Genomic DNA, 55,257 nt, shown 5'->3' on the forward strand with positions numbered 1-55,257 from the left:
ATGTCCGTATATTTTCTATTCTAACAAACCTCAAACTGTCAAGCCCGAGGAAGGCCGGATGCGCACCGTGTCACCGTGCACAAACACGGCGGGGCAAAAGCGCTATCGAAGTCGGTCAGCCTGGACGTGGGCAGGGCCACGACATCTTCGATACCGACACGGTCGATGTCGATTGCAGCCAATGCTACGGCGTGATCGTACAGTGCCGTCAAACCCTATTTTCGCCGGGTCAGCCCTGTCAGCGATCGTGCCAGGCTCAACAGCCGCCGAGACGCCGGATTGTCGTTTTGCGCGGACCAGACCATGCTGAACGGCAGCACCTCATCCGCAAGTTCCCGGTAGGTGATCCCTGGAAACTGGGCGACGGTCGTTGCTTCGCTCGTCAGAGTGAGGCCGCGACCGAGAGCGACCAGCGATAGGATATTGTCGCGGCCGACCTGCTGAGACTGAATATCGAGGTGGCGGCCGAGACCGGCAAGGTGAGCAACCAAATAGTCGTGGATCTCCTGACCCGGCGCAACGTCACTCACAATGAACCGTTCGGAGACCAAATCGCCCCATCCAAGTTCCGGCTTGCCCGTCAAAGGGTGGTTATCGGGCAGCACCACGAAAACCTTCTCGCACCATAAATGCTCCGCCTCACAGCCATCCCATGCCGCGGTTCCCGTGATGAATGCGACGTCCAGACAAAGTTTCCGGACAGCCGCGATGTGCTCGGGCGGATTGCCGTCAATAAGGTCGACCTGCACGTTCGGGTGGCGCGTGCCGAAGGCACGCAACAGATCGAACAGAAATCCTGACGCAAGGGACGAAAATATCCCGACCTTGATCAGCCCTTGCTCCGCCCGGCCAACCGCCGCCACCTTGGTCACCCCAATGTCGATCTGGCGAAGAGCATGGCGAGCGTTGCGCAGGAATTCCCGCCCGGCAAGGGTCAACCGCACCCCGCCAGCATGGCGCATGAAAAGCGACGCCCCGAGTTCATCTTCGAGATCACGGATTCGTCGGCTGATGGAGGATTCCTGCACAGAAAGCGCGGCAGCAGCCTTGCGAAAACTCCCATAATCGACGGCGGCCACAAAATATCGCAACTGGTTCAGCCGGACCGCAGATGTGCCGGGTCTCCCCTCAACGACTTTTGTGAGGCTATCATCAGGTGAGGTCTGATTGTTCCCGATCACAGCCATGGTGCATCATCCGAAACAGCGTTCGGTTTCTGACGGGCACCCCGCCATCATCAACGCGAAAATCGATCTGTGTGCGTTCATCGGCTCTCCGCACATCCTCAAACTAAACGACGTTCAGTTACCGAATGCTGCTTCTTGACTTCCGCTCCGTCAACGAAAAAAGTAAATGTCGTTTAGTTTTCACGACGAGTTGCAACAGGCATCCGCATGGCCCGTCCCCGGAAAGAGCAAGAACTTGATATTGCTCGTCGCGCGATCGACGAAACGATCCGGCTGCTGTCAGAACGTGGCGACCTCGACGTACCGCTGACTGCGGTCGCGCACGCCATCGGTTGCACAGCGCCAGCGCTTTACGGCCATTTCCGCAACAAAAGCGCCTTGTTGCGCGCCGTTCGGGACGAAGGGTTCAACCAGCTCTACAGAGAAAAGCTGGCCGTCTTCCAGCAGATGCGCGGCAATCCATTCGGCTATTTGCGTGATGGCAGCTATGCCTATGTCCGCTTTGCCCTCGAAAACCCCACGCTGTACCGACTGATGTTCACACCGCCGCCACGGCTCGGAGTCAGCGATGATCCATGGTCGGGCGAAGCTGGAAGACAGATACTAAATCTATTGCTGACGGGACTTCGCTGCTCTCAGGACCAAGGCTTTTTGCCCGGCATGGATCTGAGCCGTTACAGCTTCATGTTCTGGTCAACGGTACACGGCGCGGTGAGCCTCACCCTTCAGAACCGGGAAATGGATCAGACCGCCAAATGGGATGCGACACGAAAGGCCGTCGATACGTTGATGGAAATCATCGCCGCGACGCGCCATGACTCGCTCGGCACCTCATGAGCGAGACCTTCGGGCGCTGGCAAAGCCCCGATCTGTCGCAATGAACCGTTCCAGCATCGGCACAATCAGCCTGACAGGATCGGCAGCGGGCTGGCCGGTTTCGCGAGCCAGCACTTCTGCATAGGCGGCAAGATCGCGGTGCAGCGGCCCCGGCAGTTCCACCGTCACCTTCACGGGCTTGTCTTCGATGAGGGGGCCGAGTTTCAGCTTCGTCATGGTCAGTTCCTATAAGGTTCGAGTACGAGATCGCGGGTAACGATGACCCTGACCGGGTAGCCCGGCCGGATCGTCAGGGTCGGCGCGACCTGCAACTGGCGCTGGACGATCTGTTGCCCGGCCTGATTGATGGTATCCTGCGCTCCGTCGCGGATGGCGCGGATCAGACGATCCTCGTCGTCGGTCGCCAGTTCCGTGCCGATGCCGAGCAGCGTGGACAGCCCCGCCGCTTTCATCAGATCCCACCAGTGGTAATCAACGCCATCTTCCAGCCCGGCATAGCCGGAAGCGTCCGCACCGGGCTGGCGCTCCAGCACGATGGAGCGGCCGTTGGGCAGGATCAGGCGGTTCCAGACCAGCAGCACGCGGCGCTGACCGAATTGCACGCCCGCATCATACTGGCCGATGATGCGGGTTCCTTGCGGGATCAGCAGCAGACTGCCGGTCGGACTGTCATAGACATTCTCCGTCACCTGCGCGGTGATCTGCCCCGGCAGATCAGAGCGGATGCCGGTAATCATCGCCGCCGGAATCACTGCCCCGGCCTGCAGGATGTAGGGCGAGGCAGGCGCCATGATCCGATCCATGGCAACGGTCTGCCGATCCACAGGACCATTGAGGAAAGCTGTGTGCCGGTCCTGCGTTTCAGGTTGGGCACCAAGGTCCGGCCCCACAAGCCCCGGAATCGTTGAGCCAGCTGTCGTCGCCACTCTTGGCCCGGACTGGAAGAACACGGTGCTAAGACGTGCGGCTTCTTCCTCGGCAAGCCGGCGCTCTTGGGCAGGATCGCGGGCAGGCGTCGCCATGGCGGGCGGCGTGACGGGCTGACCCCAGTTCTGGGCATCCAGGATCGGGCCACCGAGATCGCCCGGCAATGCCGGCCCCAGGACCGGCCCGGTATAATCCTTCGGCAGACCCGCCAGTCCATCTGCCGTGGCGCGATTCTCGGTCGAATAGAGTTCTTCACCGTTTCCGCTCATGTCGCGCGTCTGGAGCGCATAGATAAGCGCCCCGCCGATGCCGAGGAGCGCAACAGCCCCGGCACCGGCCAGCATCTTGCGCGACAGGCGCGTGACGCGCGGCGGCTCGGCACGCAGACGCATCGGCGTTGGGCTGGTGGTAGCCTCTTCGCTCATGACGGTTGCTCCCCGGTTTTGGCGGGCTGGGCAGCTTGCCTTTGCTCGATGCGAACGATCCTGACCGTCTGCTGCTGCTTGCCGCTACCAAGACGCAGCTCAGCCGCTCCGAACAGCCGATCGACGATCAAGATGTTCTGGTGAACACGGGAATTGACGATCTGGGTCTCGCCCTCGGAACCGATGACGAAGATCGGCGGCATCTCACCCTGCACGATGCCGCGCGGGAAAACGACATAGACACGGCGGCCATCGTCGAAGACGGAAATCGGCCGCCATGGCGGCGTATCTCCGGTCAGGCGGAAACGATAGTTGCGTGCCGCCTCGACCGGGATGATGGGTGCTGCGGGAACGGTCTGGCGCTGACCGGCAGGCAGCGCCGGATAAGACCAGGATACGGACGGCATGTAGAGAGCCTCACGGGCGCGCAACTCGATCATGTAGGTGCGCCGATCGGTCGTCACTACGAGATTGGTTGAGATGTCGGATCGAGATGGTTTGACGAGAATATGGACCCGGCGCGACGTACCGCTCCCGCTCTCGGTATCGCCAATGATCCAGCGGGCCGTGTCTCCCGCAGCGATCGGTCCCGCGCCGGTCAGGCTTTCGCCCGGCTCCAGCGCAATGTTGGTGATCTGTCCAGGTGCTGCATAGACCTGATAGAGCGCGCCTTCCGACCAGGGATAGATCTGGATGGCGTTATAGTAACCCTCGCGGCGCGGCTCGACGCGGGCGGCGGCATTGGCGTTCTCGACGCGGCCTGCCGGTGTTCCGGCAGCAGTGCCGCCGCGTGCGACCGTCCAGGCCGGCGGCGTGTGAAGCGGCCGAGGCCGGTCATCGGTGACAGCGGCCGACACAACAGGCAACGCCGACACAACAGGCAACGCCGGCACATCGGCATCATAGCTGAACTGCGGCGCTTTGTTGGTGGCGCAGCCTGCCAGCATGGTGGCCGAAAGCAACAAGGCCGCGAAGGCGGGTTTACGGAAAACCGGCAAGGCGGAATTGCGGGAAAACGCGATGGTCATTGGCTCATCTCCCGCGACCATGAAATCGCATTGACGTAGATGCCGAGCGGATTGGCGCGCAGACGCTCGGCATCGCGCGGCGTCTGGATCACGATGGTCAGGATCGCGGTCCAGCGCTCGGTCGTGGAAAGCTGCCCGTTCTCATAGTGACGCTCGGTCCAGGCGACGCGGAAGCTGTCCTTCGAGGCGCGTATGACGCTGGAAACCTCGACTGCGATCTGCTGGCGGCCGACACGGGTGAACGGATCATTGGCGCGGGCATAGTCGTTGAGCGCGGCTGCTCCCCTATCCGTGGTGAACTCATAGGCGCGCAGCCAGTTCTGGCGCACGATGATGGCGTCCGCCGGGATCGAGCGCGTCTGCTCGATGAAGCGGCCAAGATGGAAGGCGATCTGCGGATCGGTCGGACGGTAATCGGCCGTGGCTGCGGCGACGGTCTGGGCCTGGCCGAGATCATCGACCTGCACCACCCAGGGCACGACGGTCCCTCGCGCCGATTGCAGAACGAGCGCGGCAGCGAAGCCCGCCGAGAGGATCAGTGAGCCGAAGGCCATATAGCGCCAGTTCTTGGCCTGCGCGCGAGCCGTGCCAATACGCTCGTCCCATACTTGCGCGGCTTTCTGGTAAGGCGTCTCGGGTTCGGGCGATTTGCCGTAATGGGTCGCTGGACGTCTGAAGATGTTCATGAGCGGTCACTTTCGGAAATGTTGACGGAAGAGCCGCCACCGTGGCTGTCACCGGAGCGGACGGCATGGGCGGCCATGGTCGTGCCGTGATTGAGCGCCTGGCGGCGGTGCATCTGCTGCGCCCATGCAGGCGGGCTGCCCGTCGGTGCGGAGGCGGGTGCGGCAGCGCCGGCCATGCTCGCACCGCCAATTGTTCCCTGCGAGGACGACCCACCAGTGACGCCGAGCCCGGCACGCGCGCCATCGGAGAAGCTGGATTTGACGCTTTCCGTGGCTTTCGAGGCCGCCCGTTTCAGGGGCGATGCGGCGGCGGAGCCTGCCGCGCGGGCAACACCGCCCAGCCCGGAGGCAACACCGGCAGCGCCTGACTGGCCGAGCGATCCGACACTATAGGCGGCGCTCGCCGCCCCTGCCGCAGCAGCACCGCCACGGACGGCAGCAGCTCCACCCGACAGCGCCGCTGCCCCTCCCTTCGCGGCCATGCCTGCGGCAGCGCCGCCGGCAAGCATCATGCCGCCAGCGGCAAGGCCGGTTCCAACTGCTGCACCTGCGCCAAGCTGCGGGCCGCCAGAAACCAGACCGGAAGCGATGCCGGGACCGAAGATGCCGAGGCCGAGAAGGGAAAGTGCGGCCAGCACGATCGCCATGGCGTCGTCGATGGTCGGCGTCACGCCGCCGAAACCGGCCGTAAACTGCGAGAACAATGTCGAGCCGATGCCGATGATGACGGCGAGCACCAGCACCTTGATGCCGGAAGAGACGACATTGCCGAGCACGCGCTCAGCCATGAAGGCGGTCTTGCCGAATAGGCCGAAGGGAATGAGGACGAAGCCCGCCAGCGTAGTCAGCTTGAACTCGATCAGCGTGACGAAGAGCTGCACGGCGAGAATGAAGAAGGCCAGCAGCACCAGCGCCCAGGCGAACATCAGACAGGCGATCTGGATGAAGTTCTCGAAGAACGACCAATAACCCATCATGTCCGAGATAGATTCGAGCAGCGGGCGACCGGCATCGAGGCCGGTCTGCGCCACCTTGCCGGGCCGCAGCAGATCGGCGGCGGAAAAGCTGGTGCCCGAACCTTTCAGGCCAAGACCGGCGAAGCTGTCGAAGATGATCTGGGCGAGATTGTTCCAGTTGCCGATCAGATAGGCGAAGACGCCAATGAACAGCGTTTTCTTGACCAGCCGGGCGATGATGTCGTCGTCGGCACCCCAGGACCAGAACAATGCCGCCAGCGTTACGTCGATGACGATCAGCGTGGTGGCAATGAAGGCGACCTCGCCACCGAGCAGGCCGAAGCCGCTGTCGATATAGCTGGTGAAAACACCCAGAAAGTTGTCGATGACGCCGGTGCCGCCCATGGTTCACTGTCCCCCGTTCTGATGCGGAGCGGCGGGCACCGGCGTCCGGCCGAGGAACCGGTCGCGGTTCTCGGCCCAGGTGGCGAGGCAGCCGGGATCGTTCACGGCGGCCTCGCCTAACTGCTGGCAGTGGCGCAGGCTCTGGCGCAGCGGATCGGCAGGCGCCTGAAGCGCCGGCGCCGCATGGGGCTGTGCTGGTTCGTCCTCGCGTGTCATTTCGATCACCGTCGCGGTGATGGCGATGGCCACGAATATGATCGCGCCCAGCCGGGCCAGCATCTTGCCGTCCATGTTGCGCCGCTCCTGTCCGGTCAGTTGTTGCCGTTGCCGAACATCCGGGCATTGCCGGGCTGATAGCCCGATCCCGGCGTCAGAAAGCGCTCGCGCTGGATGCGGCCCTGTTCGGCGGCGGTGGCGCGCTCGGCTTCGATCAGAGCTTCGGAGCGACCATTGGCGGACATCAGCGCGATCAGGTCGGAAAGCTGCTGCGACTGGAGCGCGAGAAGCTGATTGCCCGCTTGTGTCGCCTGCAACGCGCCGGTCGCGTTCTGGCTCTGCCCGACAAGGGCGGACATTTCAGCGCGATTGGTGTCGATATTGCCAACGACACCGGCCTGCACGCGCATGGCGTCCTGCAAGCCGCCGACCGTATTCTGCCAACGAGACCGTGCATCGGCGACGAGCTGCGCGTCGGTCGCGGACAGCGAAACCTTGCCGTATTTCTGTTGGAACATCTGATCGACGTTCTGCACGTCGAAGGCAATGTTCTGCGCCTGGGCCAGAAGCTGCTGCGTGCGCTGGACGTTCTGCTGCAAAGTCTGGAGCGAGGAATATGGCAGACTGGCGAGATTCTTCGCCTGATTGATGAGCATCTGCGCTTCATTCTGAAGCGAGGTGATCTGGTGGTTGATCTGCTCCAGCGTGCGTGCGGCGGTCAGAAGGTTCTGCGCATAGTTGGTCGGATCATAGACGATGCGGCCGAAGCCAAAAGCGTGAGCGGGGTTTGCCAGCATGGGCGACAGTGCAACAGGCATGGCGAGCGTCAGCGCCAGCACGGATGCACTGACATATCGGGAAACGGGGATACGGATCATGGCAGGGTCTCCTTTTCTTGGCTGTCATCTGGATGGATTTGATCTGGCGCGACCGACCGAGCGGGCTCTGTCCGTTCGACAAGATTGGTAAGGTTCGGGGTCAGATCGACGGCCCATTCGACGCCGCGATCGCGCAGCCAGGCCGCGAGAAAACCGTCCTGCCCATGCTCGGCAACGAGTTCGGCGATACGGGTCTGATCGGATTTGGATGATGCAGCGCAGAGCGCGAGGCCAACTTCGCTGAGGCCAAGCTCGAACAGGCGATTGCCGCGCCGCGATTGGCAGTAATAGTCCCGCTTGGGCGTGGCCCGCGCGAGGATCTCGATTTGCCGGTCATTGAGGCCGAAGCGGCGGTAGATTGCCGTGATCTGCGGCTCGATGGCGCGTTCGTTTGGCAGCAGCAGCCGCGTCGGGCAGCTTTCGATGATGGCGGGCGCGATATTGCTGCCGTCAATGTCCGAGAGCGACTGCGTGGCGAAGATGACGGAAGCGTTCTTCTTCCTGAGTGTCTTCAGCCATTCGCGGAGCTGGTTGGCGAACCCCTCATCATCGAGCGCCAGCCAGCCTTCGTCGATGATGAGCAGGGTTGGCCGACCGTCGAGCCGGTCGCCGATCCGATGAAACAGATAGGACAGGACGGCAGGCGCAGCCCCAGTGCCGACCAGCCCCTCGATCTCGAAGGCCTGTACATCGGCTGATCCGAGATGTTCGGCCTCGGCGTCGAGCAACCGGCCATAGGCGCCGCCAATGCAGTAAGGGCGCAACGCCTGTTTCAGATCGTTGGATTGCAGCAGCACGGCAAGGCCGGTGATGGTCCGTTCCTCCGCCGGGGCGGATGCCAGCGATGTCAGCGCCGTCCAGATGTGCTCCTTCATCTCCGGCGTGATGGTCATGCCTTCGCGCATCAGGATCGCGGCGATCCAGTCGGCGGCCCATGACCGTTCATAGGCATCATTGATCCGCGCCAGCGGTTGCAGGGAAACGGAAACCTCCGATCCCTCGGTCAATCCACCGCCGAGATCATGCCAGTCGCCGCCCATGGCGAGCGCGGATGCCCGGATCGACCCCCCGAAATCGAAAGCGAAAATCTGGCTGCGATCATAGCGGCGAAATTGCAACGCCATCAGCGCCAGCAGCACGGACTTGCCCGCGCCGGTCGGGCCGACGACGAGGGTATGGCCCACGTCGCCGACATGAAGGGAAAGCCGGAACGGCGTCGAACCCTCGGTCTTGCCATACAGCAAGGGGGGCGCTCCGAGGTGTTCGTTCCGTTCCGGCCCCGCCCACACGGCCGATAGCGGGATCATGTGGGCAAGGTTAAGCGTCGAGATCGGTGGCTGACGAACATTGGCGTAGGCATGTCCGGGGGTCGAGCCGAGCCAGGCATCGACGGCATTGACCGTTTCGGGCATGGCCGTGAAATCGCGGCCCTGAATGATCTTTTCGACCAGCCGCAGCTTCTCGTCGGCGATCCGCGGATCGGCATCCCAGACGGTGACGGTCGCCGTGACATAGGCCATGCCTGCCATGTCGGCCCCAAGTTCCTGCAAGGCCATGTCGGCATCGAGCGCCTTGTTCGACGCATCGGTGTCCACGAGCGCAGATTGCTCGTTGGTCATCACCTCTTTCAGGATCGCGGCGATGCTCTTGCGCTTGGCGAACCATTGCCGCCTGATCCTGGTCAGCAACTTCGTTGCGTCGGTCTTGTCCATCAGGATCGCGCGGGTAGACCAGCGATAGGGAAAAGCCAGCCGGTTCATCTCGTCGAGCAGACCGGGCGTCGTCGCAGTCGGAAAGCCTGTGATCGTCAGGATGCGCAGATGCGACAAGCCCAGGCGCGGCTCCAGCCCGCCGGTCAGCGGCTGATCGGCCAGCAGTGCGTCGAGGTGCATCGGCACCTCGGGCACGCGCACGCGATGGCGGTTCGTGGATATCGTGGAATGGAGATAGGTCAGCGTGCCGGCATCATCGATCCAGTGGCATTCGGGCATGAAGCCGTCGAGCAGCGCCAGCACGCGGTCGGTGCGGTCGATGAAGCCGCGCATCAGCTCCCATGGATTGACGCCGGATTGCTCACGGCCCTCGTAAAGCCATGTTTCTGCGCGGGAGGCATCTTCGGCAGGCGGCAGCCAGAGGAAAGTCAGGAAATAGCCCGACACGAAATGTGTGCCCGCTTCCTCGAACCCGGCTTTGCGCTCAGCATCGACCAGTGCGGAAGCCGCATCTGGAAACTTGCTATCGGGATAGGTCGCAGCCTCGGAGCGTTGTGCCTCGACGAAGATCGACCAGCCCGAACCCAGACGGCGGACGGCGTTGTTGATCCGACCGGCGACCGCGACAAGTTCGGCGGCGACAGCAGAATCCAGATCCGGCCCACGAAACTTTGCCGTCCTCTGGAAGCTGCCATCCTTGTTCAGAACAATGCCGGGGCCGACCAGGGCTGCCCATGGCAGATAGTCGGAAAGCCGAGCGGAGGTGCGGCGATATTCGGTGAGGTTCATCATGGCCGCGCCCTCACACTGACAGATGACCGGGTATGCGCAGGTGCCTGCGGCCCACCTCGACAAAAAGCGGATCGCGTTTGGCAGCCCATACCGCGAGGAAATGACCGACTGCCCAGATCGCAAGGCCAACCAGCCAGAGACGAAGGCCGAGGCCGACGGCGCCGGCCAGCGTGCCGTTGACAATGGCAGTCGAACGCGGTGCGCCGCCGAGCAGGATATGCTCGGTCAGCGCCCGGTGAACCGGGATGGAGAAGCCCGGCACCGCATCGAGCTGTTCAAACCCGCCCGCCATCAGATGAGCGCCCCGCCGCCGAACGAGAAGAACGACAGGAAGAAGCTCGACGCGGCGAAGGCGATGGACAGGCCGAAGACGATCTGAATCAGGCGGCGGAAGCCGCCGGAGGTATCGCCAAAGGCCAGCGCCAGGCCGGTGGCGATGATGACGATGACGGCGATGATCTTGGCGACAGGACCCTCGATCGACTGGAGGATCGACTGAAGCGGTGCCTCCCAGGGCATGGAGGAGCCGGAGGCGTGTGCGGCAGGCGCCAGCATCAGACTGATGGAAACAGTGACAGCGGCGGTTGCCATGATACGGCAGCCGCGTGAAATCGTGCGGATCATGAAGGGTTTCCTTTCGGGGTGGTTGCCAAAGTAATGGGATGCGTGATGGCGTAGTCGCCGTCCGGTCCCAGCCCATCGACGCGGGCGAGTTCGACCAGGCGGCGGGACGATCCACGTCCGGCAAGAACGGCGACAAGGTCGATGGTCTCGGCGATCAGGGCGCGCGGGACGGTGATGACGGCTTCCTGGATGAGCTGCTCGAGGCGTCGCAGCGCGCCAATGCCGGAACCGGCATGGATGGTGCCGATCCCGCCCGGATGGCCGGTGCCCCAGGCTTTAAGGAGGTCGAGAGCTTCGGACCCGCGCACCTCGCCGACCGGGATGCGATCCGGGCGCAGGCGTAGCGACGAACGCACCAGATCAGAGAGCGTCGCCACGCCATCCTTGGTGCGCATCGCGACCAGATTGGGCGCGGCGCATTGCAGTTCGCGCGTGTCTTCAATGATCACGACGCGATCCGAAGTCTTGGCGACTTCTGCCAGCAGCGCGTTGGTCAGCGTGGTTTTTCCGGTCGAGGTGCCGCCCGCGACAAGGATATTGGCGCGCGCGGCGACGTTCAGGCGCAGCACCTCGGCCTGAGCACTGGTCATGATCCCAGCGTTTACATAGTCGTCGAGCGTGAACACCGCGACGGCGGGCTTGCGGATGGCAAAGGTCGGCGCCGTGACGACAGGCGGCAGCAACCCTTCGAAGCGCTCTCCGGTCTCAGGCAGTTCGGCTGACACACGCGGACTTCGGGTGTGAACTTCGACGCCAACATGATGGGCGACCAACCGGACGATCCGCTCGCCATCGGCCGCCGACAGCCTCTCCCCCGTATCGGCCAGACCTTCGGAGAGCCGATCCACCCAGATGCGGCCATCGGGATTCAGCATCACCTCGACCACAGCTGGATCTTCCAGAAATCGGGCAATCGATGTCCCGAGTGCGGTGCGCAGCATCCGCGCACCACGCGCAATCGTCTCGGGTTTCTGATGTGATGCGGTCATGGCGGCCCCATTCATGGCGGGACGCGCAAAAGACGGACCCCGGATTGGGGTCGATTAAAAGAACCTGATTTTGGGCTGTTTCAACAGATGTTTACGCGCGTGCGGCCATCGGCGGAGCCTGGCGGTGAATAGGACGGGTTTCAATCCTAGATCCCATCGCCGTCACCTTCGGTTTTACCCCCCCGGCGGGGTGTCGTGTAGCGCAGCCATGTCGTGCGACATTTCTTTGAGGAACCTGTCACCGGTCGCGAGACGCTTACCAAGCGACTGCATGAAGCCCTCAAATCGCTCGTTTCCCTTGATGCGCGCAGATTGCTTCGCACTGTCGGGCAGCGGCGGCGTAAGGGTCAGCCAGAATTGTACGAATAGCGAAAGGGTTTCGCCCAGCACGGCGATGTCCTCGTCCAGTATGTCGAACTGACGGCCAAGCTTGTCCAGGCGGCGTGACATAGCGGCTTCCAGCCGCTCGGTCGTATCGCCTGAAATGAAGGATGCTACAGCGGCCTCGATCACTGCGGATTTCGAGACATTTCGGCGCAAGGCCAGCGCTTCCACCTGTTTCAGCAGAGCGGGATCGAAATAGACATTCATGCGGGTGCGCGTCGTCATGCCTGTCTCCGTTCTCAAAGCTCGATGCCGTCATTTGGGTCAAGCGACGCCTGCCGCGCGACCATGCGCATCCGTTGGCGCATGGCACGGGCCTTGGCGGCATCGACATCTGGCTCATCATCAAGAAAATCGAACTCCTGCGATGGTGGCGGAGGTGGCGGGATGATTTCCTCATGCTCCGGCAGTTCCGGTTCACGACGGATACCGGCATTGGCCGGATCGTCATCGGATGTATCTGAGGCGGGTCCATTGCCGCTCGCAGCCGCGACAATGCGGCTCGTCCAGTCATCTGGCGCCGATGTGGTGATTTTCACCGGCTGCTTGCGCAGATCGGGCGGTGACATCACCCTCTCCTGAAACCGCGCATCAGCATAGTAGCGTGCCTTGGCAGCACGGATCGGCGGCGTCCCCGCCACCATGACGATCTCGTCGGTGGGCGGAAGCTGCATGATTTCGCCGGGCGTCAGCAATGGCCGCGCAGTTTCCTGCCGCGACACCATGAGATGCCCCAGCCATGGCGCGAGGCGATGGCCGGCATAGTTGGTGGAATCGCGCATTTCCGTAGCCGTGCCGAGCGCATCACTGATCCGTTTGGCGGTGCGTTCATCGTTGGCCGCAAAGGCCACGCGCACATGGCAATTATCGAGAATGGCGTTGTTTTGCCCATAGGCGCGCTCGATCTGGTTGAGCGATTGGGCGATCAGGAACGCTTTCAGGCCGTAGCCGGCCATAAAGGCCAACGCCGATTCAAAGAAATCCAGCCGCCCCAGTGCCGGAAACTCATCGAGCATCAACAGGAGGCGATGCCGCTTGCCGGAAGTTTCCAGTTCCTCGGTAAGCCGCCGCCCGACCTGATTGAGGATGAGGCGGATCAGCGGCTTGGTGCGGTTGATGTCCGAGGGTGGCACGACGAGATAGAGGCTGACCGGTTCCTTCGCTCCGACCAGATCGGCGATGCGCCAGTCGCAGCGTTGAGTCACGCGGGCCACAACCGGGTCTCGATAAAGACCGAGAAACGACATAGCAGTGGACAGCACCCCAGACCGTTCGTTCTCTGATTTGTTCAAAAGCTCCCGCGCAGACGAGGCAATGACGGGATGCACACCGGCTTCGCCCAGATGCGGCGTGTCCATCATCGCGCGTAAGGTCGCCTCGACGGGACGGCGAGGATCGGACAGGAAATTGGCGACGCCTGCCAGTGTCTTTTCCTTCTCGGCATAGAGAACATGCAGGATCGCGCCGACGAGCAGGCTGTGGCTGGTCTTTTCCCAATGGTTGCGTTTGTCGAGGCTTCCCTCGGGATCAACGAGAATGTCCGCGATGTTCTGAACATCACGGATTTCCCATTCTCCCTGCCGCACTTCCAGAAGCGGATTGTAAGCTGCCGAATGCACATTGGTTGGATCGAACAGAAGGGCGCGGCCATGACGGGACCGGAAGCCTGCGGTCAGATTCCAGTTCTCGCCCTTGATGTCATGGACAATACAGCTTCCCGGCCAGGTCAACAGCGTCGGCACAACGAGGCCCACGCCTTTGCCGGATCGGGTTGGCGCAAAGCACAGCACATGCTCAGGGCCGTCATGACGAAGATAATCCTTGCTGTGCCGCCCCAAAACGACGCCATCGGGGCCCAGCAATCCGGCGGCATGGATTTCCTTATCCTCGGCCCATCGCGCCGAACCGTAGGTGGCGACATTGCGGGCTTCCCGTGCCCGGATGATCGACATGAGGAAGGCGGCGGCTATGGCAAGAACTGCCCCGGACGTGGCGATGAACGCGCCTTCGGTAAAGATGCCCGGCGCATAGGCGTCATAGGAAAACCACCACCAGAAGAAGGCCGGTGGATAATAGAACGGCCATCCGGCAACTTCGAACCAGGGGTTGCCGAGCTGGGGCTGGAAGCCGAGCCGGAAAGCCACCCATTGCGTTGCAGCCCAGACCATCACCACGACGATGGTGAACACGACAATGATCTGGCCCCAGAGTATTCGGCCTCCACGCATACAGGCTCCAATCGACAAGAGAGACGGAGCCGATCAGAGAATGGTCGTTTTCGCGTGGTGCAATAGCAAAGGTGTGGCCGTCGGCCTGCAGAATACAATCGGCGGCAAATCGGATGGGTGACGACGGCACTATTCCGGCACCGTTAACAGTGGGCTATCGCGAATCAGATTTCGGGCGTAAGCGGCCCATTTCCGTTGCTAGGGTGAGCAGGCTCAAAAGTGTAGGGTTTCGGTTTCGGGGCGACCAAACGGCCGAAAACGGGATAGTTTCGGGCTCATCGCGGATCGGCAGGAAAGCAACATTCGCCATGCTGGATGTCGCACCGTCCGCGACGAAGAGCGAAATACCGTGTCCGGCAGCGACCATGGAGAGCAGCGCGCTGCGACCGACATCGAAGCGGAGTATTGTCGGCACCGGCCACTTCCCGGCTGCGCGCGTCACGATCAGATCATGGACCTGCGGGCCGGTGCCACCATAACGGACAAGGAAGATTTCCGCCGAAAGCTGTCGCCATTCGACATCGGCTTGTGTCGCTAAGTGATGACCGACTGGCAGCGCCGCCATGAGGTAGTCTCGCCAGACTACACGGGAATGCAGGTCGGGGATTTCGTGTGTGCAGGCCATAAAGGCGGTATCGAGCCGGCCTTCGCGGATCATGAGTTGCGCGTCTCGCGCCGTTCCTTCGGTGATGCGCAGGCGGACGCACGGATGCTCGCTGCGGAACCGCCCTAGCAGCTGGTCTAGGAAACAGCCTTGCGTCAGGGCATGGAGTCCGATGTGAAGCTCGCCTTCCTCGCCACGTGCCGGCATCCCGGCGGTCTTGATTGCGCGGTCCAAGATGCCCATGGCGTCATCGACCTGATCGACGAAGCGGCGTCCGGCTTCGGTCAGGCGGACGCCGCGCGTGTTGCGGTCGAAGAGGATGACGCCGAGTTCAGCCTCCAGCGCCTTGATCCGCGCGCTCACACTCGATTGACTGGTCCCGAGCGCCTGCGCCGCACGATGGAAGCTGAGATATTCCGCGACAGCGAGGGCTTGGACGAGGGCTACCATCGGTATGCGTACGCTGGAAAGCGTCAGCGGGGCATCCGGTGGCCGATATCGTTGCTGACGCCTCCGCATTCCTACCTCTTTACTGTTTCAAACTGCCTCGCTGCGGGTGGCGCGAGACTGAGAATGCCCGCTATAGCCAGAACGAGACCGATCCAGAGAGGAGAGATAAGCCCATATCCGGCTTGAATCCCGAGACCTCCTGCCCAAGCGCCGAATGCGCGACCGATATTGATGACCGAGACATGGACGGCGTTGACCAGCGGTCCGGCTGGAACTGCTCGCATCACCCGCGCGACCAGCCCCGGACCGATGGCCGGCGCAGCGGCATCAGTGCCGGTAGTATGATGGGCGGGAAACCCCATCAGCGATCACGCATGTGCCGAGAGCGCTTTGCGCTTCAGCATGGGGTCATTGAGGAAGGTACCGAACGGGATCAGCGATGCGAGGAAAGTTCGCGTCCACTCCCACGCGGTGAAGCCCTTTCCCCACATGCCCGGCACGAGGAAGAGCATATAGGCAAGGAAAGCATGGCCATGACCCCAGCCGGCAAGCGGCATGATCGCTTCGTTCCCGGCGAGATATTTGAGCGGCATTGCGATTAGGAACAAGATGAGCGTGGTGATACCTTCGATGACGGCAATGCCGCGGAATAGTTGAAGTCGCATGTTTGTCTCGAAATCCTGTTCTTGAATTGGGTCGTTGGGGCCATTGCCGTCTCCCTCAGGTTAGCGGCTCTGTCGGCAGATAGGTGAAGATGAGAACCGCCCGGACCGCCTGCCGCTCACGCGCGAACTGCCCGGCCAGCTTTTCCCGGTAATCGTCAGCGGCGTGGGCATCCAGATCGACATCGGGTCGGAGTTGCGCCTGCGCCATGATCTCCCAGGTTCGGCCGATCCGAACCGTGCGGATGTCCAAGGCAGTTAGCGGCAGATCGGCAAGAACGGCGCGAACCTTGCCCTCCAGCGGCTCGACCTCGGCCGCCGGCGGCGAGACATAGATGAGCTCCGACAGAGCGCCTTTGCCGAGCGAATAAGGAATGCCGACCGTCAGAACGACCAGCGCCAGCGTCAGCACCGGGTCGACGTAGCGGGCCGCGGCCTGATAGCCATTCGCGTGAAGCCCATAGGCGACCAGAAACGCCAGCAACGCGCCGAGGGCAGTCAAGGCGTCGATCATGCGCGCGGCCAGGTCGCCCTGGACCAACGGGCTGTCGACGTGGCGATAACGGATCCAGACATAGGCCGCCATGCCCATGGTGATCGAAGCCGAGAGAAACGCGAACAGGACCGCGCCGCCGAACTCGATGTCCGTGCCGCCGGCAAAGAGGCTCGAGACCGCATACCAGACCGACAACATGGAGACGCCGGCAATCAGCAGGCTCTTGATCAGGTTGACCAGCGGTTCGAGCGGCGCATAGCCGAACGGGAACCGCCGGCTCGCGCCCTGATGCAGGAGCCGTCCCACTCTATAGGTAAAAGCCCCGGTGACGAGATAGACCAGCCCGAAAAACCCATCGAGCAGGATGGCCTGTGAGCCGGTCAGCGGCGCTGCGATCAACGCCAGCGCTGACACGATTACGCCTGTGATGATCGGGAGCCGAAGCACCTTCAGTTCAAGTTCACTATCCGTCATTCCCATCCCGATATTATTGGCATCCTCGTCCGTTGAGGGCTGTTCATCGTTTCCTGCTGCGCCACCAGATGACCGCGCCTATCGCAATCATCAGGCAGCCGAAGGCGACAAGGACCGGATAGAAGCCGTCGAGGCCGCTGGTTCGCCACTTGAGCAGTTGGGCGAAAGCCAGCAGAACCGAGCCACAGCCAGCCCAGTTCAAGGCCAGCGGTATGCCTTCCTGCCTGCGCTGCCTCTCGTCCGGTCGCTTGCTTCTTTCCATCTTCCTTGCCCTTAAGGCGTCGCCTCGTCCTATTCCGAGATTGCCGCATCTGACGGCACACCTTCGCGCGCATAGGCCCCGAGAGGCCGGAACCGGAACATCGGCGCGGGAAGCGCTGACACGGTGGTGAAGCCCGGGGCGGCGTTGATGACGTCAGGGATGCGGTTCACCACGGTCGCGCTGGTGGTGACAATGTCGTGCCGGTCCTGCATGAAGACGCTCACGCCCGAGCTCCCCTCGATGTCCCATGCCGCGTGATTTGAATCGCCTTCTTCGCGCAGCTTGCTGATGAAACGGGCCGAAAGCGTCACGCCTTCCACTGTGTTGAGGCGCAGGCAGGTATCGAGGCCCGAAAGATGCCCCGCCCTGACCTCGATCCCGGCTTCTTCCGACCGGAAGGCTTTGCGCGCGATGACAGGCTCCACAGTCGTGACGGCGTCGATGACGGTCAGACCGAATCTATGGGCCATGTCGTGGAGAGGCCCGATGAAGACCCCGGCGAAGGGCGATGCGAAGCCCGGATCGAATTCTTCCGGCGCCTTGCCGATGCACAGGCCTTCGGCGATCCAGTCGCCATAACTGTCCACGAGTGCAACGCTTCGGCCATGAATACCTGTGACGCTCTCGGCCGCACCGGACAGCAGCACCGGCATATTGTCCCAGAACACATCCTGGACGCCGGTCCCCAATATCGTTTTGCCCCGCGCCACGGCGAGCTCGTGCAAGGCGCGCGCCTCGCTCGACGCCTTGTCGACCCACGGGAAGTAGGCATCTCCGGCGATGGTGATGACGTCGGTATCGTTCTCAAGGCACAGCTTCACCGTCGGGTAGATGTCCCTGATGCCGTTCTGGGTGGAGACGATCGCGATATCCGCCGCCCCGCCAGCAAACGCCGCTTCAGCGTCGGGTATGACGCTCACACCGATATCGGGCCGGCCAAGCACGGCGCCGACGTCCAGACCGCGGAACTGGAAGGCATCGACCGCCGCGACGATCCGGACCTCCCGGTCCAGAAGGATTTCGACGATCTTGCGTCCGGTGACGCCCAGCCCAAAGACGACTGCCGTAAGCGGCTTGTGGGTGCGGTCAGTCATTGCGTCACTCTCCTTCGACGGGGTTCGACTCCTGCTCGGCCATCGCCACGAGGCGACGGCAGATGCGGTCCTTGAGCTTTCCGGGAAGCGGCCGCGATGACAGCGCCTCATGCGCCCATAGACCGTCGGCCGCCAGGCGCGCGATGAACCGCAACAGCGCAGCTTCGTCTTCGGTCTCGGGAACAGGCGGCGCCCAGCGGTCGATCACATCCTGCCAGAGCTCGCCGAGCCGGGCATCACCCGCGCTTTCCAGCATCATTATGAGCTCGGCCCGATCGGCGGCCTGCGCGCAGGTCTGCACATAGGCCGCGTATCGCTGCGCCGACGTTGCGGCGGCGGCTTTCTTTCCTGCCGCCTTCGCCATCGCCTTTTCCCAGCCTTCGGCCAGATGCTTGTGGGTCGAAAAGATCAGCTCTTCCCGCGATGGAAAGTGGTAGATCAGCCCGCCTCGCGTCAGCTTCGCCTCTTCCGCGACAGCATCGAAGGTGACAGCGGTGACCCCATCACGCTGAATGATGGCGACGACTGCATCGAGGATCTGCGTGCGCTTGCTCGTTCGCATCGGGTCATCCCTCTCAGTGCGAGGAATAGATTGAGGATTGCGACCCCGGCCCATAGTTGCGCAGCAGCACGGCAGTAACGAGAGCACCCACAGCCAGCACCACAGCGACCACATACATCACGGTCAGATAGCCGCGATCAAAAGCCTGACTCGCCGCATCGATGATCGCCTGGCCATCAGGCCCAGCTTCCGCCGCCAATGCGAGCGCACCGCCCATACTCTCGCGCACAGCCTCCGGCGCTCCTACCGGCATCACGATGCTGAAGGTGTAGATCGCAGAGAGAAGACTGCCGAGGAACGCGACGGCCAGCAGGCTGCCGAACTCGTAGGACAGCTCCTCGACCGACGAGGCCATGCCCGCCCGATGCACCGGCGCATTGCCGACGATCGCCGTCGAGGCCACCGACATGGCCGCGCCAACACCAGCGCCAGTGAGAACCATGCCGACGATCAGCCACCCAAGGCCATGGGTGACGCCCCAGGTCGCCAGCACGACAGCCAGCGATGCGGCTGCAAGACCACCCGCGATCAGAATGCGCAAGCCGATCTTGTGCAGGAACGCACCGCCAAGCATCGCTGTCGGCAGGGAGCCGAGCGCAGCCGCCGAATCCAGCAGCCCTGCCTCGAGCGGCGAAAAGCCGGCAACAAGCTGGAAGCGCTGCGTGGTAACAAGCTGAATGCCGCCGATCGCGAACATGGCGAAGGCCGCTGCCATCACGCCCGACGAGAAGGCGGCGTTACGGAAGATCGAGAAGTCGAGCAGCGGGAAGGTCAGGCGCGACTGGCGGCGCACGAAGAGGATGCTCGCCACCACCGCCACAACGAAAGCACCGGCCGGCACGAGCCACGATTGTCCGGCATGCGCCGATTCCTTGATCGCGATGACCAGAGCCAACAGCGCCACGAGCGCTTGCAGCGAGGAGATCAAATCCCATGGCTTGCTATGGTCGGTCTCACCCTTCGGCGCGACGATCAGAGTCGAGAGGAACGCAACAATGACCACCGGCACGTTGATCAGAAAAACCGATCCCCACCAGAAATGCTCCAGCAGGAAGCCGCCGACGATCGGGCCGAGCGCGCTGCCGACGACCGACAGCGATCCCCAGATCGCAATGGCGATGTTCCGCTCGCGCTCATCTATGAAGGTTACGCGGATCAAAGCCAACGTCGCCGGCATCATCGCCGCCGCGCCGACGGCAAGAAACGCCCGGGCCGCAATCAGGATGTTGGCCGACGGCGAGAAGGCCGCGACCAGCGAAGCGATGCCGAACAGCACCAGGCCAATCAGGAACATCTGCCGATGGCCGATGCGGTCGCCCAGTGTCCCTGTACCGAGCAGCAGGCCCGCCATCACCAGCGGATAGGCATTGATGATCCAGAGGCCCTGCGTCTGAGAGGCGTGAAGCTCCCGCGTTAGCGTCGGCAGCGCCGTATAGAGAACCGAGTTGTCGAGGGTGATTAGCAGCAGACCGGCGGCGACGGTCACAAGCAGCACCCACCTGTTGGAATGCGAGGTGGTCATGGGTTAGCCATCCTGTTTGAATAGCCATAACTATACAAACATGTTTGCAATGTTTCAAGCCCAATTTGTTTTGTGCGCTACCTCGCCCTGAATGATGCAAATGGCGCCTTTCGGACTGAGTGTTCCGCAGCAAAAGTAGCGAGAGGGGAGACGGGATTTTCGTGACGGGTTTGAAGTATAAGGGCTCTCCACGCCGTCGCGGAGAATACCCCAACGGCTACTCCTGCTCTGAAAATCACCTTATCTTCCTGCACGACATTCCCTTCAGCGAATGGCGTAGTTGAGCATGTTAAGATCGGGCCGGTTGCTGCTGGTCTTCGCGATGATGGCGCCCGGCTAGCAGTGACTACAATCCCAATGCCCGCTGCCTCCCAAGCTGCCACGACACCGATCCGCCCTGCACGATGCCCATCACCTCACGCCCGAGCTGGCGATCGATAACCGGCCGCCATGGGACAAGGGTGAACTCGTGGCTCTTTTCGACAATGGCAAACTTGCCGCTCGATAGCTGCGCGGTCCCGGTGAACTTTCCGCTGACATTCTCGCCATCGGTAGCCGCACGGAACGGCAATCCCTTGTTCCCTGCCATCTCCGCACCGACGCGGGCCACTTCCCGTTCGCGCAGATTGGCGAGCAGGTTTCGCCGATAGAGGATGCGTCCGTTCTGCTGACGCGTGGCATCGCCCTGTGCGATATGATGCTCACGCCGCTGGTCCATAGCCTCGCGCACCTGCTGACCGAACCCTGCGGGGGTAATGTCCGAAGCGTCCGGCGTCACCAGTCTCCGGTCCAGCCAGGTCGCACCATCGGCGCCGATCTGCTTTTCCAGATCGAAGGTCGAGACGACACGGATGCTGGCCTGCCGGTTGCGACCGGCATCATAGGCGGTGGCGCGGTTCTCGAAGTCATCGGGGATGCGCCACTGGTCAGCGTCAATCCGCTCGGCAATCCCGGCCCGGCGTAGCGACTCCAATCGCCGGACATGGGCATCGACATAGCCCTCATAATCGCCACCCGGCACACGTCCCTCGAACTTCGCCTGTTCGAGGTGGCGGCTCGGGCGATAAATACCATTTTCCGAGATCGCAGCGATGGTGCGATCAGAGGGACGTTGTGCTGTATCGGCGGGACCGACTTCCACGATGCTGCCGATCCGGGCATCTTCGACGCGGGCCGGATCAATGCCGGGAAGATGATGTGTTCGCCCGTCGATGCCGTCCACCACGAGCGTAAGGTTCTCACCCATCTCGTCGGTAAGATATTTGTCCACGACGCGGCCGGTGATGGGGGCCACGGGTGCTGCATCGTGAAGCTGGAAGGTCATCGGATCACGCTCCTGCCCATCGGCCTTCAGCGTCTTGTGCATGTTGCGGATGATGTCACCGCGCTCACCGAGCTCACGCAGCGCCGGTTCCATCTTCGCGCCAAGCTCCCAGACGCCGGGTGCATGTTCCGTAGCCAGCCCCATCTTTTCCAGCTTGGCGAGACGGCGCAGGCGAAGAGCGCGGTTGAACTGGCGGCGCGTGTCATCGGGTTCATGGCGCAGATCGAGGAACCGTTCATCGGCCTCCTCGGTCATTGCCCGGTCGATGCGCGTGAAGCGGTCCTGGTCGATTTCGGCAGACAGCTTGCGGCTCTGCTCGATCTCGGTCACGGGGCCGAGTTCCAGCGTGGTCAGTTCGCTCGCCCGCTCACGAATACCATTGGCGAGATAGTCGCCATTGATAACCAGGTTCTCGCCCAGATCGTCCTTACCCCGAACGATGACATGGACATGGGGATGGCCGGTATTGTGGTGATTGACCGCCACCCAATCGAGTTTCGTGCCAAGGTCAGCCTCGATGCGGCTCATCAGATCGCGGGTGTGTTCGGTGAGGTCGGAAAGATCGGCGGCATCTTCGGGCGAAACGATGAAGCGGAACTGGTGGCGATCATCCTTGCCGCGATCAAGGAACGCATCTCCATCGGCGCGGTCCACAGTGGCGGAATAAAGCTGGCCACGTTCACCATCGCGCGAGGTGCCGTCGCGCTGGATGTAGCGCAGATGGGCAGCACCTTTGCCATTCTTCCCCGCGCTCAGGACGTACCGGGTTTTGACGACGACGCGGCGCACTCCGGCCGCACTGTGACGCCAACCGCCCGACAGGGTTCGGGCGCGGACAAAGGCCGCGCCGCGGCCGCGCTTGACGCCCGGACCTTTGCCAGCCCGCGATGCCTTCCCGCTCTTTCCGGCCGAACCAGATGAAGGCGACGAGGACGTCCGTAATGCGAATGATGATGATCTGCCGGAGCTGTTGCTATGCTGACGCGCCAGCTTCTTCGCCTGCGTCAGAAAGCTCTTCGCCTTGCCCGCCTTCGGCACGTCGGATTTGATCCGACCTGGCTTGGGACGAAAGCGGTTCTCGTCGTCGGCGCTCATGGGCGCATCCCATGCCGTTTAGGCACACAAACGGCAGATATTCGGTTAGAGTGCCGGTCAAAAACCAGCAAAGCCAAGGCTTTGCGCCATATCGCAGCACGCGAGGCCCAAAAGCAGGGTGCCGTGCGCCGCGCCCCAAAACAGTGTGCAGACAAAGGCTTGCCGAGAAACAGGCCCGACAGGGTGCCGGTTTCCTTTATCTTGCCCTCCGCCTTTCCTTCCCTTTTTGCCTTTCCTGCCGGGAATACTGCCAGGCGCCCCCAAGCCTGACTGCACACCGGAAATGGACCGAACGAGCGCGAAAACGCCATGCTCATGGCTTGTCGCCATCGCCCGCAAGGGCCACGAATATGCCGCTGTCCTGCAGCTCCTGAACTGCGGGATCGCGCAGAGAAACGGTTGCGTGGATGTCGCCCGACGGCTGATTTGCCGCTGCTGAAATGCCGCCGGATTGCGCAACGAAGAGCGGGGCTTCGCGCCAATCCGGTGGTGGTGGCGGCACGATTGTCGGCACATCGGGCGCAGTCGCATGCCCAAGAAGCGGCGCGAGCGTGGCGACATAGGCGCGCGTTTCTGCGGGCAAAACGCGGCCCGTCGCCAGATGCTCGTCATAGCGACCGGGACCGGCATTGTAGGCGGCAAGCATGGCCGCAACATTGCCGTAGCGGTTCCACATCTCGCGCAGATACGCCGTGCCTGCGAGGATGTTATCGCGCGGATCGTAAGGGTCGCGCCCGAGACCATGGCGGCGGCGCAGGCCCGCCCAGGTATCGGGCATGACCTGCATCAGTCCCATCGCGCCCGCCGAGGAAATTGCGCGCACATCGCCCGCACTCTCCACGCGCAGCACGGCCCGAATCCAGTGCTCTGGAATGCCGAAGCGCTGTGACGCCTCGGCAATGAAAGCAGCATGGGGATGCGCGGTGACAGGCGCGGGTTGCGGCGTGATCTGCGCGATGGCCGGCATCGAGCCGCTGCCAGCCGTCAGCAGGGCCGTGAAGAGAAGGAGGGCGCAGGATCGCATGATCTCAGTCCCAATCTTCGCGGGGTTTTGGACGGCTCCAGTGTAGCGACCATGACGAGCCTGCATCGTCATCGCGGAACAGGTTGGCGCGGATCGGCTGCGGCAAGGCGGGATCGTCAAGCAGTACCGAGAGATATTCGCCAGCCTTTTCGCCGGTGCGTTTCCATGCAGCACCGACCTCCGGCCCGTCATGTTCAATGAAATGGACGCGATAGTCCGGCGCATTCTCCGCATCGGAATGTTCGGCGGGCACGATGACGAGATCGCGCTTCATGATGAGCGTGACGAGCTGACCGGCGAAGCCGGATGCGTCACGCGCGAATTGACCGATCTGTGGCATGGTATGTCTCCTGTGTTGGTGGATTTGGCGTGAGTTCAATGCGTGACCGCCCGCCATTCGTAGCGGCCATCGCCTTCCTCATCGGTCCAGAGCGGAAGCGCCCGGCCGATGACGGAACTGGCGGGAACAGGTCCGAAGTAACGGCCGTCGAGGCTGTCCCGGATGTCCCAATTCATGAGGAAGAGTTCACCGTCGCTGATGATGCGGCAGCCCTGCCAGACCGGCAGATCGCGGCCCATGCGGTCGCGCTCCAGCGCGTCCCCCATCTCGACACTATCGACGGTAATGGTCGCACCGCTGCGGCAGACGCGCTGCCCCGGCAGGCCGAGGACACGCTTCAGCAACGGTACGCCGTGTCCGATATAGCCACGCTCAACCATGAACCGCTCCAGCGGTTCGGACGGCATGATGGCGACCAGTTCGGGAACTTCGAGCGCATCGGCGGGAGCAACTGTGTAGAAGCCGATGGGCGCGCTGGCGGTTGCATTCCAGATCAGCCGGGTTGGAAGATCGGCAACAGCCGTGGCGACAAGCGTGCCGACCGCCAGCATAGACACAGCGAGGATATGACGGCGGCTCATGGTGCGATCCTCCGGCGGCTGATCCATGCGGCATGGCGCTCCGGGGTGTAGGGATTGGGTTCCTGGCCGGCGCTCAAACGGTTGTGGACGTGCCGCCAATGTTCCGGCGCAACATCCGCCGGATCGACGCCAAGCGCGTCCACGGCATCAATCAGGGCCAACACCCGCTGGACTGGTCGCCAGCCGTCGATACGCAGCAGGATTTCACCGCCAGGACGAACGAAGGGAACGGTCTGGTACGGTTCGCCACGCCCGACAGCGCGCAGGATGTCGAGCCGCGAAACGATGGTGCCGTAATCGTTGGAGGCCCAACGGACGAAGGCGAAGATGCTTTCGGGCGCAAAACCGATCAGACTGCGGCGGCGGTCGATGATCTGCTCGAACCTCTTCCGGCCGAAGCGTATCCAGCGCTCGACCTTCTTCTTCTGGAAGGTCAGTTCGACCATTGTGGTGAACGGTGCGGGCCCGTCCGGCCGCAGAGCTTCATGCGCAGCGCGCACGGTTTTGCCGGTCATGGCTGATCTCCTTCGGTGGGTGGAAACTCGCGGACCAGCAGCTCGCGCAGCATCACGGCGACGGTGACGCCGCGCCGGAAAGCGGCAACCTTGATGCGCCCCCGCAGTTCAGGCGTGATGTCGATGGTCAGGCGGGCGGTGAACGCCTCCGTCGCTGTATTGCCGATTGCCGGCACATCGGCGGCTCTGACCCAGCTATCGGGATTGCCCGGACGCGATGCGAAGCCGGATTTGACGGGCGGACGTGTCATGGTACGATTTTCCCGATACCGAGGCCGTCGATCTCGGCCGCCAGCGCTGTGACCTCTTGTGCGGCCCGTTCGCCGCCATCGGTCTCGGAGACCAGTCGCCCGGTCTGTGCGGCTTCTGCGAAGGCGACACGCTGGCCGATCGTCGTGGCCAGCAAGGGCGGATCATGGTCCGCCAGTGTCTCGGCCGTTTCGCGGGCGATGACGGTGCGCGCCCCGCATCGGTTCAGCAGAAAGCGGGCGGCAAGCTCGGGGCGATAGATGCGTGCTTCGTTCAGAAGCGCCAGCATCTCGGCCGAGGCCCAGCCGTCGAAGGGCGATGGCTGCACCGGGATCAGCACCAGATCGGCTGCAAGCAGCGCAGAGCGCATCAGACCGGCGACACGGGGCGGACCATCGATGACGACATGATCGGCGTCACGCGCCAGCTCCGGCGCTTCCCGGTGCAGCGTATCGCGGGCCAGGCCGATGACGCTGAACAGCCTTGGCAGCCCTTCATGGCCACGCCGCTGCGACCAGTCGAGTGCGGAGCCTTGCGGATCGGCATCGATCAGGATGACCCGCTTGCCTTGCGCAGCCCAGGCTCCGGCGAGATGCAGCGCCAGCGTGCTCTTGCCCACGCCGCCTTTCTGATTGAGGAGCGCGACGATCATCGCCGTCCCCCAGGCTTGCCACGAGGAAGTTCAGGCGTGTTCGCTGGCGCGATCGTTCCTGGGTTTGCGTGTGTCAGCTTGCCTTTGCGGACACCCGATTTCAGCGTCGCGCCAGCCTTCGCGATGAGCTTTTCCACATCGCGCCGCCGCTCTTCAAAGTTAGATTCTGTGTTAGACTCTAAGTTAAGGGCGCGATTTTCGCTTTCGTTACCGAAGGATAGGAGCGGTTTGGGTTCCCGATAGCACGAGCCGCCGGTTCCTGATGGCACGATAGTCCGGGTTCCCGATAGCACGAGGCTATCCACAGGTTTTCCACAGGCCGAAACAGGCTCGAAAGCGAGCAGCATCCGGCCGCCGGTTTCGACCTCGGCGAACAGGGTGTAGCCGGGCAGTGGCTGGCGGCGGATAATGTCGCGCAGCTCGAAGGCGAAGCGCTTGAACGGCGACAGACTTCCCGATTTCTGGTGCAGGTGACGGAAGTCGAACCGCCAACCGTTTTTCTGCCGCCCACCATGCTTGCGCACCAGGCGATAGAGCCAGCGATCCAGCCCGCCGGTCAGATTGAAATAGGCCCGGTCGATGGTGAGGATCAGGGCGTCATCCAGAACCGCACTGTAGAACCAGTCGGGCACGATCATCTCGATGCCGTCCAGGCGGCCATTCGCATCGGTCCGCTCATGCCATTCGTTGATCCACGAAAAGCGATGCCGCCGTCCGTTCGCGCGCTGGCGGATCGAGGTCGCAACCGTGGTCGATTGCAGGCGGTCCAGCGCCGCTTTCAGACGCTGATAGTCCCTCAGGGAGGTTCCCCGCCCGGTGAATGTAAGGATTTCATACGGCGTTGCCGCCATCAGGCGCGACGTGCGCAGACCGGCATCCCGCGCTTCAACAATCTGACTGGCCGCCCAGATCAGAATATCGGCGTCCCAGATCGTCGCCATGCCGTGATCGGGAACAGCTTCGACACGGATCGAAACACTGCCAAGCTCGAAATCAATCGGGCGTGTGCGGTGCGATTTGGAAAGGGAAAAGAAGGGATAGGCCATGAGATCCTGCGCGTCTCGTGGAGCGAATTCACCGGGAAGCGCTCGAAACAGATCGAGTTGTCCGCGTTCCGAGGCGGATGGATACGGGGGCGCCATCAGGGGCTGACAGCCACGTTCAGCGCGTGATGCGCTTGGGCGAGGTGAACGCGGTCGGCGGCAGAGGTTTCGCCGGGAGAACCTGTCCGCGTGGGTCCGACGTGGAGGTGACCGATCCGCGCGCAACCCAGGCTGCGAGATCCTCGACCGAATAGACAACGCGGCCGCCGAGCTTGTGATAGGCAGGTCCGGTTCCGTAGGTTCTGTGCTTTTCCAGCGTGCGCGCGGACAGGCTGAGGAAATCGGCGGCTTCCTTGGTGCGCAGGTAGCGTGGCGGCAAGGCGGCGAGATCAGGTCGCATGGGGTGGCCTCCGTGGTTGTGCAGGATGCCGCTGACGATCAACGGCATGACATGCGCACGGTGGCGAAGGCGCGGTGGCATGGGGGATGAGGAAGATCGAAGGGGTAAAATCCTCACCCTCGATCAGACGTCATCGTCAGGGTTTGCGACGATGGCGCAAAAGGTCCAGATAACCGCCGTCGATCAGCGCGGCGGCAGATCGGACAAGGGCGATGACAGAGGCGCGCAAAGCCGATGTCTTCCACGGTTCGGCCCGAACGCGCGCCTCTCCGTAGATGGCGATGGCAATCTCACGATAAGTCGCGTGGTTGGCGTTTCCGTCGGCGGCTTGCATCATCAGACGGAACCGCCGGCGCTGATACGGCGTCATCCTGGGGTCGCGGCGCGCGGGTTTCCCGGCCAGCATGTGCCAGAGCCTGAGAATGGCTTCGAGCCGATCCGGCAGATTTTGGTCAAGTGGCAGGATGATCGCCGGCTGCGAATTGGCGTCGGTGTCGGCGAGGATCAGGTATTGAACGCCGTCGCTGGCGTCACAGGCACCATATGTCCCCTCTGGTCCGCAGATGGCATCAGCAAGATCAACCGATAAGGCGGACGGAGAAGGCGGAAGAAAATCGGGCGCTGCCCCGAGCATCAGCATGTCCGGATTGGCAACAGGCGACCAGATGACCGGTTGGTCGAGCGCGGAAAAGCCGGGGTCTGCCGGGAAATCGCAACCCCCAGCGATGTTGGGCGTCATCCGCAAAGGGAAGATGCCCGGCGCCTTGCGCTACAAGATCATCGAAACTGGCCCGATAGGACGCGTTACGGCGCAGGCATTCCCAGGCGACGCCCTCAACGGGCAGCGCATCGTAGAATTCATACTGGTCCTGGTCTCGCCAGCGGGATGTATCCGGCTTCATTGCTCCGCTCCTGGTTGAAACTGCACAGGTGGAGCGTGAAAGAATTGCGGCGCCTCTACCGGGATGGAAGCCGGAACAAAGACAGGGGGTGATGCTCTCAGGGCATCACTGGTGCGACGGCGGCGAGGTCAGGTCCGATCTGTCGGATGACGCAGCAACTGGCGATAGCCGCTCTGTGTCATCCAGCGCGCCCGTGCCAGATGGCTGTCATGGACTTGTCTGGCGCGTTCGGGTTCCTGAACAGGGTCAATTCCGAACAGCACATTGACGACTTCGGTCCATTCGGCCCCATCATCGGTGGCATCGAGCAGCCGCATGTAGAGCTTGACATGCGCCCGATCATATTCGGTCAGTTCGTCGCTAACAGGCGCGATGTTGTCGAAGGGGGGAACCGGGGATATCATGTCGAAGGACACCACAGGACACAGGTCGCGATCGCAGATCGATGATGCCGCCCGCGTCGGTCAGGCGTCGTGGATCTGTCGGTGTCTCTTCTCGTCTTCCCCATGAACCAGCAATACTCCTTGCCCGCGATCCGTGGACAGGAGAACGATCCCTGCTGCTTCAAGCGCCCTACGCACCTGATCACGCGTTGTCTCATACACCTCGAGCCGGTTCTCGGACTCGAGGCGCTTCAGAGCAGTCAGCGATATTCGGGCCTTGTCAGCGAGCGTCTCCTGCGTCCAACCCAGCAACGCGCGTGCGGCCCGCGACTGTCGAGCGGTGATCATGCATGATCACCTCCCATCGCGACCGGCGCGCATTCCAGAACTACGGCTATTTTAGTCGCCTTCGCCCGATACGCCATACGAAATCGTCGAATCTGGCCAGGGCGTTATCTGCACGGCTGAGCAGGCAGCCCGACTGATTCGCCTGTACGCCGCAATTGCAGCAATTGTGCTGGCCGTAACGCCGACTAGCGCAAGATGATCCCCAAACGCTCCATGGGAAATGATTGTGATATGTTTGGGGATCATTTTCTTTGTGTTTTGCGCTGGATATGATACCCATCCAGATCAGTGCAGCAAAAATGATCCGTAAAGGCATCACATGAAGGCGGAAGAAGAAACACTGAGGCTGATCGGCGACCATTTTCGCCGCGCGCGTCTTACAGCGGGGTTGACCCAGGAGCAGGTGGCCGATCTTGCGGGCATTTCGCGCCCGCGCTACCGCGACATCGAGACGGGGGCGGCGGCTGCGCGCACCACGACATTGATCAACATTGCCAGGGCGCTTGGGCTGGAAATGATGCTGGTCCCGCAGGCAATGGTGCCCGCCATCGAGGCGCTTTTGCGCCCCGAGGCCGAGGATGATCATCCGGCCTTCAGCCCGCAACCGGAGAGCGACGATGACAGCCGTCCGTACCGCTGAGACCATCACCGCGCTGGACGTGTTCCTGAACAGTGCGAAGGTTGGCACGATCGTCAGGACGCCGGGTGATTTCAACGCCTTCAGCCTTGATCCGGCCTATCGCGCGACCGGCGGCATTCCGGTTCTGAGCCTGTCGCTGCGCGCGGCATCAGGGGGCTTGCGCAAGGATCCGCGACCCGTCGCAGGCAGCCTGCCGCCCTTCTTTGCCAACCTGCTGCCCGAAGACCGGCTGCGCGAGGCGATGGAAAAGCACCATGCGGGTAATGTCCGGCCGGGGAATGATTTCGATCTCCTGGCCACCCTTGGTGCGGATTTGCCGGGGGCCGTTCGGGTGCTGCCCAGTGACGGTCAACCCGGCATCGGGGCGGCGCCAACCCAAGGACGGCCCAAGGCCCGCTTCTCGCTGGCAGGCGTGCAAATGAAGCTCTCGGTGATGAAGAACACCGGCAAGGGCGGCGGGCTGACCTTGCCGCTCGGGGATGACGAGGGCCAATATATTGCGAAATTCCCCTCGACCGCCTTTCCGGGCGTGTCGGAGAACGAGTTCGTGAACCTCGCGCTTGCCGAAGCCATCGGCATGGATGTGCCCGAGCGGGAACTGGTCAGCCGAGACCAGTTCGAGGGCATTCCCGAAGAGTTTGAAACACTTGCCGAGGGGCTGGTCCTGCTCGTGCGACGTTTTGATCGCGGGGCAGACGGGCAGCGCATCCATATCGAGGATTTCGCGCAGGTTTTCGGCCTGTACCCGGCGCGCAAATATGATGGCGCCGCCTGCCACGACATCGCCTCTGTGCTGAATGTTGCGATCTCGCCGTTCGCGGCACTGGATTTTGTCCGGCGGCTGACCTTCTCGGTGGTCATGGGCAATGGCGACATGCATCTCAAGAACTGGTCGCTGATCTATCCGGGGGCTGGCGACACGCCCGCGCTTGCCCCGGTCTACGACATGCTTTCGACCGTTCCCTATATTCCGGCCGATGGGCTGGCACTGTCACTCGGCGGGGAGCGAGCCTTCAAGGGCCTGACCCCGGCCCGCTGGAAGGCCTTCGCCAACAGGGCACGGCTTCCTGAGCCCGCTGTCCTCAAGGCGGTTGTCGAAACGGTGCGGCGGATCGATGCAAAATGGTGGACGCTGCCGGAGCGCGAAGTGGTCCCGTCGTCCGTGCTGGAACGCATCGACGCCCACGTGAAAACCATGGTTCCGATCCTGAGCGAATGATCCGTGCCAGACACGGCAGGGCGCGGTGGCGTGACGAATTTCCCGCGGGCACGGGAAAAGCCCCGACCTTGCGGTCGGGGCCTTTGTGCCGCACCTTAGTCGCCGCGGCGACCGTTGGGGCGGGACCAGATGAGGGAGAAGGTTTCGCCGTCTTCTTCGTCGAAAAGGTTGGCGTAGATCGGAGCGTTGAAGCTCGGATCGTCCAGCTTGAGGCCCAGATAGTCGCGGCCCTCGTTGGAGCGCTTGGACCAGGCGGCGCCGATTTCAGCGCGGCCAACCAGAACCCGGTGGCTGGGAGCGTTTTCGCCGGTGGCGCGCAGGTCGGGGATGATGCGCACGCCCTTGGCCTGGACGCTGAGGGTGACGATTTCGCCGGTGAATTCGTTCGAGCCGGTCTTCTTGAAGGTGCCGATGGTCGCCATTGTAAGTCTCCGTTTTTTCGTTTCCGAGCCCGCACCATTGCGGCCTCGATGGCGATCGACAGGCCGGAGGCGAACGCTGGCGCACCCCAAAGGGGCTGGACAGCACAGGAGAAACTTTCTTGTTCCGCGCGGAATGGCGGCTTTGCCGGCAGGGGAAGAAAGTTGTGACGACGCTGTTGCGCTAAAGCGGTCGAAGCGCATCGCGCTGTTCTTCGGCCAGATCAGGCCATTGAAGAGGCCGTTTGGAGCGGTCGAGACACGGAGAGTGAACGGAGGCGTGGCGACCTTGAGGCATCCATCGGGATGACCAGACCGGCCACACCGGCATGTCTGTTACCTCGCGTGTCAGGCCGTGCGCATCCTTCTTTCCGGCCCCTCCCACCGGCCTTGCCCCAACCGGGTTCCAGTTCATCGCGCGAATGTCGGCGCGAACCGCCCAGCGCCCCAGTGGCGGGCCGCGCCTGTGCCTCATACGCCGATCCGGGACTACCCGCTATTTCCCGCCATCCTACTGACGAAATTGACAGGTGACCCGCACCCGCTTCCGGTCCTGCCTCCACGGATCATTGCGGTTCAGGTGCGCACAAGGTTTCCGGCCGCAGGGCCGGTCGCCGCCATGCCCGCGACGCGCAGGAAAGCCGTCACGCCCACCGCGACCGCACCGATGACCGAGAAGATGAGCTGCCAGGTCTCAGACGGCATCATGTGTTTGACGATCCCGAGTGTCGCGTAAAACCCGGCCATGCCTGCGGGTGCCACAAAGGCCAGTGCGATCAGCAGCCGCACCCAGATCGGGCGGACCAGCATGAACAGTCCTTGAGCGACTGCCAGTGTCAGGCCCGCGGCGATAAGACCGACGAGGAGGCTGCCGAGCCAGCCAGCGCCTGTGCCATAGGCCCAGATGCCAGTATTCAGGCCGATAAAAAATGGCAGGGCGAATACTGCGAGATTGAACAGCAGCCAGCACATGGTGCCGATGGCTGCAATGGACACAAGGATCCCGAGAATGATCATGGTGGTGTCTCCGTGCAAGGAATTGGACGGTCGCGCCTTCCACCACCACCATGGCGCAAGACGAAATATAGCATGAACATGCCCGCCTGCACGAGCCGGAATGATCGATGATTTAGATTCTCCGGCTCGTGACGATGGGAAAGGCAGCGCTCACGCGCTGCCGGTTCCGAAGCGATAGACCGGAATGCCCAGCTTGCGGGCCTTGTCGGCCAGGTTGTCCTGAATGCCGGTGCCGGGGAAGATGATGGCCCCGATCGGCATGGTGGAGAGCATCTGATCGTTGCGCTTGAACGGCGCCGCCTTGGCATGTTTCGCCCAGTCGGGCTTGAAGGCGACCTGTGCGACCTTGCGGTTATTGGCCCAGGTCGCCGCAATGCGTTCCGCGCCCTTGGGCGATCCGCCGTGCAGGAGCACCATGTCCGGGTGCTTGGCATGGACCTGATCGAGCTTGGCCCAGATCGTCCGGTGATCGGTGGTGTCACCGCCCGAGAAGGCGATCTTCGGTCCGGCGGGCAGCAATACCTCGTTGTCTGCCCGGCGTTTTGCGGCGATGAAGTCGCGGCTGTCGATCATGGCCGAGGTCATCTGGCGATGGTTGACCCGTGAGCCGGAGCGTTGCGACCAGGGCGTGCCGGTGGTGCGCAGATAGATGTCGGCGGCGGCATCGCGGAAGGTTTCCATGCTGTCGCGGCGCTCGATCAGGCTTTGGCCCGCGCCGATCAGGGTTTCGAGCTGGACGGATTTGACCTCGCTGCCGTCCTGTTCGCGCTGAAGGCGCTTCTGTGCCTGCTCGTTATCGTCGAGTTTGGTCTCGATCCGCTCGACAGCGCGGTGGAAGGTGTTGACGGTGGACCAGAGGATCTCGTCGAGGTCGAAATCGAGGCTGGTATCGGCCATGGTGGAAATCAGGGCGTCGAAGATGTCGGAGACTGCGCCCTGGATGACGTGATCTTCGGGTGTGATCCGGGGATCGGCCTCGTCTTCGGAAGGGCGGTAGCCGTAGAGTTCAAGTTCTTCGATGGCATGGCCGGTCGGGGACGTGCTGTGATCGGGTTCGAAATCGTCGTGCGCGTACATGGGATGCTTCCGTCAGTTGGACCGCGACCGTCGCGGCCTTCATGGCGACGAAAGCCCACGGGCGGTCCGGTCTGGCAGCGCGAGCCTCTGGCGAGGGCCTTGATGGCAAAGCCCGGCTGATTTGTTTCGCGCTGTAAAGGCGGCTCCGCCGCCGACGGAAATCAGTCGGGCGCCGCCATTGCTTGACCGGAGCGTTTGTGGGCCGATCGCCCTCTCAGAAGGCCAAGGCGCGGTCCTCTGCTGATGACAGGATGCGGCCTATGCGCATGACAGGGATTGGAACGGCCCGATCACGGACCCGTACCGGCTATTGCACTTGAAGCCATGAAGCGGCTGACGTCCTCGGGAGCGATTTGCACCCGGACCTCTGCCCGAACGGCATCCAGCCCGTAAGTTGCGAGATCTTCGTTGAAGTCCCCCATCATGGGCGAGAGCGTGATGGCGTCGATCCCGACCTCGTGCGCCCGGTCCACCAGGCTATCGCGTGCGCTGTCACCAGCCGGATCGTTGTCGCGGACGATATAGAGCCTGCGCAGTTGCGGCGGGAACAGGATGGCCGCGAGGTGTCCGGCCGAGAGCGCGGAAACCATCGGCATGGTGGGCAGAGCCTGACGCAGCGACAGGATGGTTTCGATACCTTCCCCTGCTGCCATGACATCCTGTGCATCACCGAAACGAACTGCATGTCCGAGCAGGTCGCCCATTGCCTTCCTCGGCGGATCGACGGGTGCTTTGCCGGAACCATCCGGGGCCAGCCATGTGCGGTGTGCGCCGGTAATCCTGCCATTGAGGTCGGTGACGGCGGCGATCATTGCGGGCCAGGCTTGCGTCGGGCCATCGTCCTCAGGCCGCCAGTAACAGTTGGGGTGGAAGCGCAGATTTGCGGTCTGGCGTAAATCCGTAGTGCCGCGTCCGCGTAAATACGCTTCTGCGGTACTGCCGATCAGCGGCTGCGTCATGCGCCAGAGGCGGCGTGCGGCCTCGGATGATCCCGATGGTGCTGGCGTTTGGGACTGACGGGATGGGGGCTGCGGTTCAGGATGCGGCAGGCTAAGGAAGCGCCGGGCTTCTTCGGCAACGTCTGCGAAGTCGATCAGACCGAGCGAGTCCCGGATCACGTCCAGCAGATCGCCATATTCCCCCGTGGCCGAGTCCTGCCATTTACCAGCAATGCCTTTTACGCTGTCATGCAGCCGGACGAACATGGACCGGCCAGCCGTGTTTCGGACATCGCCAACCTGCCAGTAATTGCCCTGTTTGCGCCCATTCGACAGATAGTGGCGGCACACCGCCTCGGCCTGTCGGCCGAGACGCTGCGCCAGTTCGGAAGCGTTGAGACGCGCCATTATGCGGCCTCCCGCTCACCGATGCGCAGGGCCGGGAAGCGGTCAAGCAGTTTGCCGATGATCGCCGGTCCTGTCGCATCGACAGGCACGAAGAAGCGCAGTTTCCACGAGATGATCTCGCTGAAGAGGCCATAGGCCCGCAGCCGGTCGCGCATCGCGTCAGTAAAGCCGGTCAGTTCGATCCGGTTGGCGCCCATGACCCGGACGCGGCGCAGTTGCAGACCTTCGGCCAGATCAAGGATCGTGCGACCTTCGATCAGCGCGGCATAGGCGGCATCCGGTGTCAGGCTGCTGGTGACGCCACTGGTCGAGGCATTGGCAGCCCAGGCCGGTGATACCCGGCGACCGATGATGCGTTCGCCCTCGTCGGTCTGGAGCCGATAGATGCGGGAGGAGTCCTGCGGCAGGCGCTTCCAGATTGGCAGAAGCAACCCTGTCACCATATGCAGGATGCTATCGGTGAACTCAGGCACCTCGGCCAATTCTGCCTTCCAGGCTGCGCTGAAGGCGGCACGGTCGGCCTCGATCCAGTGGGTTTCGCCCATCGCCCGCACCGGAATGTTCATCGCCTCCATCGGCCGGATCAGCCGGACGCGCCGTTCGATCTCGCCATCATCCAGCATGACGCTGGTAGTCGGGATCTGCACGGCGGCACGACCGGATCGCTCGTTGATGAGCAATCTTGCGCGGGGATCATCCAGTTCCGCCAGGGCTGCATCGAGCGTGACCGGCTGATTGCGCCTGCGCTCGGTGAGCGTCAGGAGCCGGGTTTCCGCCCCTGTGCCCGGATGGGTGTGGATCATCTGCCGGTCCGTGACGATGAAGCTTTCGGCCTTCAGCGTTTCCAGCCCCATATCATAGGTGCCGGATGCCATCGCCCCGTCGATCCGCGCCTGCAGAAGCTGCTCGAAGGCCGAGAACAGGATGCCCTGCAATTCGATGGTCAGCGCCAGCAGGCGGTTGAGGAAGGTGGTGATTGGCGGCAGTTCATCCTTGATGCCGGTCGAATCCATCAGCTTCAGGCCGGTGGCCGATTCAAACCGTTCGAGCGAGCAGCCCTCGACCTTGCCGCGCACGATCAGCAGATAGAGCTGACGCAAGGCATCGCGAGCATAGGCGGATTCCAGATTATCCTCGGGACGGAACAGCCCCTGGCCGCCGGTCTGGCGCTGGCCGCGGGTGATCGCGCCCAGCGTGTCGAGGCGGCGCGCGATGGTCGAAAGAAAGCGCTTCTCGGCCTTCACATCCGTAGCGATGGGGCGGAACAGCGGCGGCTGCGCCTGATTGGTCCGGTTGGTGCGGCCAAGTCCCTGAATGGCGGCATCGGCCTTCCAGCCCGGTTCCAGCAGGTAATGCACGCGCAGCCGCTGGTTTTTCGCCGAGAGTTCGGCGTGATAGCTGCGTCCCGTGCCACCGGCATCCGAGAAGACCAGAATGCGCTTCTGGTCATCCATGAAGGCCGACGTCTCGGCGAGGTTGGCAGAAGGCGCACGGTTCTCGACCGCAAGGCGTGCCGATGCACCTTCGCCCTTGCGCACGATCCGGCGCGAACGGCCTGTGACCTCCGCCACCATATCCGTGCCGAAACGCTGCACGATCTGGTCGAGCGCTCCGGGGACAGGCGGAAGCGATCCCAACTGCTCCAGCATCTCGTCACGCCGCGCCACGGCTTCGCGGCATTCCACCGGCTGACCATCGCGGAAGACGGGGCGTGACGACAGGTTGCCCTCGCTATCGCTGAACGGTTCATAGAGCTGCACCGGAAAGGAATGTTGCAAATAGGAGCCTACATACTCCCTCGGAGTGACATCGACGGAAATATCGTTCCATTCCTCGGTCGGGATTTCGGAAAGCCGCCGTTCCATCAGGGCTTCGCCGGTCGAGACGATCTGGATGACGGCGGCATGGCCCGCTTCAAGATCGGCCTCGATGGACCGGATCAGGGTCGGGGTTTTCATGGAAGTCAGCAGATGGCCGAAGAAGCGCTGCTTGGTGCTCTCGAACGCCGAGCGTGCGGCGGATTTGGCCTGCCGGTTCAGCGTTCCCTCGCTGCCGGTGATGTTGGCGGCTTCCATCGCCGCGTCCAGATTCCCATGAATGACCGCGAAGGCGGCAGCATATGAATCGTAGATGTGCCGCTGTTCGTCCGTGAGCTGATGCTCGATCAGTTCATATTCGACGCCATCATAGGAGAGTGAGCGCGCGGTATAGAGGCCGAGGGATCGCAGGTCGCGGGCCAGCACCTCCATGGCCGCAACGCCACCGGCTTCGATCGCCTCGACGAACTCGGCGCGGGTCTGGAACGGAAAATCCTCACCGCCCCAGAGGCCGAGGCGCTGCGCATAGGCAAGATTGTGAACTGTGGTGGCGCCGGTCGCCGAGACGTAAACCACGCGGGCATCGGGCAGCGCGTGCTGGAGCCGCAGGCCCGCACGTCCCTGCTGAGAAGCGGCGACATCGCCGCGTTCGCCTTTTCCGCCACCGGCATTCTGCATGGAATGGCTCTCGTCGAATATGATGGCTCCATCGAAATCGGACCCCAACCATTCGACGATCTGCTTGACGCGCGAAACCTTCTCGCCCCGGTCGTCGGAGCGTAGCGTGGCATAGGTGGTGAAAAGGATGCCTTCCGACAGCGTGATCTTTGCGCCTTGAGGGAAGCGCGACAGCGGTGTCACAAGCAGCCGTTCCATGCCGAGCGCCGACCAGTCGCGCTGCGCATCCTCGATCAGTTTGTCGGATTTGGAGATCCAGATCGCCTTGCGCCGACCGCGCAGCCAGTTGTCGAGAATGATGGCGGCGGACTGGCGGCCCTTGCCAGCGCCGGTTCCGTCACCGAGCATGAAGCCCCGCCGAAAGCGGATCGATCCCGCAGCATCTTCGGGCGCGGCGCTCACATTGTCGAAATGCTCGTCCACGGTCCATGCGCCGGCGAGATGATCGGCATGGGCTTCACCGGCATAGATCACCGTTTCAAGCTGGGCGTCCGACAGACACGCGCAGATGTCTGCGGGCAGCATGGGCCGGTAGGAGGGCTTCGGCGGTGCGACCGAAGCCATGGCGGCAGATTGCACCAGCTTGGTCGGATGCGGCTGCGCGCCAGCAATGCGCAGCGATTGCAGCGCATATTCCTCATAAATGGCGTCGGACAGGCGAGCGCCGTCCGGTGGCGTCCAGTCCACGGTCTCATAGGCAAGTTCGACGCCCTCGGGATCTTTGGCGGGAGCAGCGGCAGGCCGCGCAGTTATCGCCCGGGCCAGATAGCCCCGCACGGTTTTCGGCGCGGTGGTCGAAGCGGACACCACGATCTTCGGCAATGAGACTGGCGAACGCTGCGGGGCATGTGCCTCGATCCATCCGATCAGCGTGGCAACATCAGGCGCGATCCCTGGTGAGGCCGGGAAACTGGCCGGTTCGTCGGCGGGCAGCTTGTCGATCACGGTCAACCGCGTGTCGATTGTGGTGCCGTGCTTTGCATAGACCGCGCCATCGACGGCGGCGGTGAACACCACGCGGCCACGGGCCTGCAAGCGGATGAAAGCGTCCCGCCAAGCCGGAGCTTCGGGGCCAAAGCCAGCGCCGGTGATCGTCACAAGGCGGCCGCCCGGAGCAAGACGGGCCAGTGCCGAAGCAACATGGCGGTAGGCCGCATCAGCGACGCGCCCGCTGACATTGGCCATGACCGAAAATGGCGGATTCATCAGCACAACGGACGGGACGGCATCCGGACCCAGATGATCGTCGATCTGGGCGGCGTCGAAACGGGTGACGGCAAAGGCCGGAAAGAGCGAGGCGAGACAGTCGGCGCGGGTCTCGGCGAGTTCGTTGAGGATCAGCGAACCGCCGATAGTCTGCGCCAGGATCGCCAGAAGCCCGGTCCCCGCCGATGGCTCCAGCACGCGGTCATGGGGCGTGATCGCGGCAGCCGTCAGAGCGGCAAGGCCGAGCGGGATCGGCGTCGAAAACTGCTGGAAGTTCTGGCTTTCTTCGGAACGCCGGGTCTGCGTCGGCAACAGCGCCGTGATCTTTGCCAGCACGGAAATCCGTGCAGCCGGAGACGCGGCTTTACGGAAAAGCGCCTTTCCGTATTTGCGTAAGAAAAGAACGGTAGCGACCTCGCACGCCTCATAGGCCAGCTTCCAGTCCCACGCGCCACTGGCATCGGATGCGTCAAAGGCCGTTTCCATCGCACCGCGCAATGTGACGGCATCGACGCGCTGGCCGCGTTCGAGATGGGGGAGCAAAAGATTGGCCGCAGCCAGGATCGCAGGCGCAGCCGCCAGCGGCGTGACCGGATCGGCCACGGGGAAAACCATGTTCATGTCGGGAACCTCAGAAGAGCGGGAAGGACAAGCCCGGACAGCGCTCTCTCTCGACCACCCGGACCTGACCCTTTTCGGCCCACCTCTCACTCTCAGAGCGCAGCATAAAAAAAGCGCCCCGACCGGACGGCGGGGCGCTTGGCAGTGTCATCCCGGGATTATCCGAAGCGGCGACCGGCTTCGGTAAAGGTGTATTCATTAGCGGCGATGGTTTCATCGACCATTTCGTCCGAGGACAGATAATCATATTCGCGTTCAAGCTGGCGGTAGAGCCATCGAGCCAGATCGCGCAGCGCCTCGATGATCGTCTCCTCGGCATCGGCGGTCATGTCCCGCCAGGTCGGGCTGTCGCGCTCTACTGAGATCGCCATGCTATATTCGTGATAATAATGGCCGCGATGGCTGGCATCGGCGCGAAGCTGATAGAAGTTTCGGCGCTGGATTGCCTGAAGGGCGTCGGCGATGCGGTGCAGTTCGGTGTCCTGCGGGGCGTATTCCCGGATCAGGCGCGGCGCATGCTTCCGGTAGGAATAGAAGGTCTCGAAGCACGCACCGTCGCCCTGCGAGCAGAAGCCCCGGAACCAGATGCAGGGGTCTTGCCGTGTGCCGCCGCCCATTAAACGGACGGTGCGGGTCTTGAGGCTCAGCCCGAGGATTTCCGCGATGCGCTGGAAATCCTCATAGACGGCATCGTACCAGTCATAGTCGAAGCCGCCCTCACGATACCAGGCGCGAGCCTTGTCCTTCGCCGCGTCGGACAGTTCGTTGAGGCGATAGACGATGGTTTCGATGATCTCACTCATAGGGATCTCTCCCTTCGAGCACCGAGGAAAGCCAGCCATCGGTATAGATCCAGTCCACCGTTTCGCCGGTGGCAAGATCAAGGACATGCGCGCCACCCCCGAAGCCGTCTATGCGCGGCTTCGAGCAGCTGTTTGCGTATTGGAAACCCCATAATCCGCTCAGGCCAAACTCGGCAGCGCAGCGTTTGACGAATTGGACGACATGCTCGGGATCGCCGGTGATGTCATCGCGAATCCAGAGCTGTGTGCCACCATGTTCTGGCTGGATGGAGAGCAGGAAGCCATCCGATGGTGGATCTTCGGCGGCATTGTCATCCGCCAGAGCGTTGTAGAGCTCAAGCGCGCGGGCGGCGTTTTCGGGGGTGCCTACGTCGAGGAGGCAGGAAAAGTGCGTGTAATAGTCGGCCATGACGGTCTCCGGACATGACAGGGCCCGGCGTATGGCCGAGCCGAATGGGATGGAATGGGTGAAGTTCAGGCGGCCTGCGGCACGCGGAGCAGATCGACCGAGGTTTCGCGCCAGAAGGGATCGACCAGCCGGGCTTCCAGTGCAGCGGCGCGGTAACGCAGCCGTCTCGCATCACCAGCGTCCAAGGCTCGGAATGCCATACCGCGCAGGCGGCTGGCCTCGGTCACGATCCTGCGTGCTTCGGCATCGGATGCGACGGGCTGTTGCCAGAGGATAATGTCGGCGCGGATTTCACCGGCGAGGACCAGGCGCTGATCTCGGTCCTGAATGAGCATGATGCGCAGCTGAAAATACGGAAGCTGTCCGGCCCTGTGCAAATATCGCCGCGCGACAGGCGCAAGGCCGCGGCCTGGATGGCCTCTTCCGGTGACGGGCATTCCCCAAGCGGGATCACGCGGTCAAAGCTATTCGCCGCGTCACTGGCGTCATAGCTGGCCACGCCGAGGCACGAGATGCGCAGCGGCAGCTTTTGCGCCCGATAAAGCGCGGGCAGAACATCGACAGCCAGAATCTGACCGATTGAGCGGAAGGTTTCGGAACGGGCAAAGGTCATCGGGATCACTCCATGACGGGCGCCGGTGAGCCTCTCTCTCCAGCCCTCAACCCGTCACGGCCGAAAGGCCCGCACTCTTCCTCTCTGACCGGGGTTTCGTCCCCGGTTCCGCAACCGGCGATGGGCGACCATCGCAAGGCCGAAGGCCCGAAGCGCGGGCTGCCGCGCTCGGGCCGTCGGGGATGAGGCGCTTTCGCGCCTTATTCCCACGGGTCCAACTCCAGCTTCACCATGTCGTCATCGCCGTCGAACTCGGCGGCGGGGCAAGCGGCGTGGGTGCCGTCTCCGGCCTGGAACACGACGATCGAAACCATCAGCGTGGCGGCAAGGCTGGCGGCGAAGGCAGTGGCATCTGCATAGGACATGGGTTCCGGCTCCTGTGTTTGGAGGCGGGGGACCATCCCCCGCGCGACAGGCGCCCGAAGTGTCTGACCGGATCTGCAATCACCCGAGGGCGTTCGGACTTTTTCCGAATCCCCGAGGGCGGCACGCGCGCGTAAGCCGACCCCTTTGGGGTTGAATGTCAAAGAGACGGATCGGACCAAGGTTTGCGAATGGAAGCGGGGGTGGTTTTTCGCATCTGACAGGATGCCGGGTACCCGTCGCAGATGCTCTGCCGCGCCAGCCTTGCCATCATGCTGGCATCAGGATCGTGTTCCCTTCAGGCCAGAGATGGCTGCCGCTTGTCCTGATGGGAATGGCGGATTGCATGGTGAAGCCGGATTGGACCCGTCCGGTGCAGTCCTCCCATCCTCACGGCCCGACACACTGCGATTGGGTCTTCAGCTCCAAAGCCCATCGGCAATTTCGCGGGCTATCATCGCGCGCGCCTTCATTATCAGATCATCGTCCGAGGTATCGATATGACTGAAGAAACGGGCACGAGCACCATGAGCGGTCCACTCGGCGTAGCGGCAATACTCACGGGCATCGAGCCGGAACACCCGCATGTCTTCGGCCCAATGGGGTTTGGGTTCCACGACGACGGTAATGCCGTCGCGGGTTTCTTCCCAGGGCAGTGTACGCTCCATCGGACGGTTTTCCCGATCCTGGGCAAAGATTTCATCGATGTCGATACTGATCGGCATGGCGGCTCTCCAAAGAAAAAGCCCGATCACGAGGACCAGGCGAGTTACGGAAACGGAGCGGTTGGAACGAGGCGACCGAAGCCGCCCCGCATGAGTGCTATTCAGCAGCGACCATATGCTGTTCTTCCTCGTCGTCAGCCGGGTCGTCCTCGCCATCGCCGGAAAGGAAATCGGGCAAATCGTCGGCTTCCGCCGCAGCGCCCGATGCCGGATCGACTTCGATACCGTCATCCACCATGCGCAGCGGCTCGGGCAGCCAGCCGGTTTCGGCCAGCAGGCGTTCGGCCTCCTTCGCCATGTCGCCCTTCTTCAGGTGCCCGATCAGATCGGCGGCCCGGTCTCCGGCCCCTTCGCGCACGGCTTCAAGGATACGCGGCTTGGTCACGCGGCCAAGATAATTGCCAACCGTCGGCCGCCAGCCCACGGCCACCATATCGAGGCCGGTCGAACGGGCCAGCCGGTCAGCCTGCGACAGGCGGATGTCCAGTCCGTGCTGGCTGACGCCCATGCCGCTGTAGGGGTTAGGCTTTTCATAGAGCGCGTTGACACCGAAACTGACGCAATGGGCGAGCAGGTCCATGCGCGAACCATCATCCAGATCAGTCAGCCAATCCCAGAGGGCGGCATCGTCTGCTGGGACATGATCGCCCCAGCGTTCGTGCCGGTCTGCGATCGACTTGGCGGAGGCGCTATCGCGCAGATCCTCGGCCTGAGCGGGCAGATGAACCTCCCGGACCTGGGCTTCGAGGCATCCCTTGCTGGAATGCGGCATGAAGCAATCCATGACCAGCCTGTGCAGCAGTGCCGTCATAGCGACATGCGGGTTTACTGCCACCGCATCCCGCAGCGCCAGCGTCCGATGCGCGGTCAGCTCGCTGACCAGGCGATCGGGCAGCGGCTTGATGGTGTCGGCCTCGTCTTCCTCCTCAGTTTCGACCGTCTGGCCGCCCAGCGTGATAACTGCACCCATGCGGCTTACCTCCGGTTCTGCCCGCTGGATCACCTCGCCGGTTTCCGGGTCAACGATTTCAGCTTCCGGTTCCGCAGGCGTTTCATCCTCGGCGCGAACATAGCCGCGCTCGATCAGCAATGCGCCATCGGCGTCGATGCTGATGAAGACACCCGCCATGCTGATCTGGTCCGGCTCGAAGGTCATCGGACGGCGCTCGAAGGTTTCCAGCGCCTGTTCGATCTCACCGAGGCGGGCGTCGATCTCGTCCGGCAGTTCGTCGGCCTCGCCATATTCCGCTTCAAGCCGCTCATATTCGTCGCGCAATGCCTCGCGGGTGGCGCGTTCATCTTCGGTCAGATCGACCGTCGTGCCGACAATCTGGCGCAGGCCATGGTCGTGACCATAGGGAAAGGTGATGGCGACCTCGATCCATTTCCAGCCCTCGGCGGCGATGGCTTCGGCCTCGGCCTTGAGTTTTTCGCCCACCAACCGGTCGAGCAGCACCGGATCTTGCAGCCAGCCACCATCGTCCTGCTGAAAGAGATCACGCAGCACGCAGCCTCCAGCCTCTTCATAGGCATCGATACCAACGAACACCGCTCGTTTGTCGGCGGCGCGGACCGTGGTTTCGGTCAGCAGGCGGCGGATGTGGTAGGGTTCTTTCTGCCAGCCATCCTTGATCGCTTCCCAGACCTGCTCCTGACGGGCATGGTCAGAACTGACGCTGAAGGCCATGAGCTGTTCCAGCGTCATGCCGTCCTCAGCATAGACGTCGAGCAAGGCCGGTGAGACGGAAACCAGACGCAGGCGCTGTTTCACCACCTTGGCATCCACGAAGAAGGCGGCGGCGATGGCTTCCTCGGTCATGCCCTTTTCGCGCATGGCCTGGAAGGCGCGGAACTGGTCGAGCGGATGCAGCGGTGCGCGCTCGATATTCTCGGCGAGCGAAACCTCATCGATCAGCACATCGGCGCTGGCCTCCGACACGACGCAGGGGACCGGCGCGATTTTGGCGAGGCGCTTTTGCTTGACCAGCAGCTCCAGCGCCCGGAAACGGCGACCGCCGGCGGGCACCTCGAACATGCCGGTTTCCTTGCCCTCAGCATCCACGACCGGGCGGACATGCAGGGACTGGATCAGGCCGCGACGGGCGATGGACTCGGCCAGTTCCTCGACCGAGATCCCGGCCTTGACGCGCCGGACGTTGGACTGGCTCAGCACCAGCTTGTTGAAGGGAATGTCGCGCGAGGACGACAGGGTGATCTTCTGAACGGCAGTGGCCATGTCAGTGACTCCATGACGGACGCCGGTGAGCCTCTCTCTCCGGCTATCAGCCCGTCACGAAGCGAAGCGCCGCCCTCTTCCTCTGAAGAGAGCGACGCCAGCCGCAGAACCTGAAACCCGGAAATCAGGCACTTTGGTTTTCCGTATCGGCGGATGTAGGGGAAAGGCCCGCGCCGACGCGGTAGAGCAGACGCTCGGCGGCGCGGATGCTGCCGGTCTGATGGGCGGCCTCGGCCCAGACCGAGATCGGGAAATCGCCGGTGAACAGCAGATCGCGCTCGATGCCCATGCCGAAGGGCAGCCGGACTGACTGCATCTCGCCAAGGCTCCACGAACCCAGTTCGGGATGGCCGAGATCCGCCAGGCCGAACATGATGTCGCCATCCTCATCCAGCTCGGTAGCAAGCCAGACGCCTTCACCGAGGGGATTGAAGAACTTAACGACCGGGATGTGATCTTGATCGCGCTGGCGACCATTGGCCAGCAGGCGGTCGTGCTGTGCGCCTGTCAGGAGGATCATGCCGCAGCCCTCCGGTCGGTTACGCTGGCATCCGGCTCCACGGTGTCTTCGGCAAGCAGATGCGACAGCAGCCAGTCCGCCGCCTTGCTGGCCTGCGAGGCCGCGCGGACAATCGCGCGGGAATCCTCGCGCATGACCTCCAGCCACGACCCGATGTAATCGGCATGGCGGACGGTCGGCATGATCCCGAGCGCGGCGCAACTGAAGGCCGCGGTCTGTTCGGCAATCATTTCCTCGAAGGCGTATTTCTTCGAACCGAACGAGCCGGTCAGATCGCGGTTGAGGCGGCTGTGATGGCCGCTGGCGTGACCCAGCTCGTGCAGGGCTGTGCGGTGCCAGTTGATAGGCTCGAAATAGGCTTGCGGAGGCGGCACCTGCACATAGTCGAGCGACGGCATGTAGAAGGCGCGATTGCCGCCAATGCGGAAGTCGATGCCGGTGGCCCGGATCAGCGCCTCGACCCGAGGTTCGATAAGGCCCGGCGGCGGTGGCGGCGCGACTGCCGTGATCTCATCGGGTAGGCCATCGCATTGCGCGGCGTTAAAGACCGTGAACCGCTTCAGGAACGGAATGGCATGCGCATCCTCACCCGTCTCGCGGGCACGGCGCTTCTCGTCCTCGGGGGTGAAACGGTCGGCATAAACGACAGTCGTGCCACGCTCGCCCTTCCTGACATTGCCGCCAAGCGAAAGCGCCTGGCGGAACGTCAGCCACGCCTGAGCGGGGAAACCATGCTGGATGACAGCGCCCCAGAGGATGAGAATATTGATGCCGGAATAGGACCGGCCGGTTGAAGCATTTCTCGGCAGGCCCAGCGGGGCGGTATCAGGCGACGCACCCCAAGGCTGGACCCATGGCAACCGCCCTTGCTCCAGCTCGGCGATGATCTTGTTGGTGATGTCGTCGTAAAGGTTGCTGCGCGCGCCACCTTCCGCGAGGTTACGACCCTGTCTGGCCATCGGGATGATCTCCGCGACGGGCGCCGGAAGCCTCTCCTCCAGCCCTTAACCCGTCACGGAAAATCCGTCCGTACTCTCACTCTGAAGGGGGCGTTGCGGGGATCTCCCCGCAGAAGGGGTAGGCAGAGACCAAGGCTCGGCCGCAGGGGAAGGCGTTCCCCTATCCGGACTTCCTTGAAAACTGTCAGAAACTCGCGTATGTTTCCAACAGGAGAACGGCGATGACACGGCTGACCGAACAGATTCTGGCCCATGCGACGGGACTGCCCGAAGGCGTCCCTGTGTCCGCCAAGGGCCTGCTCCACCTCGGAAACCGTGCGGCCGTGGATCAGGCATTGTCGCGCCTGTCGGAGCGGGGGCAGCTCATCCGCGCCGGTCGTGGCGTCTATCTGCGTCCCATCGCCAGCCGGTTCGGCACGCGCGCACCGTCGGTCGAGCAGGCTGTCGAGGCTCTTGCGACCCAAAAGGGGGAGATCATCGTCTCGAACGGCGCCGCAGCAGCGAACGCGCTTGGCTTGACGACGCAGGTGCCCGTCCGCTCGGTCTATCTGACCTCCGGGCGCAGCCGAAAGATGCACCTCGGCAAGCAGGTCGTCGAATTGCGGCACGCGCCGCGCTGGCAACTGGCCCTGGCCAACCGCCCCGCAGGGGAGGCCGTGCGGGCGCTGGCTTGGCTCGGCCCCGAAAGGGCGGAGGCCGCGCTCACGACATTGAAACGGAAGATGCCGCCCGGCGTGTTCGGCGAACTGGTCGCCGCCGCGCCGCAGTTTCCGACATGGCTCGCACAGAGCGTCGGAAAGGCGGCCTATGGCTGACGTCTTTCTTCAGCTTTCGGCCGGGGATCGGCGTGATGCACTGGGCGTCGCTGCCGACCGTTCGGGTCGCCCCACCCATCTTCTCGAAAAGGATGTGTGGGTGGTGTGGGCGCTGGCGACCCTCTACGCGGCACCGCTCGGCGAGCATCTGGTGTTCAAGGGCGGCACGTCGCTGTCGAAAGCCTATCACGTCATTCGCCGGTTTTCGGAGGACGTGGATCTGACCTACGACATTCGGGCGATTGCGCCCGATCTGGTTGGGGACAATGGCGAGGGTCTGCCGAAGACACGAAGCGAGGAAAAGCGCTGGTCCAGCGAGGTCCGTCGGCGGTTACCGGCATGGGTCGCGGAAACCGTGCAGCCTGTGATCGAGACCGCACTGGCCGTCGAAGGTCTGGCGGCGGCCGTCCGCGTCGAGGATGAGAAGCTCTTCATCGACTATGAGGCGACCGCAGCCGGGTCCGGCTATGTGGCTCCAAGCGTCATGCTGGAGTTCGGCGCGCGCTCGACGGGCGAACCCGCGAGCTTGCGCGACGTCGTCTGCGACGCGGCCGGCCTGATCGAGGGGCTGCTCTTCCCGACGGCGCGGCCGCGCGTCATGCACGCGGAGCGGACGTTCTGGGAGAAGGCGACCGCCATCCACGTCTTCTGCCTCCAGGAGCGGCTGCGCGGCGACCGCTTCGCGCGACATTGGCACGATGTTGTCCGACTGGACGAAGCCGGCTTCGCGGAAGCCGCTTTTGCCGATCGCGACCTGGCCAACGCTGTCGCTCGGCACAAGTCGATGTTCTTCGCAGAGAAGGCCGCCGACCGCACGCCGATCGACTATGCAGCGGCTGTCAGCGGCGGCTTGCAACTCGTGCCGGTCGGCGATGGCGCGAAGGCGTTGGAGGATGACTATGCCCGCATGGTTGAGGATGGACTGCTCTTCGACGACGAGGAGCCGTTCGAAGCGCTCATGGCGCAGTGCGCTGATATAGCCGCGCGCGCGAACAGAGCAGCCAAGTAAGAAACTGGGAGGACCGGGGGTATATGAGCGAAGTCGAAGAAGAGCGAAAATTCCAGTTTCTGCGGGACGGCGATGCCGAGCCATCTGAACTGGACTGGAACAAGGGGATCGAGAGCGCCCGCAAGGCGATTTCCGAGGCCATGAACGCCAAGAATATCGCGTTTTTGCTCGGCGCTGGCTGTTCCTCCCTGATGAAAGACAAGAAGGAACTTGGCATTGCGACCATGGCGCCCCTGGCCAAGGAGTTTTGCGGGGAAACCCTTGAGGCGCGCGCGGCGGGATTCTACGCCGATCCGCCGGTAGCCGGCGCTGCCCCAGCGCCATGGCGGCTGACCAAGCGCGAACTCGACTATCTCGATACGCTCGGGATCGATCTGGCGAAGGATTACAACCGTAACCTGGAACGCTTGATGGAGGTGCTGTTCGCGCAGCGGTTCGTGCTGCGCCAAAGCGAAAATCCCGATCTTCGCCCCTATCGCGCTGTTCTCGACGGCATCATCAAGAAGGTTCAGGATTTCCTGTGGACTCGTGTTACCCAAGGGGCCTTCGCCACGGAGAGCGACACCACCGTGCGCGACCTCTACGAGCGGTTTTACAAGAAACTGGTCTTGCGAGATCGGTCCTTGCCCCGGCCGTGGGTGTTCACGACCAACTACGATCATTTCAGCGAATTGGCGATGGATCGCCTGGGCATTCCCTATGCCAACGGCTTTTCCGGTGTAGTTGAACGTCGCTTCAACCCGGCGACCTTCCGCTATGCCTTGGCCGAGCAGCTCGACGTCGCCAGCCGCAAGTGGACCGCTGTCGACGCCTTCGTCTATCTCTGCAAATTGCATGGTTCAGTGACTTGGACCGAGGACGATCATGGCCTGTTCCCGATCAAGGAGGTCTGGCCGCCGCAGTCCACGAACCAGATGCTGATCTATCCGACGCCGGCGAAGCAGAACTCTTCGCTCGGCTCGCCTTACGCGGACCTGTTCCGGGAATTTCAGTCCCGGATCGTGCGCGAGCAGAGCGTTCTTATCACGGCGGGCTACGCCTTCGGCGACGAGCACCTGAACAACATCATCTATCAGGCTCTGACGATCCCGACCTTCCGCTTGGTGATCTTTGCGGCGCCCGACACGGAGGGAGAGATCGCCAAGCTGCGGGCGCTGCGCGATCCGCGCATTTGGATCATTGGAGGCAATGGCCCTGCCGAGGGGACGAGGGCGCACTACTTCGACATGATCGTCGAGCATTTCATGCCCCAGCGCCCCAGCGACAGGATTGATGATGCCGTCCGCAAGGTGTTGTCGGAGCTGGCGCCGAAAAGGGACGACGAGACGAAGGATGGCGAGGCATGAGCCACGACGATCGCAAGCGGGCGATCGGCAAGGTGGTCTCGGTCGCTGCCGACCGCTTTGTCGTCGAGATGCACGTCGGCACCGACAACTTCACGGTCGTCGGCTTCGACGACGTGCATTATGTGGCGCGACTGGGATCATTCCTGATGATTCCGTCGCAGTCGGAATATGTCGTGGTCGAGGTTGTCGGCCTGCGTGAGCGCGACGCGAGCACGCCTTCCGAGCGGGGCGATTTCGACCGGGCCGGCTCCTCGAAGTATCTGGACGTGGTGCCCGTCGGCATGTTGCCGATGCGCGGCGGCGCGTTTCGCTTCGGTGTGTCGGTTTTCCCGTCTCTGTATGCGGACGCACTCTATGCGCTGGATGGCGAGCTCGATCGCATCTTTGAGACCGAGGCCACCGTCGAGCCGTCAGTCGGCCCGGATGGCGGCGCCTGCCAACCCGAAGGGGCCACGCGCTATCGGGTTCTGCCGATCGGCAAGTCGGTGGTGTTCGAGGACTACGACGTCAAAGTTCGTCTGAACGAGTTCTTCGGCGGTCATGTCGCCGTCCTAGGCAATACCGGCAGCGGTAAATCCTGCACGGTCGCCTCGGTCTTGCAGTCCCTTTTCAGCAAGCCGGACGAACATCACGCTCGCGGAGCGACGTTTATCGTCTTCGACGTGAATGGCGAGTATCACGAGGCGCTTTCTCCTTTGGCAAAAGACGGCGGCATCGGCGTCCATCGCGTAATCCTTGATGGGACGACTGCTGGCTTTCGGATGCCGCATTGGTTCCTGGAAATGGCAGAGTGGGAACTGCTTTTGCAGGCGAGCGAGCGAACGCAACTGCCGGTCCTTCGGACGGCGTTAGGTCTGACAAGTCTCTTTCATGCCAACACGCCAGACGCTCTGGCTCTGCGCGAGCACTTTGTCGCCACTTGCATCATCGAGTGCTTTCGAGGTGCGGATGGCGACTCCCCAGTGTCGAAGTTTCAGCGCGTCGTCTCCCTTCTTCAGAAATATCCGACGAACGACCTGAATATGGCGTTGTTGAACCGCTTCAGTCCGAATTTTCAGTACGGAAATTTTTCTGGGAACAATCAATCGGCGTTTCTGAACGAAGTAAGGAAAAAGCTCAGGGAGGATGCGCCCTTACCAGCCTACAATCGGACCCCATTTTCTTTTGATGAGCTGCACGAGTGTCTCGACTTCGCGATCCTCTATGAGGAGGCCCACGGCAACCGCCAAATCCGAGATTACTGCTCGTCCATGGTTACGCGGCTCAGATCTCTCCAGGAGAGGACCGAATATGCCTTTCTACGTCACGAAGGAACTGACGTTGGCGCCGCTGTAAGCGATCTGGAATTCTTGACCAACATCGTCGGTCTGGAAAGGGCTGCTGGCGAAGCGTTCACCAAACGCAATCAGGTCATCATTATCGACCTGAATTCCGTCGAAGATGAGATCGTTGAGTTGGTCAGTGCGGTCGTCGCGCGCATGCTTTTTCGGTTCCTTCGCCGTGCGGAACCAAGAAACCGCTTCCCGATACACCTGCTCCTCGAAGAGGCTCACAGGTATGTCGCCTCTACGCCCTCCCGGTTTTCCATCGACGCAACCAAGATATTCGAGCGCATCGCCAAGGAAGGGCGCAAGTACGGCATGTTCGTGCTCTTGGCATCGCAACGCCCGAGTGAACTGTCCAAGACGGTTCTCAGCCAGTGCTCCAATTTTCTGGTTCACCGCATCCAGAACCCCGACGATCTTTCTCAGATTCGGCAGATGACGCCGTTCATCTCGGATTCGGTCTTGAAGCGGTTGCCGTCATTGCCTCGGCAGCACGCGCTGGTGTTCGGAACATCGGTCAATCTCCCGACGACATTCAAGGTGCGGGAGGCATCACCGCGGCCGCGCAGCGACGATACCGCCGTGGTCGATTTGTGGTTCCACGAAGAAGGTCGAGCCGCCGACATTCGACTCGCTCCGGCCGATACCGCTGGAGGGGAGCCGATGGCAGTAAACGAAGCGTCAGACGATGACATCTTCTGACCATCTGGAGGCCCTGGCGCAGACGCTGGAGGCCACGGGAGACTACCGGGTCGTCCGGCGTCTCAAACCGCGCCCTCGCATCGTTCCTCCGCCAGGCACGCCGCTGCGCCTTGGCCTGGTGGTCGATGTGGAGACCACGGGGCTCGACTATCAGCGCGACGAGATCATCGAACTCGCCATGACACCATTCAACTACGGCTTGGATGGCACCATTTTCAGCGCGGGTGACAGCTTCCAAGGGCTGCGTCAGCCGAGCAAGCCTATCGCCCCGGAAATCACCGCGATCACCGGCATCACCAACGAGATGGTGGCCGGCCAGATTATTGATCCCGCAGCGGTAGCCACATTCGCAGCGCCGGCTTCGCTCGTCATCGCGCACAACGCGGCGTTCGACCGCCGCTTCCTCGAACGATTCAGCGACGTGTTCTTGACGAAGCCGTGGGCATGCTCGCTCAGCCAGATCGATTGGGCAGCAGAGGGGTTCGAGGGCACGAAACTCGCCTATCTCGCTCAGGCCGCCGGCTTCTTCTACGACCGCCACCGCGCGATGCACGACTGTCTTGCTACGGTCGAGTTGCTGGCGATGTGGCTGCCCCGATCTGGCGCTACAGGTCTCAGCCGTCTCCTGGACGGCGCTCGTGCCGTTTCTTGGCGAATCTGGGCGGAGAACGCGCCCTTTGACCTCAAGGATGTCCTTAAAGCGCGGGGGTACCGCTGGAACGGCGATCCCGGCCCGCAGCCGCGCGCCTGGTATATTGACGTTCCCGAGGCTCAGTGCGAGGCCGAACTACGGTTCTTGAGAACGGAGATCTATCGGTATGAGGTCGATCCCCCGGTTCGGCGGATCGATGCTTATGATCGGTTTTCAGATCGCATCTGAGCGTCACAAAAGGCCGAGACTTTTGCAGATTATGATCAGCTGACCACTCTTTTGGTCACAGCTTTGCGGTCGACGAAAATCACGCCGCGAAGAATCCTCTTTTCCAGTCCTCAGCCGGCCGCCTTTAACCCTCAAGAGCGGATACGGTCTTACCTCAGATCGCAGCAACGCAGAATCAGAGTCAAGATATTGTTATAGAAAGAAAAATCAGCGCCGCCGCTTACGTGAATGCGCCGCGTAAGCAACATCTCTTAAAAGAGGGAACTGATAATACTTTGATTTTTATGGGGAAAATGGCGCACCCGAGAGGATTCGAACCTCTGGCCTCCGCCTTCGGAGGGCGGCGCTCTATCCAGCTGAGCTACGGGTGCATACCGTTCGCGAGATGCTTACGTCATGCTTACGCGAGTTTTTTGGCTTCTTGAAGAGCAAACCCGATATTCGCTCAAGCCATTGTTAAATCAGTACCTTTTCCCAACACCTTCAGCCTTCTCTGGACTTGACTACCGCCTTCGGAGGGCAGCGCTCTATCCAGCTGAGCTACGGGTGCTTCCCGGTGACCGGAAAACCGACCGGCCGGCGAACCGGCAGGTCACGGCTTCTTAGCGGAAGCAGGCGCGGGCTTCAACGGGCAATTGGCGATTGGCTGCGCGAGGGTCATTCCCCCGTTTCGCTCTTCACCGCCCGCCTGCGTCTCGGCGCGCGCTTCGGTTTACGGGCGTCGGTCAGTTCGTGCATGGCGTCGAGCTGCATCTGCTGCATTTCGGCCAGGCGCGTCCATTGGCGCGAGATGAGGTAGTCGAGCTTTTCGTGCAGATGGCGCACTTCGAGTTCGGCCTTGAGGTTGACGCGGTAGTCGTTGAAGGAGCGCAGGCGGTCTTTCGATTCCTGCCGCCTCTGGCTCATCATGATGATCGGCGCCTGCACGGCGGCGATGCAGGAGAGCAGCAGATTGAGCAGGATGAAAGGATAGGGATCGAAGGCAGCGCCCATGCCGGCGATCAAATTGATGCCGATCCACACCAGCAACACGCTGGCGAAGGAGATCAGGAACCACCAGCTGCCGCCGAAGGCCGCCATGTTGTCGGAGACGCGATCGGCGAAGGTGCGGTGCTCCTCGAACTCTTCCTCCGAGTTTTCGGAAATCGTGTCCTGCCTGGCGATTGATTCCACCACTTGGCGGTCGAGCTCGGAGAATTCGCCGTGCTCCTGCTGCAGCAGTTCCTCCATGTAGCGCATGCGGTAGCGGCCGAGCTCTGCTCGGGTGATGCGGGCGCCAGGCGGCAGGTCCGGATGGTCGGCGCGGATGCGGTCGGCGAGGCTCGGACGCAGCGTGTCGATGCGCACGAGATCGCGCTTGCGGTATTTGCGGCCTGAGATCGCCGACGGCTTCTTCTTCGGCTTGCCGCGTGAGGCGCCCGGGGCCGATGGCTCCGAATCCGGCACGTCGGGGGTTTCGAGATGCTCGTCCGACGCAGGGTCGGGCTCGGCCTCGCCCGTGGTCGGCGCCTCGAAATATTCGCCGCCGCTGTCGTTCTGGTGGTCCTCGGCCTGCTCGGGCGCCTTGGGGATGGTGCTCATTGTGGTGGCTCCTTCTGTCGGGGCTTCCGGTTCGAGAATACGCCGCGGAGGCGAGGCCTAGCCACTGCCGGATTTCGCAGCCTATGCCATGTCTTCCGCACGATTGCGTGACAATGGCAAGACAATAGCCGGCTGCTAGTCTTTCGCGGATGTAGGACTTTGATTGAGAGGCGTCCCGAGATCGTCATCCACGGGCGCGGCAGTAGCGCAGCTCCGTCGCGGCGAGCCTGGATGACGAAGTGAGGGAGACCCGCCTATTGCTGATCGGCGTACATCAGCCTTGTCTTGCTGTCGGCCATTTGAGGCGACAGGCTGCGCTGGATCAGCGCCTCGACATGGTCGTTGCGCTGGCGGGCGCTGTCGGCGCCCATCACAACCACGACGAGCTGGCGGCCGTCGGCATTGTAGGAGGTGACGATGTTGAAGCCGGAGGCCCTGATATAGCCGGTCTTGATACCGTCGACGCCGCGCACGCGGCCCAGCATGTCGTTGTGGCCGCGCACCAGCCTGCCGCGGAACATGAAGTCGCTTTCGGAGAAATAATGGAAGTGCTGCGGGAAGCGCTGGCGCAGCGCCATGCCGAGCACCGCCATGTCGCGCGCGGTCGTGTGCTGGTCGTCGTCGGGCAGGCCCGAGGCGTTGCGAAACACGGTCCCGGTCATGCCGAGCTGGCGCGCCTTGGCGGTCATCTGCGCGGCGAACTGCTCCTCCGAGCCGCCGAGATACTCGCCCACCGCCACCGCGACGTCATTGGCCGATTTGACGACGATGGCGCGGATAGCCGAATCGACATCAATGGTCTCGCCGCGCCGGAAGCGCATCTTGGTGGGCGGCTGCGAGGCGGCATGGTCCGAAACCGGTATCTGCGTTTCCTTGCTGATGCGGCCGGATTCCAGGGCCTCGAACAGGAGATAAAGCGTCATCATTTTGGTCAGCGACGCGGGATAGCGCTGCGCGGTGGAGTTGACCTCGAAGAGCTGCTTGCCGGTCCTGGCGTCGATGACGAGGGCAGCGTATTTCTGCTGCGGCGCCGGCACCGCCAGCACGGTTTCGGGCGGCGGCATGGCTGTCGTGCAGCCGGCGACCAGCAGCAACAGGCCAAGGGCTGCGAGAACTCTCTGGATGAGCGGCAAAGAACGCGAATTGGGCAAGGGCAAGTCTGTCAGGTCAAGCTGTTGCTGAGATGAGGCGAAGCTAACGTAACCCGATTGCCGCGTCCATTTGGTTAATGGCGCCCATACAAAGGGATTGTGGGGGATTGTCCAGCCCCTTGTTGGGGCCTGGCAAATCGCAGCTTGCAAAGAGCTGATGCGAAATGCTGGTCGCGGCGCTTGCACAAGCGGCGCCGACAGGGTTCTGCTTGCGTCTCCACAAACAGTGAGAGCGCCATGACCATCAGCACCATCAAAGCCAAGGGCATTTCGGTTTCGCTCGACCTCACGGTCGGCCATCTCGCCGACATGGTCGTCGACAGCGGCGGACGCCAGCTGCGGCCGCTGCATCGCGCGCCCTGGATCGACGAGCCGCGCGACACGCTGCCGAAGGATCTGCCCGAGGGCACGGTGCGGCTGTCGGGCGACTTCCTCTGCGCGCCGTTCTCGCGCAGCGATGTCGAGGAGGCGCCGCTGCATGGCTGGCCGGCCAACAGTGCGTGGGATATCGTCGAGAGCGGCGC

At 62.7% G+C, this 55,257-nt stretch carries 57 protein-coding genes, 1 tRNA gene and 1 pseudogene (1 of these 59 cut by a window edge); 9 read left to right on the plus strand and 50 right to left on the minus strand.

All coding sequences use genetic code 11. The annotated features are described in order from the left end of the window. Positions 1-215: 215 nt before the first annotated feature. On the minus strand, positions 216-1,187 hold the full coding sequence (locus LB513_RS22715; protein ID WP_092958033.1) for a LysR family transcriptional regulator: 972 nt from the start codon (positions 1,185-1,187) through the stop codon (positions 216-218). Between the two features lie 207 nt (positions 1,188-1,394). Between LB513_RS22715 and LB513_RS22720 the strand changes: the two genes are divergently transcribed. Beyond that, a complete protein-coding gene (locus LB513_RS22720) occupies positions 1,395-2,024 on the plus strand; it encodes a TetR/AcrR family transcriptional regulator (protein WP_092958031.1) in 630 nt (209 codons plus the stop codon). On the opposite strand, the gene LB513_RS22725 is transcribed toward LB513_RS22720, so the two are convergent. From LB513_RS22725 to LB513_RS22885, 33 genes are all read right to left on the minus strand, one after another. Continuing rightward, positions 2,019-2,240, minus strand: coding sequence for a DUF2274 domain-containing protein (locus LB513_RS22725; protein WP_038148826.1), 222 nt, complete (start codon positions 2,238-2,240; stop codon positions 2,019-2,021). The genes LB513_RS22720 and LB513_RS22725 overlap by 6 nt on opposite strands. A 2-nt stretch (positions 2,241-2,242) precedes the next feature. Continuing rightward, positions 2,243-3,376, minus strand: coding sequence for a TrbI/VirB10 family protein (locus tag LB513_RS22730; RefSeq protein WP_092958029.1), 1,134 nt, complete (start codon positions 3,374-3,376; stop codon positions 2,243-2,245). Next, positions 3,373-4,404 (minus strand): P-type conjugative transfer protein TrbG, encoded by a 1,032-nt coding sequence (trbG, locus tag LB513_RS22735; protein ID WP_092958027.1) that lies wholly within the window; start codon positions 4,402-4,404, stop codon positions 3,373-3,375. The genes LB513_RS22730 and trbG overlap by 4 nt, the downstream gene beginning before the upstream one ends. After that, positions 4,401-5,090 carry a conjugal transfer protein TrbF gene (gene trbF, locus LB513_RS22740; protein ID WP_092958025.1) on the minus strand — a complete coding sequence of 230 codons (690 nt, stop codon included), beginning with the start codon at positions 5,088-5,090 and terminating at the stop codon, positions 4,401-4,403. Before trbF ends, trbG begins: the two co-directional genes overlap by 4 nt. Beyond that, the gene (gene trbL, locus LB513_RS22745) at positions 5,087-6,451 is read right to left on the minus strand and encodes a P-type conjugative transfer protein TrbL (RefSeq protein WP_092958023.1); all 1,365 of its coding nucleotides are present in this window, start codon (positions 6,449-6,451) and stop codon (positions 5,087-5,089) included. The genes trbF and trbL overlap by 4 nt, the downstream gene beginning before the upstream one ends. Positions 6,452-6,454: 3 nt before the next feature. Continuing rightward, complete coding sequence (gene trbK-alt, locus LB513_RS22750) at positions 6,455-6,742, minus strand: putative entry exclusion protein TrbK-alt (RefSeq protein WP_092958021.1); 288 nt, start codon at positions 6,740-6,742, stop codon at positions 6,455-6,457. Between the two features lie 20 nt (positions 6,743-6,762). Further along, complete coding sequence (gene trbJ / locus LB513_RS22755; RefSeq protein ID WP_092958019.1) at positions 6,763-7,545, minus strand: P-type conjugative transfer protein TrbJ; 783 nt, start codon at positions 7,543-7,545, stop codon at positions 6,763-6,765. After that, complete coding sequence (gene trbE, locus LB513_RS22760) at positions 7,542-10,049, minus strand: conjugal transfer protein TrbE (protein ID WP_224665766.1); 2,508 nt, start codon at positions 10,047-10,049, stop codon at positions 7,542-7,544. Before trbE ends, trbJ begins: the two co-directional genes overlap by 4 nt. 10 nt (positions 10,050-10,059) lie before the next feature. Then, complete coding sequence (locus LB513_RS22765) at positions 10,060-10,341, minus strand: VirB3 family type IV secretion system protein (RefSeq protein WP_224665767.1); 282 nt, start codon at positions 10,339-10,341, stop codon at positions 10,060-10,062. Beyond that, positions 10,341-10,673 (minus strand): TrbC/VirB2 family protein, encoded by a 333-nt coding sequence (locus LB513_RS22770; RefSeq protein WP_092958013.1) that lies wholly within the window; start codon positions 10,671-10,673, stop codon positions 10,341-10,343. Before LB513_RS22770 ends, LB513_RS22765 begins: the two co-directional genes overlap by 1 nt. After that, the gene (gene trbB / locus LB513_RS22775) at positions 10,670-11,662 is read right to left on the minus strand and encodes a P-type conjugative transfer ATPase TrbB (RefSeq protein WP_092958011.1); all 993 of its coding nucleotides are present in this window, start codon (positions 11,660-11,662) and stop codon (positions 10,670-10,672) included. The genes LB513_RS22770 and trbB overlap by 4 nt, the downstream gene beginning before the upstream one ends. A gap of 174 nt (positions 11,663-11,836) precedes the next feature. Then, entirely contained in the window at positions 11,837-12,271 is a 435-nt protein-coding gene (locus LB513_RS22780; protein ID WP_092958009.1) for a CopG family transcriptional regulator, read from the minus strand. Positions 12,272-12,285: 14 nt separating this feature from the next. Then, complete coding sequence (locus LB513_RS22785) at positions 12,286-14,274, minus strand: conjugal transfer protein TraG (protein WP_092958007.1); 1,989 nt, start codon at positions 14,272-14,274, stop codon at positions 12,286-12,288. A gap of 154 nt (positions 14,275-14,428) precedes the next feature. After that, positions 14,429-15,328 (minus strand): LysR family transcriptional regulator, encoded by a 900-nt coding sequence (locus LB513_RS22790; RefSeq protein WP_166016017.1) that lies wholly within the window; start codon positions 15,326-15,328, stop codon positions 14,429-14,431. A 368-nt stretch (positions 15,329-15,696) separates the two neighbouring features. Next, positions 15,697-15,993, minus strand: coding sequence for a DUF3817 domain-containing protein (locus LB513_RS22795; protein ID WP_092958003.1), 297 nt, complete (start codon positions 15,991-15,993; stop codon positions 15,697-15,699). A gap of 55 nt (positions 15,994-16,048) precedes the next feature. Further along, positions 16,049-16,960, minus strand: a complete 912-nt coding sequence (locus LB513_RS22800; RefSeq protein WP_175485315.1) for a cation transporter — start codon at positions 16,958-16,960, stop codon at positions 16,049-16,051. A 43-nt stretch (positions 16,961-17,003) separates the two neighbouring features. Further along, positions 17,004-17,222, minus strand: a complete 219-nt coding sequence (locus tag LB513_RS22805; RefSeq protein ID WP_092957999.1) for a hypothetical protein — start codon at positions 17,220-17,222, stop codon at positions 17,004-17,006. Between the two features lie 29 nt (positions 17,223-17,251). Further along, entirely contained in the window at positions 17,252-18,316 is a 1,065-nt protein-coding gene (locus LB513_RS22810; protein ID WP_092957997.1) for a hypothetical protein, read from the minus strand. Positions 18,317-18,320: 4 nt separating this feature from the next. Further along, positions 18,321-18,878: a TetR/AcrR family transcriptional regulator gene (locus LB513_RS22815; protein ID WP_092957995.1), complete on the minus strand. Its 558-nt coding sequence runs from the start codon at positions 18,876-18,878 to the stop codon at positions 18,321-18,323. A 13-nt stretch (positions 18,879-18,891) separates the two neighbouring features. After that, on the minus strand, positions 18,892-20,400 hold the full coding sequence (locus tag LB513_RS22820; RefSeq protein WP_224665768.1) for an MFS transporter: 1,509 nt from the start codon (positions 20,398-20,400) through the stop codon (positions 18,892-18,894). A 346-nt stretch (positions 20,401-20,746) separates the two neighbouring features. Further along, positions 20,747-22,819 (minus strand): relaxase/mobilization nuclease domain-containing protein, encoded by a 2,073-nt coding sequence (locus tag LB513_RS25270; RefSeq protein ID WP_092957991.1) that lies wholly within the window; start codon positions 22,817-22,819, stop codon positions 20,747-20,749. Positions 22,820-23,132: 313 nt separating this feature from the next. After that, positions 23,133-23,843: a lytic transglycosylase domain-containing protein gene (locus LB513_RS22830; RefSeq protein ID WP_092957989.1), complete on the minus strand. Its 711-nt coding sequence runs from the start codon at positions 23,841-23,843 to the stop codon at positions 23,133-23,135. A gap of 4 nt (positions 23,844-23,847) precedes the next feature. Continuing rightward, positions 23,848-24,183 carry a DUF736 domain-containing protein gene (locus LB513_RS22835; RefSeq protein ID WP_092957987.1) on the minus strand — a complete coding sequence of 112 codons (336 nt, stop codon included), beginning with the start codon at positions 24,181-24,183 and terminating at the stop codon, positions 23,848-23,850. Positions 24,184-24,218: 35 nt separating this feature from the next. After that, a complete protein-coding gene (locus LB513_RS22840) occupies positions 24,219-24,764 on the minus strand; it encodes a S26 family signal peptidase (RefSeq protein ID WP_175485314.1) in 546 nt (181 codons plus the stop codon). After that, the gene (locus tag LB513_RS22845; protein ID WP_092957983.1) at positions 24,761-25,279 is read right to left on the minus strand and encodes a DUF2840 domain-containing protein; all 519 of its coding nucleotides are present in this window, start codon (positions 25,277-25,279) and stop codon (positions 24,761-24,763) included. The genes LB513_RS22840 and LB513_RS22845 overlap by 4 nt, the downstream gene beginning before the upstream one ends. After that, complete coding sequence (locus LB513_RS22850) at positions 25,276-25,530, minus strand: hypothetical protein (RefSeq protein WP_092957981.1); 255 nt, start codon at positions 25,528-25,530, stop codon at positions 25,276-25,278. The genes LB513_RS22845 and LB513_RS22850 overlap by 4 nt, the downstream gene beginning before the upstream one ends. Next, complete coding sequence (parA, locus tag LB513_RS22855; protein ID WP_092957979.1) at positions 25,527-26,180, minus strand: ParA family partition ATPase; 654 nt, start codon at positions 26,178-26,180, stop codon at positions 25,527-25,529. The genes LB513_RS22850 and parA overlap by 4 nt, the downstream gene beginning before the upstream one ends. Continuing rightward, a complete protein-coding gene (locus LB513_RS22860; protein ID WP_092957977.1) occupies positions 26,177-27,322 on the minus strand; it encodes a replication initiator protein A in 1,146 nt (381 codons plus the stop codon). The genes parA and LB513_RS22860 overlap by 4 nt, the downstream gene beginning before the upstream one ends. Positions 27,323-27,341: 19 nt before the next feature. Beyond that, positions 27,342-27,623: a helix-turn-helix transcriptional regulator gene (locus LB513_RS22865; RefSeq protein WP_010336149.1), complete on the minus strand. Its 282-nt coding sequence runs from the start codon at positions 27,621-27,623 to the stop codon at positions 27,342-27,344. Between the two features lie 136 nt (positions 27,624-27,759). Next, positions 27,760-28,263, minus strand: a complete 504-nt coding sequence (locus LB513_RS22870; RefSeq protein WP_224665769.1) for a DUF2285 domain-containing protein — start codon at positions 28,261-28,263, stop codon at positions 27,760-27,762. Next, the gene (locus LB513_RS22875; protein ID WP_224665770.1) at positions 28,202-28,525 is read right to left on the minus strand and encodes a transcriptional regulator domain-containing protein; all 324 of its coding nucleotides are present in this window, start codon (positions 28,523-28,525) and stop codon (positions 28,202-28,204) included. The genes LB513_RS22870 and LB513_RS22875 overlap by 62 nt, the downstream gene beginning before the upstream one ends. 128 nt (positions 28,526-28,653) lie before the next feature. After that, entirely contained in the window at positions 28,654-28,929 is a 276-nt protein-coding gene (locus LB513_RS22880; RefSeq protein WP_092958128.1) for a DNA -binding domain-containing protein, read from the minus strand. Between the two features lie 60 nt (positions 28,930-28,989). Next, positions 28,990-29,256, minus strand: a complete 267-nt coding sequence (locus tag LB513_RS22885; protein WP_092957970.1) for a helix-turn-helix domain-containing protein — start codon at positions 29,254-29,256, stop codon at positions 28,990-28,992. Between the two features lie 319 nt (positions 29,257-29,575). Between LB513_RS22885 and LB513_RS22890 the strand changes: the two genes are divergently transcribed. Both LB513_RS22890 and LB513_RS22895 read left to right on the plus strand, forming a co-directional pair. After that, entirely contained in the window at positions 29,576-29,896 is a 321-nt protein-coding gene (locus LB513_RS22890) for a helix-turn-helix domain-containing protein (protein ID WP_092957968.1), read from the plus strand. After that, the gene (locus LB513_RS22895) at positions 29,874-31,115 is read left to right on the plus strand and encodes a type II toxin-antitoxin system HipA family toxin (protein ID WP_092957965.1); all 1,242 of its coding nucleotides are present in this window, start codon (positions 29,874-29,876) and stop codon (positions 31,113-31,115) included. Before LB513_RS22890 ends, LB513_RS22895 begins: the two co-directional genes overlap by 23 nt. 95 nt (positions 31,116-31,210) lie before the next feature. Here LB513_RS22895 and LB513_RS22900 read toward each other — a convergent pair whose 3' ends face one another. The 13 genes and pseudogenes from LB513_RS22900 to LB513_RS22960 all read right to left on the minus strand — a co-directional run bounded on the left by LB513_RS22900 (position 31,211) and on the right by LB513_RS22960 (position 45,924). Beyond that, entirely contained in the window at positions 31,211-31,537 is a 327-nt protein-coding gene (locus LB513_RS22900; protein WP_009450558.1) for a DUF736 domain-containing protein, read from the minus strand. Between the two features lie 573 nt (positions 31,538-32,110). Beyond that, complete coding sequence (locus LB513_RS22905; RefSeq protein ID WP_092957962.1) at positions 32,111-32,551, minus strand: hypothetical protein; 441 nt, start codon at positions 32,549-32,551, stop codon at positions 32,111-32,113. 150 nt (positions 32,552-32,701) lie between these two features. Next, positions 32,702-33,628: a DUF2493 domain-containing protein gene (locus LB513_RS22910; protein ID WP_092957959.1), complete on the minus strand. Its 927-nt coding sequence runs from the start codon at positions 33,626-33,628 to the stop codon at positions 32,702-32,704. Between the two features lie 290 nt (positions 33,629-33,918). Then, on the minus strand, positions 33,919-34,974 hold the full coding sequence (locus LB513_RS22915) for a toprim domain-containing protein (protein ID WP_092957956.1): 1,056 nt from the start codon (positions 34,972-34,974) through the stop codon (positions 33,919-33,921). Further along, complete coding sequence (locus tag LB513_RS22920) at positions 34,974-39,296, minus strand: strawberry notch family protein (protein ID WP_092957953.1); 4,323 nt, start codon at positions 39,294-39,296, stop codon at positions 34,974-34,976. Before LB513_RS22920 ends, LB513_RS22915 begins: the two co-directional genes overlap by 1 nt. A gap of 158 nt (positions 39,297-39,454) precedes the next feature. Next, positions 39,455-40,099, minus strand: coding sequence for an antitoxin of toxin-antitoxin stability system (locus LB513_RS22925; protein WP_092957950.1), 645 nt, complete (start codon positions 40,097-40,099; stop codon positions 39,455-39,457). Further along, positions 40,092-40,508, minus strand: coding sequence for a hypothetical protein (locus tag LB513_RS22930; protein ID WP_092957947.1), 417 nt, complete (start codon positions 40,506-40,508; stop codon positions 40,092-40,094). Before LB513_RS22930 ends, LB513_RS22925 begins: the two co-directional genes overlap by 8 nt. Before the next feature lie 65 nt (positions 40,509-40,573). After that, positions 40,574-41,121: pseudogene (locus LB513_RS22935) on the minus strand (hypothetical protein). Between the two features lie 200 nt (positions 41,122-41,321). Then, positions 41,322-41,486, minus strand: coding sequence for a hypothetical protein (locus LB513_RS22940; RefSeq protein ID WP_009450567.1), 165 nt, complete (start codon positions 41,484-41,486; stop codon positions 41,322-41,324). Between the two features lie 417 nt (positions 41,487-41,903). Continuing rightward, positions 41,904-42,209, minus strand: a complete 306-nt coding sequence (locus LB513_RS22945; protein WP_092957941.1) for a hypothetical protein — start codon at positions 42,207-42,209, stop codon at positions 41,904-41,906. 97 nt (positions 42,210-42,306) lie between these two features. Next, a complete protein-coding gene (locus tag LB513_RS22950; RefSeq protein ID WP_092957938.1) occupies positions 42,307-44,445 on the minus strand; it encodes a ParB/RepB/Spo0J family partition protein in 2,139 nt (712 codons plus the stop codon). Positions 44,446-44,569: 124 nt separating this feature from the next. Then, positions 44,570-44,965 (minus strand): DUF2958 domain-containing protein, encoded by a 396-nt coding sequence (locus LB513_RS22955; RefSeq protein ID WP_092957935.1) that lies wholly within the window; start codon positions 44,963-44,965, stop codon positions 44,570-44,572. Beyond that, positions 44,962-45,924, minus strand: coding sequence for an ArdC family protein (locus LB513_RS22960; protein WP_092957932.1), 963 nt, complete (start codon positions 45,922-45,924; stop codon positions 44,962-44,964). Before LB513_RS22960 ends, LB513_RS22955 begins: the two co-directional genes overlap by 4 nt. 221 nt (positions 45,925-46,145) lie before the next feature. On the opposite strand from LB513_RS22960, the gene LB513_RS22965 reads away from it, so the two are divergent. From LB513_RS22965 to LB513_RS22985, 5 genes are read left to right on the plus strand one after another with little or no spacing between them, the layout of a single operon-like run. Continuing rightward, positions 46,146-46,739 carry a DUF6088 family protein gene (locus LB513_RS22965; protein WP_092957929.1) on the plus strand — a complete coding sequence of 198 codons (594 nt, stop codon included), beginning with the start codon at positions 46,146-46,148 and terminating at the stop codon, positions 46,737-46,739. After that, a complete protein-coding gene (locus LB513_RS22970) occupies positions 46,732-47,748 on the plus strand; it encodes a nucleotidyl transferase AbiEii/AbiGii toxin family protein (RefSeq protein ID WP_092957926.1) in 1,017 nt (338 codons plus the stop codon). Before LB513_RS22965 ends, LB513_RS22970 begins: the two co-directional genes overlap by 8 nt. 23 nt (positions 47,749-47,771) lie before the next feature. Then, positions 47,772-49,094: an SIR2 family protein gene (locus tag LB513_RS22975; RefSeq protein WP_092957923.1), complete on the plus strand. Its 1,323-nt coding sequence runs from the start codon at positions 47,772-47,774 to the stop codon at positions 49,092-49,094. Beyond that, entirely contained in the window at positions 49,091-51,121 is a 2,031-nt protein-coding gene (locus tag LB513_RS22980; protein ID WP_092957920.1) for an ATP-binding protein, read from the plus strand. The genes LB513_RS22975 and LB513_RS22980 overlap by 4 nt, the downstream gene beginning before the upstream one ends. Next, the gene (locus LB513_RS22985) at positions 51,108-52,001 is read left to right on the plus strand and encodes a 3'-5' exonuclease (RefSeq protein ID WP_092957917.1); all 894 of its coding nucleotides are present in this window, start codon (positions 51,108-51,110) and stop codon (positions 51,999-52,001) included. Before LB513_RS22980 ends, LB513_RS22985 begins: the two co-directional genes overlap by 14 nt. Before the next feature lie 294 nt (positions 52,002-52,295). Here LB513_RS22985 and LB513_RS22990 read toward each other — a convergent pair. The 3 genes from LB513_RS22990 to LB513_RS23000 form a co-directional block, all read right to left on the minus strand. After that, positions 52,296-52,372 (minus strand) — tRNA-Arg (locus tag LB513_RS22990). A gap of 286 nt (positions 52,373-52,658) precedes the next feature. Then, positions 52,659-53,582 (minus strand): DUF1003 domain-containing protein, encoded by a 924-nt coding sequence (locus LB513_RS22995; protein ID WP_224665772.1) that lies wholly within the window; start codon positions 53,580-53,582, stop codon positions 52,659-52,661. Between the two features lie 254 nt (positions 53,583-53,836). Then, positions 53,837-54,733, minus strand: a complete 897-nt coding sequence (locus LB513_RS23000) for a D-alanyl-D-alanine carboxypeptidase family protein (protein ID WP_224665773.1) — start codon at positions 54,731-54,733, stop codon at positions 53,837-53,839. A 237-nt stretch (positions 54,734-54,970) separates the two neighbouring features. On the opposite strand from LB513_RS23000, the gene LB513_RS23005 reads away from it, so the two are divergent. Next, positions 54,971-55,257, plus strand: partial view of a hypothetical protein gene (locus tag LB513_RS23005; protein WP_224665774.1) — the beginning only. The gene runs 814 nt beyond the window's last position; only the first 287 of its 1,101 coding nucleotides appear in the window; its start codon is at positions 54,971-54,973; the stop codon falls past the right edge of the window.

Origin of the sequence: Mesorhizobium sp. ES1-1 (assembly GCF_020164785.1) — a bacterium.
Classification (GTDB): Bacteria; Pseudomonadota; Alphaproteobacteria; order Rhizobiales; family Rhizobiaceae; genus Mesorhizobium.

Excerpts from the sequence above, each read along its gene's own strand:
- LB513_RS22800 (WP_175485315.1), bottom strand. The coding sequence starts at position 16,960 with ATGACGGATAGTGAACTTGAACTGAAGGTGCTTCGGCTCCCGATCATC.
- LB513_RS22820 (WP_224665768.1), bottom strand. The coding sequence starts at position 20,400 with ATGACCACCTCGCATTCCAACAGGTGGGTGCTGCTTGTGACCGTCGCC.
- LB513_RS22770 (WP_092958013.1), bottom strand. The coding sequence starts at position 10,673 with ATGATCCGCACGATTTCACGCGGCTGCCGTATCATGGCAACCGCCGCT.
- LB513_RS22730 (WP_092958029.1), bottom strand. The coding sequence starts at position 3,376 with ATGAGCGAAGAGGCTACCACCAGCCCAACGCCGATGCGTCTGCGTGCC.
- trbE (WP_224665766.1), bottom strand. The coding sequence starts at position 10,049 with ATGATGAACCTCACCGAATATCGCCGCACCTCCGCTCGGCTTTCCGAC.
- LB513_RS22920 (WP_092957953.1), bottom strand. The coding sequence starts at position 39,296 with ATGAACATGGTTTTCCCCGTGGCCGATCCGGTCACGCCGCTGGCGGCT.
- LB513_RS22790 (WP_166016017.1), bottom strand. The coding sequence starts at position 15,328 with ATGGTAGCCCTCGTCCAAGCCCTCGCTGTCGCGGAATATCTCAGCTTC.
- trbJ (WP_092958019.1), bottom strand. The coding sequence starts at position 7,545 with ATGATCCGTATCCCCGTTTCCCGATATGTCAGTGCATCCGTGCTGGCG.
- LB513_RS22915 (WP_092957956.1), bottom strand. The coding sequence starts at position 34,974 with ATGGCGCGTCTCAACGCTTCCGAACTGGCGCAGCGTCTCGGCCGACAG.
- LB513_RS22985 (WP_092957917.1), top strand. The coding sequence starts at position 51,108 with ATGACATCTTCTGACCATCTGGAGGCCCTGGCGCAGACGCTGGAGGCC.
- LB513_RS22715 (WP_092958033.1), bottom strand. The coding sequence starts at position 1,187 with ATGGCTGTGATCGGGAACAATCAGACCTCACCTGATGATAGCCTCACA.
- LB513_RS22980 (WP_092957920.1), top strand. The coding sequence starts at position 49,091 with ATGAGCCACGACGATCGCAAGCGGGCGATCGGCAAGGTGGTCTCGGTC.
- trbG (WP_092958027.1), bottom strand. The coding sequence starts at position 4,404 with ATGACCATCGCGTTTTCCCGCAATTCCGCCTTGCCGGTTTTCCGTAAA.
- LB513_RS22970 (WP_092957926.1), top strand. The coding sequence starts at position 46,732 with ATGGCTGACGTCTTTCTTCAGCTTTCGGCCGGGGATCGGCGTGATGCA.
- LB513_RS22945 (WP_092957941.1), bottom strand. The coding sequence starts at position 42,209 with ATGCCGATCAGTATCGACATCGATGAAATCTTTGCCCAGGATCGGGAA.
- LB513_RS25270 (WP_092957991.1), bottom strand. The coding sequence starts at position 22,819 with ATGAGCGCCGACGACGAGAACCGCTTTCGTCCCAAGCCAGGTCGGATC.
- LB513_RS22830 (WP_092957989.1), bottom strand. The coding sequence starts at position 23,843 with ATGCGATCCTGCGCCCTCCTTCTCTTCACGGCCCTGCTGACGGCTGGC.
- LB513_RS22940 (WP_009450567.1), bottom strand. The coding sequence starts at position 41,486 with ATGTCCTATGCAGATGCCACTGCCTTCGCCGCCAGCCTTGCCGCCACG.
- LB513_RS22805 (WP_092957999.1), bottom strand. The coding sequence starts at position 17,222 with ATGGAAAGAAGCAAGCGACCGGACGAGAGGCAGCGCAGGCAGGAAGGC.
- LB513_RS22725 (WP_038148826.1), bottom strand. The coding sequence starts at position 2,240 with ATGACGAAGCTGAAACTCGGCCCCCTCATCGAAGACAAGCCCGTGAAG.
- LB513_RS22905 (WP_092957962.1), bottom strand. The coding sequence starts at position 32,551 with ATGATCATTCTCGGGATCCTTGTGTCCATTGCAGCCATCGGCACCATG.
- LB513_RS22840 (WP_175485314.1), bottom strand. The coding sequence starts at position 24,764 with ATGAGCCGCCGTCATATCCTCGCTGTGTCTATGCTGGCGGTCGGCACG.
- LB513_RS22890 (WP_092957968.1), top strand. The coding sequence starts at position 29,576 with ATGAAGGCGGAAGAAGAAACACTGAGGCTGATCGGCGACCATTTTCGC.
- LB513_RS22835 (WP_092957987.1), bottom strand. The coding sequence starts at position 24,183 with ATGCCACAGATCGGTCAATTCGCGCGTGACGCATCCGGCTTCGCCGGT.
- LB513_RS22900 (WP_009450558.1), bottom strand. The coding sequence starts at position 31,537 with ATGGCGACCATCGGCACCTTCAAGAAGACCGGCTCGAACGAATTCACC.
- LB513_RS22950 (WP_092957938.1), bottom strand. The coding sequence starts at position 44,445 with ATGGCCACTGCCGTTCAGAAGATCACCCTGTCGTCCTCGCGCGACATT.
- LB513_RS22795 (WP_092958003.1), bottom strand. The coding sequence starts at position 15,993 with ATGCGACTTCAACTATTCCGCGGCATTGCCGTCATCGAAGGTATCACC.
- parA (WP_092957979.1), bottom strand. The coding sequence starts at position 26,180 with ATGATCGTCGCGCTCCTCAATCAGAAAGGCGGCGTGGGCAAGAGCACG.
- LB513_RS22850 (WP_092957981.1), bottom strand. The coding sequence starts at position 25,530 with ATGACACGTCCGCCCGTCAAATCCGGCTTCGCATCGCGTCCGGGCAAT.
- LB513_RS22845 (WP_092957983.1), bottom strand. The coding sequence starts at position 25,279 with ATGACCGGCAAAACCGTGCGCGCTGCGCATGAAGCTCTGCGGCCGGAC.
- LB513_RS22880 (WP_092958128.1), bottom strand. The coding sequence starts at position 28,929 with ATGATATCCCCGGTTCCCCCCTTCGACAACATCGCGCCTGTTAGCGAC.
- LB513_RS22965 (WP_092957929.1), top strand. The coding sequence starts at position 46,146 with ATGACACGGCTGACCGAACAGATTCTGGCCCATGCGACGGGACTGCCC.
- LB513_RS22765 (WP_224665767.1), bottom strand. The coding sequence starts at position 10,341 with ATGGCGGGCGGGTTTGAACAGCTCGATGCGGTGCCGGGCTTCTCCATC.
- LB513_RS22785 (WP_092958007.1), bottom strand. The coding sequence starts at position 14,274 with ATGCGTGGAGGCCGAATACTCTGGGGCCAGATCATTGTCGTGTTCACC.
- LB513_RS22975 (WP_092957923.1), top strand. The coding sequence starts at position 47,772 with ATGAGCGAAGTCGAAGAAGAGCGAAAATTCCAGTTTCTGCGGGACGGC.
- LB513_RS22955 (WP_092957935.1), bottom strand. The coding sequence starts at position 44,965 with ATGATCCTCCTGACAGGCGCACAGCACGACCGCCTGCTGGCCAATGGT.
- LB513_RS22995 (WP_224665772.1), bottom strand. The coding sequence starts at position 53,582 with ATGAGCACCATCCCCAAGGCGCCCGAGCAGGCCGAGGACCACCAGAAC.
- LB513_RS22930 (WP_092957947.1), bottom strand. The coding sequence starts at position 40,508 with ATGGCCGACTATTACACGCACTTTTCCTGCCTCCTCGACGTAGGCACC.
- LB513_RS22875 (WP_224665770.1), bottom strand. The coding sequence starts at position 28,525 with ATGAAGCCGGATACATCCCGCTGGCGAGACCAGGACCAGTATGAATTC.
- LB513_RS22865 (WP_010336149.1), bottom strand. The coding sequence starts at position 27,623 with ATGCGACCTGATCTCGCCGCCTTGCCGCCACGCTACCTGCGCACCAAG.
- trbF (WP_092958025.1), bottom strand. The coding sequence starts at position 5,090 with ATGAACATCTTCAGACGTCCAGCGACCCATTACGGCAAATCGCCCGAA.
- LB513_RS22885 (WP_092957970.1), bottom strand. The coding sequence starts at position 29,256 with ATGATCACCGCTCGACAGTCGCGGGCCGCACGCGCGTTGCTGGGTTGG.
- LB513_RS22895 (WP_092957965.1), top strand. The coding sequence starts at position 29,874 with ATGACAGCCGTCCGTACCGCTGAGACCATCACCGCGCTGGACGTGTTC.
- LB513_RS22960 (WP_092957932.1), bottom strand. The coding sequence starts at position 45,924 with ATGGCCAGACAGGGTCGTAACCTCGCGGAAGGTGGCGCGCGCAGCAAC.
- LB513_RS22815 (WP_092957995.1), bottom strand. The coding sequence starts at position 18,878 with ATGCGAACGAGCAAGCGCACGCAGATCCTCGATGCAGTCGTCGCCATC.
- LB513_RS22925 (WP_092957950.1), bottom strand. The coding sequence starts at position 40,099 with ATGAGTGAGATCATCGAAACCATCGTCTATCGCCTCAACGAACTGTCC.
- LB513_RS22910 (WP_092957959.1), bottom strand. The coding sequence starts at position 33,628 with ATGTACGCGCACGACGATTTCGAACCCGATCACAGCACGTCCCCGACC.
- LB513_RS22860 (WP_092957977.1), bottom strand. The coding sequence starts at position 27,322 with ATGGCGCCCCCGTATCCATCCGCCTCGGAACGCGGACAACTCGATCTG.
- trbK-alt (WP_092958021.1), bottom strand. The coding sequence starts at position 6,742 with ATGGACGGCAAGATGCTGGCCCGGCTGGGCGCGATCATATTCGTGGCC.
- LB513_RS22810 (WP_092957997.1), bottom strand. The coding sequence starts at position 18,316 with ATGACTGACCGCACCCACAAGCCGCTTACGGCAGTCGTCTTTGGGCTG.
- LB513_RS22870 (WP_224665769.1), bottom strand. The coding sequence starts at position 28,263 with ATGCTGATGCTCGGGGCAGCGCCCGATTTTCTTCCGCCTTCTCCGTCC.
- trbL (WP_092958023.1), bottom strand. The coding sequence starts at position 6,451 with ATGGGCGGCACCGGCGTCATCGACAACTTTCTGGGTGTTTTCACCAGC.
- trbB (WP_092958011.1), bottom strand. The coding sequence starts at position 11,662 with ATGACCGCATCACATCAGAAACCCGAGACGATTGCGCGTGGTGCGCGG.
- LB513_RS22780 (WP_092958009.1), bottom strand. The coding sequence starts at position 12,271 with ATGACGACGCGCACCCGCATGAATGTCTATTTCGATCCCGCTCTGCTG.
- LB513_RS22720 (WP_092958031.1), top strand. The coding sequence starts at position 1,395 with ATGGCCCGTCCCCGGAAAGAGCAAGAACTTGATATTGCTCGTCGCGCG.